The sequence below is a fragment of the Elusimicrobiota bacterium genome (assembly GCA_041658405.1).
Taxonomy (GTDB): Bacteria; Elusimicrobiota; UBA5214; order JBBAAG01; family JBBAAG01; genus JBBAAG01.
Genome location: JBBAAG010000009.1, coordinates 1 through 57,671 on the forward strand (window position 1 = coordinate 1; position 57,671 = coordinate 57,671).

Sequence of the window (57,671 nt, forward strand, 5' to 3'; positions counted from 1 at the left end):
CGTTCCTCTTTTCTGAATATTACCAAGAATTATTTAAACTTTAGTGCTGCGGCGCAGTACGGGTACGTGATCCCGACATACTTTGGGTCGCCGGGTTTGGATTTAAAGTCGGTATACGACACCCCGGGTTGTGTACCTAATAGTGCTATGATAACGCTGAACTCGTACTTTTCTTTTACCTCTACCCCCATGTGAATATACGCGCCAACGTGGCCACCCAGAAAAAGTTCGGCAACTAAACCTGCGCCGGTCTTGAAGTAAAACGGGTATTCGCCCATGTACCAGTTGTACTGCGAATACGGCGCTGGCGCGATGCCGTTAAACAAAAACATGCCGACGTCGACGCTGCGTTTGAACGAACCGCGCTGGAATTCCGTCAAAAAATGTTCCCAGTTAAATACTAACAACGGAAATTTGAAGTCTGAGTTCGCAATCGGGATACTGTTTGCAACACCGCCTAAACCGTATGCCAACCCGTCTTTTTTAAATCCTTTACGGTAATCTTTGTATTCTTCTGACGTTGTGAGATGTTTAGAGTATGCTTCTAAATACTCGTCGAACTTGAAACCGGCGGGGCGGAATTGCTGGTTAAAACTGTCCAAATTAAGGATGCCGAACCCCAACGCCTTTTTTGTATCTTCATACGAAATACCGCTGCGTAAGAACGTTTTGATAACTTCAAAATCCCAGCCTTTGTTGTAGGCGTTAAGAAATTCGGTTAATGAAAACGAGATGTCGTACTGGCGGATGTCCAAAAACTTTTCCGGTTCTATTTTGTGTTCAATCAACTGGCTGAGCTCTGTGTCGGTCGCGCCTAAAAATATCCATTTCGTTTTTTGGCGTTCCTCTACGTTCTGTGGTTGATTCGCGGTACCTCGGACTTTGTAGTACAGTTCTATATTCTTCACAATTTCTTTTAACGCGTTGAAAAGCATATTTTCGTCTTTGATAAACACGTTTTCGGTATAATCCACGAGCGACGTTTCGACGTTGATTATACGTACGTTAACCGCTAGCGTGCTGCCGAACCGTTCTATTGTACAGATAAACAGTTTTTCTACCGCCAGCAACTGCCCGATTTTTAAGAAGTTGGATTCTTTTATCACGCCGCTCATGCTTAACTTCTGTTCGTTCAATATTTTTTCGATATAGCTGCGGTCCAGGACTTTGAAGAGGTTGAGTTTAAATATTTCGGTCCTAAACACGTCGGTGAGGATCGAGAGTTTGCCGGGTTCCATGTTTAACGACGCAGAAATAACGTCAAGTATAGCAATCTGGTCTTTACCCGGTTCAACAGCTGCAACTGCTGCAGGTTGTACCGTGTTCTCCGGAGCGGTCGCGGATGGTGTTGCAGCGGGTTGGCTGTAGCCGGTATCAGGAATACAAAATAACAGCGCGGTTAGTACGTAACAAAAAAACAAGCGATTCAACATTGTCGAGCCCTCCAAAAGTACGAATGTTTTCTTAACATCTGATTATAGTATTATATTATTTTTTAATAGTAATTTGTACAGGCTCAGTATGCACCAATTTATAATAAATCCCAAGGCACCGCAATAATCTTATCATCCAGCTGTACCACTTTTTCGCCAGTATACACCAACACACCAACAACTGTTTCCGGGAAAATACGCATAAACTGCCGCAATCCCTGGGTGTCGTTATACCCTACCTGTTTTGTAAGCTTGACTTTCACCGCCAGTAACTTAGTTCCGTGCTGTATTACAAAATCTACTTCATCACCGTACTCGGTCCGCCAAAAAAATAGTTTTCCAGGCGGCGTAAGAAGTTCAGTATATATCCTCAGGTGATGATAAACCATTGACTCAAAAAACGCGCCGTATTCTTTAGAGTCTTTAAGTTCATTCTCATCATAAATCCCGCTGAGAAATACGCCAATCCCAGGGTCGAACCAGTACAACTTCGGAGATTTTACTACGCGTTTGGAACGGTTATTATAATATCCCGGGATAAGTTCTATAATGTTTGACACTTCGAGCAAGTTTATATACCGTGTGGTGGTAGGACGGCTGAGCCCGGCATCACGCGCAACGTTTGCACGGTTCAACACAGTTCCCGTACGTAATGCTAATATCTGCATTAACCTCCTGAAATCTACCAACGAGTCCACCTGTGACAACGCGCGGAGGTCGCGTTCTAAATATGTTGAAACATACCCGTTCCACCAATTCGTTACTCCCCCAGTTACTTTTTCACTGTTTATCAACGGCGGAACAAAGCCGTTTAACAGGTAATCTGTAACTTGAGTTTTACGTTTTACCCGTCCTTTTTGTGGAAGTTTAACAGAGAAAAGGGTTTCAACGGTATTGACATACTTATCCCGATGAATTTCGCCTAATGACATAGGGTTTAGTTTGAAATATACCGCGCGGCCTGCCAAACTTTCTGATACGCTCCGCATTAATAGCAAGTTTGCTGAACCGGATAATACAAACCGTTTACCGGGATGGCGGTCCACCTCAAGTTTTATTGCTGACAGTATTCCCGGCGATTTCTGCGCTTCATCTATTATCACCTTGTCATGAGAATACCATAAACTTTGCGGATCATTCTGCGATTGTTCTAATACGTTATAATCGTCTAGTGTAAGATAATGCCAACCGGAGAATATTGGCTCGTTCTGCAGAAACGTGGTTTTCCCAGTTTGACGCGCACCAGTGAGAACTACCACCTTGAAACTTTTTGTAGCAGGTTCTAGTATTTTGCTAATCCAGCGGGTACGATAATTCGGTATTGCCATAAACCTCCTCATACACAGAACGATATCCGTTCTTTATATGAACGATATTACAATATAGAAGGTTTTGTTGTCAAGTATATCTATTAAGTAAAAACTTAAAGAATTACCTAGGATTGGATGCCATCAGAACATGGTTTATGGGACAGAGTGTGTAATTTTTATCTCGTTATATGTGAAAATTAACAAAATATAAACGTTCCATAATATTCTTATTGCGATTTACCTGTCTCTTTTTGGATAATTTGATTCATCTGCTGTTTCACTTCGGAATAGGGTAAGACTCTCATATAGTACCCTAGAAACAGTATTCCATTGCCTATGACTTGTTTTTCTTCCGGTTTGTTGAACGCAGCCATATGCTCGAATAATGTTGACCCACGTAAGTTTAACGTATCGATAGTTTTTTCAATATATTGTTCATAACTATCTGTATTTGGATTAAAAGGCGTTCTTATTTTGTTGGAGATAATATCGATTTTAAAGAAAAATGCTGTATCCGTAACTTCTGGATTTCCTCTGAGACAGAAATGCTTAAATACCTGCCCATTGCCGTCATAAACAGAAAACAAATATATTGCTGAATTGTGAACATAATCGTTCAACATTTTGGCTTTTTCTTTGTCCTCAATTGTTTCGTCATCAATTTTAAATGAAGGAAATCGAGTGCTGATATTTAAAAGTGGATCATAGAATTTTACTTGCACTTTCTTGTCTTCTAACAAGTATGAATCACATACTGTATCTTTTGTATCTACCCTTTCATTTTCATCGTTTTTGTATTCTATGTCCTTAATATTTATTGTAGATTTATACAATTCTTTAGAGTCTATAAAGTCAATAAGCTTGGCATAAATGTATTTGTACGGCAAAATACTGTATTTTGTCTTACCAAATAACGGGAAAGCAAGAGATATTCGTTTATCCGATTCTAGCAAAGGTTTGTTTACCATATCTTTTCCATACCTGAGTTCAAGAGAACGGTGTTCAGTAATGTGTAGATTCTCAATCTTGAGTGGGAACTCCTTATGTGTTTGATTTATAAGATCTATAACAGAAAAACTCCATTGAACATCACTCCTGGAAATAACTTTTTGCTTAAGAACAATTCCTTTAATGGCTTCGCGCTTTTTGGTAATTATCCAATTATAAGAAGGCTGATTTGTAGCAAAATCGCTTAGTTGGTCAGGAGTAGGAGTTTTACTTATAAACACAGAACTTTCAGGGTTGTCAATATTATTAAATATTGTGTAATACCCGGGAATAATACTGTAATTAAAATAGGTTTTTTCTTGTAAAGGAATGGAGTTGAATACATATTCTTCTTTGTTTGGAGAATTTGCGTATAAAGGAATATTGCTAAATACAAAAGTAGCCAATAATAGAAATACTGTTCTTGATTTCATTATTTGTTAAGCCTCCTTTGATAATATATCAAAACTTAAGGATACAATCAAATGTCTGTGGAATGTCAAAATAGAAATCAATACACGATGGAAGAAAAAGTGGAGGTGAGGGGAATCGAACCTCTCAGGAGAACAGGCTTCGTTTGGCTTATATAATCGATGCCATTTTAAGCGCAGGATGCCCGTTTTTCTGTAAGTACTCCACAAGCGCAGTAATATCTGTGGTAACGGACTCATCCGCTATTTTATCGATAAACCCAGGATCCCCGATTTCATTCGCTCTCTCCCGTAGCCGCCCGTCTAACGCATCCTTCAACTCTTTTGTCATCCATACAATACGGTGAAGGCCGCCTTCAGGAACAAGAAATTTTTTGCTGGTAATATACAACTTACCCACACCGAGAAACCCAGGGGTTTGCGCACCCCCGCCGACACTACCCGCAAGCTGCGTAAAGGTCATCCCCACGGGTGTCATTCCTGTATACCCGCGGTTAACTATCATCACGCCGTTACATTCCGGTAGGATCGCGATGACACACTCAAAACACCCGCAGGAAGTTGTAGGAAATTCCATGATCCCGTAGTTACAGAAGCGTTCCAACGTTTTATTTGATGCGTTAAACACAAATTCATTAACCCCTGACCATTCGCCTTTAACAGTGTCAAGCTGACTACCTTTATTTATTGGCTGGTTCATACCCTTGGGATTAATCTCATACGCTGCTTTCCCATCAAGCCAGTTATACGCCCCGCAGAGTCCAAGTTTTTCCGGTGTGATAACGCACACATGATTTGGCGCATAACTCTGGCATAACGTACACGAATAAAAAAGGTCAACTTTATCGTCGGTAAGGCCTGCAATCCGGCGGTCACGTTCATCATAGGCCTTATTCGCGAGAACGCTTAATTTTTCAACTTCCTGCAGGTTAGTAATAATTTTTACCTGTACTTTATCCACAAGCGCAGGAAAATGGTCAAGCATCATTGCGTGTAATATTTTTCCAAAATGTACCAGCCTGAACCCCGCGGCATATGTATCCTTGCTTATCCTCACCCAGATCATGTTTCGCTGGCCCATATGAAATACACCCATCGCAAAACTTAGGAAATGATGAATCTGGCGTTCAAGTATGGGTTCAAACTCGGGTAACATCTTGCGTCCCGCTACTTCCACGACAATCCCCAGCGGCAACGCTGTCCCTTCAGGTACGGTATCGACATCCGGGCCAATGACTTCTACACGCCCATCCTCAACTTCGGCCATTGTTTTTGTTATCAACCACTCAAACGCTTTTGAGTACTTTCCACCGAACTCCACCCGTGTTTGTTCCCGGCGGACACGTTCGCCTTCAAACGCAGCGGAGACCGCTACCGGCGCATCAACCTTCGCGATTTTACTCTTTATCCCCCGGAGTTCAACTGACCTTTGCACAATTTTGCGGTGGTCGAGTTCTTTTACTATCAACTCCCCGACTTCCGGAACTTCAGTATCCGCGATTATCGGGAACCCCAGGGTCAACGCTCCGGCACCCGCTGCTACCTTTAAAGCATCCACCGCGCCAAGCGTATTCACCACAGCGAGTACACGGTTTTTTGTGTACTCCAAACACTTCTCCGCATTCCCGGGTTTTACCCCGCCGAACGTCATTGCACCGCGGATTGCCCAGTTAATCGGATAAATCGCTGATACAGTATCACGCCCGAAGGGAACAATATAATTATCCCAGCCCAACTCAACCTTTTCTTCGATAAGCTGATCAATGATTGACCTGCCATTAGTTTCCCCGCCGACGAACATCAGGACATTATGTTGTTGGTAATCCCTCACCAACGCAACCGCTGCCTTATTATCCGGTGCAGCACCGAGGATAGCAGCAAAACCCGGTAACCTCCCGTCGACAAGCTGTATCCCTAAAGTCCGGAGGATTGTATCACTAAAAAAACCTTCACACCCGTTTTGCGGTTCAGTACCGTATAAGTACCGTAAGCCCGCAATAACTTCCGCTGAAATCAATGTCGCCGTCCCTGCGGATAACGCATCACCCAGCCCGGGGTCAGTTATAGGTATGCCCTCAATCTTACCTTTTGCAAGTGCAACAGCTTTTTTTGCATCACCCAACGTTTTTACTTCCAGCCCAAACAAAGCATAGGATACGGGAAAATAAAACGCGGTATCGGGGAACTCAACCTTCTGTGCCTCGCCCTTACTCTCAATCGCGCGGGTAAGTTCCTGTTCCGCCAACCCAACCGCTGCCTTACCCCCGGCAATACTTAAATCTATGATCACTTTTGACATAATAACCTGATTAACCTTTTTTACTTTTTTTTACCTTATCATAAAACCTTTTTGCAAACCGCATTGCTGAAGCAGTAACATCTGTCTCGTTTATTGTTAACACTTTACCGTTATTATACACAACTTTACCGTCAATAATCGTGGTATCAACGTTCTCCGCTCCAGCGGAATATACTATCGCAGAGTATACATCTTCTACGCGGTACGGTACAGTATTTGGCTTGTTTAAATTTAAAACCACAACATCCGCGTGTTTCCCAACCTCAATGCTCCCAACTTCATTTGCAATCCCCAACGCCTTCGCACCATTAACGGTAGCGAGTTCCATAACCTCACGCGAGGACAGTATATGCGTAATATCCTTATACCTCGCTAGTAAGCCCGCGATACGTAGTTCTGTTAACACGTTGAGGTTGTTGTTACACGGCGCGCCATCCGTACCTATGGTTACATTAATCCCGGCATCCTTCATCCTGCGGGTAGACGCGATCCCGGACCCGAGTTTAAGATTTGATGACGGGCAATGCGCAACACTTGCGCCGGTACTGTTCAACAAATTATACTCGTTATCATTTAACCACACACAATGCGCGAGTACGGTTTTATTAGTCAGCACCCCCAGGGAGTGAAGATACTCAACATTCCCTTTCCCGCCGGATAATGTTTTAACAATATTTGTTTCATTATAATTCTCAGACGCATGCGTATGTATCACCACCCCGTTTTCTTTCGCGAAATATACAGCTTTACGTATCAACTCCTGGCTGCAGCTAAGCGCGAACCTCGGGGTGAACGCGTACCTAATCCGCTGATCCACGGTATTATGCCATGCTTTAAATAAATCCATGCTTGTACGGATACACCATTCCGTCTCCTGCTTAAGCCCTGCAGGTATACCATCGCCGGTATCCATCATTGCATTCCCGACGGTAGCGCGGATCCCTGAACTTTTTACCGCTTCAAACACCGAGCTAGTATGATTAACCGTTCCCATATCAAGAATACACGTTGTCCCGCTGCGGACAAGCTCCGCGATGCCCAGTAACGCTGTGGTGTATAACGTTTCAGGTGTATGCATCGCCTCTAACGGCCATACGCGTTCACGCAGCCATACTAGTAGTTCAGCTTCTTCCGCCATCCCGCGGAAAAGTGTTTGGCATAAATGTATGTGCGTTTGTACAAACCCGGGAATCACGGTTTTGCCGGTACAGTCGATTGTTTTGTCGGCGGCTTTACCTGTAATACGCTTACCTATCTTGCGGATAAGGTTATCCTCGATATACACATCGGCGTTTGTCAGTACCCGGCGTTTGGAATCCATCGTAACTACTGTTGCGTTTTTGAGAAGTAATGTTTTCATAGTACTAATAGTATATTAACCTTTCCGATAGGAAGTCAATTAATAAGCCCTGACTTCAAACACTTTTGCGTTCAGGTACCCGTTTGTAGCGTGTATATGTACACAGATTTTATCTGCATCCACCTTTTTTGGTAAATCAATAACCACGTGTCTTTGATAATTCCCCTTGAAATTTTGTTCATACACCGTATTATCACCACTGACAATTTTCAATGTAAAATCGCGCACAAGTTCCGGCGGGACGCCTTTTCGTTCTTTCTCAATAAAAGCGTGTGAGATAGATATAACTTTTTCTTCTGACAGGTTCGGGTCAAAAGTTATCCGAACTTGACTCAAGGCCACAGGTTTTTCAAACGCAAGCGTCAATATTTCCCCGTTTTTTGAAATACCGTCCGACTCCCAGCAGTTATTCTCATCTTTGACATTTCTGGAAATACCGTTAACAACTTTCTCGGGTTCACTTCCTTTGAGATACGAACTAGCGCTCACTTTTGCCGTACGTGCATAATCGCCTTTATCTTCATTTCTACACCCCGGGATAAAACAATCCTCCTTCAAAAGCTGCTGCCGTAACTCGTTTATATACATTTTCCCGATTTCCCGAGGAGTACAGTTGTGTTGTACCGCCATCGCAGCAGCGGTTCCCACCGCCTGTGCACCAACCGCGCAAGTGCCCATCACTCTTGTGGAACTCATCCCGAGTTTGGTCGCGCTGATATTTCGTCCCGCCATCATAAGATTGTTGATATTCCTTGAACAAAAACAGCCGTAGGGTATACTATAAAGCCCGGTGAAACTTATCACACGGGAAGGAATCATGCCTTTACCATAAAGCCCTCCAGGCGTATGTTCATCCATCGGCCATCCGCCGTATGCAACACCGTCCTTATGCTCGGTATGCTTATAAATATCGTGCTGAGTCAGGATATAATCACCTACTAGCCTGCGGCTTTCCCTAATCCCGGGCACCGCGCTGATCCACGTGAGTTCGTAATTCACAGCACCGTGATCCCCATAGTTTTTTATATGGCCCCAAATACCGTAAACACATTTATATAATTCATCGCGAATTTCTTCCGCCTGGCCAATGATATCGTCCCAGTCACCCCCGATTTCAATCCACCAATATCCTGACCGGACATCATATTTTTCGACAAGTTCTTTTGTCACGCTTTCAAATTTTGTTCCTGCAGGTAGAATCACAACATCGTCGGCAGTGTGGTAAACAATAATGTCGCCATGCGGGCGATGTTTGAGGTCGTCCTCGTCAAACTTATGCGCCCAAAACGGCGCGTCAAACTTTACAGGATGCCCCGTGTCACGCGCACAAAACATAAGCGTGTTACCCATGGTATAACCGTTAACTTTTTCAGGTGCGTCAGGTTCGTTGAACTCATGTTTGCTCTCACACCCGATTCTGTATTCCGCACCCGCGTTGTACCCAAGCGTACCATGGCCGGTACAATCGATATATACTTCAGCGGTAAGTTCATACGTAGTTTCTGTCGTTGACTGATAGCAGGTAATGGCCCGCACCTTTTCGCCGTCCGACTCCACCGAATTCATGCAGGTGTTTAAATACATATCCAAATTGTTGCAGTACTTAACTTTTTCCCATAGTACCGAGTCCCAGATGGAATAATTGAAACTATCGTTACGCTTTTTATTCTCAAGCACGATTTCGGATACGATACCGGTTTCGACAGCGTCTTTCTTCCCCCAGTGACAGGACGCGCCGCAGATATGCATCCTGATCTCAGAACTTGCATTCCCGCCGAACACGCTGCGTTCGTGAATAATAGCGGTTTTAACCCCGCCTCTTGCCGCGCTGATAGCCGCGCAGATGCCACTGATCCCGCCGCCAACCACAACGACATCGTATTCTAGTTTTATCGGTACAACATTACGGCTAGTTTTTCTTTCGCAAATATAATTTTTCACTTTATACTATCCTTTATACCTAATAAATACCTTCCGGTAGCAATAAGATATTTCGCGTGCTCCTCACGCAGTTCTACTGGAATACCTGCAACGGATACTTCAAAATTAAAATCGCCTTCATACCCTATCTCATCAAGAGTTTCCATAATCTTTCTCCACTTAACCTTCCCGATGAAAGGCGCTGTATGCGCATCACTCTGCCCAAAGTTATCGTTTATATGCAAAACCTTAAGCCGATTGCCTACCGTCCGTAATTCCTTCACCTGATCCCTTCCTGTAATATTTGAATGCCCGGTATCCCAGCATATCCCTGTTTTAAGCGTATCCGTAAGATCGCATAATTCCTCTGCAGTTGAGCAATACCGATGCTTTTCTTCAGTAAAACCTACTGAAAGCGTATTTTCTATAGCTATCCCCACCCCTAATCTTGTTGCGTGGGTAATATGAGGAATGAGGTACTCGCTCACCGCCTTTTTAGAAGTAACAAGATCAGTGGAAGGCACATTACTGGGATGGAATACCGCCCATTTCACGCCAAGCATAGCGCTTGCCATAATCGACCTTCTCACCATCTCCTCCTTAAATTCCCTGTCCTTTATATCAGGATCGGTATAAACATAAAACGGAAGATGGCTTTGAGCGAAATCTAAACCAAGTTTTTTTCCATACAACACTATCTGTTCAACATTTTTCTCCCAGTTATCCCCATGAAGAAAAGTTTCTTCATTATGCTCACCGGTGAATATACTACCGTGTAACCCGAAATCTATAACACTAAACCCTATACGTTTACAAAAATCCAGTGTTTCAAAGACTGAAAACCTTATATCCCCCGGCCGGACAGAATAAAACCCGGAATTAACTGACAACCTCATACATAAAAACCCTCCATTACTAGATATTTTACTCTCAAACCTGTTTATTATCAACACACTGATACCGGGAATCACAAGAAGAACTTCGTAACGTATTAATATTTGTTATACATGTAGACCCCCAAAAAAAACAGGAATTGTGATACAATTTAACCAAAAGCCTGGTGGTTTTTACAAATTTATAATTATCTGGAGGAAAGTAAAAATGTGTAAATCAAACTGTCGCGCAATTACCGTTTTGAAGTTAATGTTTTTAGCAATAATATTGTTTACAGGTATTGCCAAAGCGGACGAAAGTTATAAACCGTCCGTAACTGTTTGGCAAACAAAATCTGCGCCTAAGATTGACGGCGTTATTAACGATACTTGCTGGCAGGAAGTACAACCAATCACAGGGTTCTGTACAATATCTGGTACAACCACAGCTGAAGTACAAACTACTGCGAAACTGTGTTACGACGACAATAACTTGTATTTCGCAATCGTTTGTGAAGACCCGATGGCCAGTACTGCAGTAGCGAAAGCTAAAATACAAGACTATGACGGTTCAGTTTATAATGACGATTCTATAGAAATATTTGTTAGTTCAAACCCTGATACGAGTGTGTACTACCATTTTGTTGTAAACATTTTAAACACAAAGTATGACGCGAAACATTCTGGTAAATCCGATGTACCCGCATGGAATGCGGACTGGCAAAGTGAAATCCGGGTTAACGATACTGGGTGGACAATTGAAATATGTCTTCCTTTTACCGGGTTAGGAATATTACCGCCTGTGCCAGATAACGTTTGGGCATTGAACATTGCTCGTAGCCGTTATGCAAAAGAAGTAGCAGAATTATCCGAATGGTCTCCAACATATGAAGGGTTCCATAACCCGCAACACTTCGGAGTTGTTAAGTTTGGCGATAAACAACCGGTTATTATTGATATTCCCGCATTTAGTGATTCGGATATTGGATACAATAAAGCAAAGTTTGTGGCAACAAACAAAAACACGGTAAACGTTGGCTTAAAAATAGTAGTTGATACCGGATTAGGCGATGACATTAATCAAAAATCAGTACAAACGTTGAATTTAAAACCAAATCAACAGTTAGAAAGTGAAGCCGGGTATGGAATAACTAACCCTGCAGATGACACGCTATGGTTTTCGTTGTATGCTATTAAACTGAATAACCTTATATACCGTCAACGAGTGCCGCTGAAATCAATGCCTAGCTACGATATTGTTAATACCTGCCGTGTAATGAACTCATTGGTACAGAAGAATATATCCGATATAAAAACAGATTTGGAACCGATTACTAAATCGTTGGATAATTGCGAGTCTGAGTTAAACCGGATGGTGGAACAACAAAACGGTGTTTCACGAGAAGAATGGGCAAAAACTGATACGGCAAAAGAGTTGGCAAAACAATGCAAAACTATAGACATGTCGAACATAGTTTTATGGACCAAAAGCCCGATGTTGAAAATTTCGGAATCTGCGCTACCAAATAGTATCAAAGATGTTGAAATTATAGAGTTGTATGCCGCGCAGTCTGAATACGAGTCCACAGTGGTAAACATAACAAATTTGTCGGGCGCACAAATTGACGCACGTGTTATGGTTTCACCTCTAAAAAATGTGGAAACCAAAGAAGAAATACAGACAAAAGATGTTGTTACTACGCACGAGATCGTGTTTGTTGATACGCGGCTCAACACCCGTGAATCCGATGCGTTGCCAATATCTAACCAGATTGGCAGAGTGGTAATACCGTCGCAGCAAACACAGCAGATGTGGTTTAATTATAGGACGCACAACCTTAAACCCGGGGTGTACGAAAACGAAATCAAAGTTGTACCGTTTGATATTAAGTTGCCAACTAAAAAAGTTAAGGTTAAACTTACCGTATGGCCGTTTGTGTTACCCGCGAAAATGCCGATAAATGTGTACCAATGGGACTACGCGAAATGTTCCGCGCAAGTTGATGACCTTTTTGCGCATAAGGTGAATACAATATTGGTGTCCCAACCTGTCCCAATCTTTAACGACGACGGGACTATCAAAACCGTAGATTTTAGTTCAAACGGAGCGCTTAACTACAAAAAAGGGCGGGGCGCGTATCTCGTGTACAGTTACGGAATTTTAAGGGAAGTTAACAGAAGTATTGAGAAGAACAATAAATGGGAGTACATGGGACCTGAGTGGAAACGCGCGTTCAAGAACTATGTTATCGCGTTTGTTAAATACTTGAAAACCCAGGGGATTGGGTACAACGATTTCGCGGTACAGTTATGGGACGAAGCATCCGGCGAAAACGTGGGTAACGTTGTTAAAGGCGGCGCGTTTCTACGCGAGATTGACCCGAATATAATAACTGTGATGGATGGCAATCAAGGAGCCGACCAGTTGACCGCAATGGAACCCTACATAGACATCTGGATTCCACGGATTGAATCGTTAGAGAAACCTGGTGAAAAGAGTGAGAAAATATTAGCGTTTTACCGCCAACAACAGGCGAAAGGCAAACCGGTATGGTGTTATAGTTGTTCAACTAACTGTAAAACATTAAATCCGTTATCGTATTACCGGCTGAAACCGTGGATAGCGTGGGACTTGAAGTTAGACGGCGTATGCTACTGGGCATACAACTCGTGGCGCGGCGACCCGTGGAACGCTTTTGATGGCGGTATGGAAGACGCTGCGGTGATCTATAACATTGACGATTATAAAAACGACGTCAGCCCGGTTACGAGCCGCCGGTGGGAAACCTGGCGGGATGGGTTGGAAGATTATTTGTATCTGCACATCCTCAAGGAACGGATACAAAAACTTGAAGCTGTAAAACCGTCACAAAAATCCGAATTGGTTGTTCAAGCGAAACAGGTGTTGGACGACGCTGTGAAAACTGTGTTGGCAAACAAAACCGACCCTTCTGTGGTAATGGACTACCGTAAAAAAATCGCGGAGATGATTGTTAAGTTGCAGTAACGTCCCTTTTGATAAATGCACTAAATCAACGTCCACCAATACTCAGTGTAAAACTACTTTTTCTTTTTAATTACCTTTATTGGAATAATATTTGAATATATTTTGCCCTTCCAAATATTAAGATTTACAGTCTCCAAAATACCATTATTATTGATTTGTTGATAACTAGATTTTTCATTCGTATATCCTCCAACTAGTTGATACTCTCCTGGTTCACCAATTTTTATCGGTTGAAATATATTACTCGTTAAGTTAATAATATGGCTAGTATTTGTATTTAATTTAATAAAATCTTCTATTCGCCACACATATTTATCCCTACTCACCCAAGGATAAAAACATTTTTTACCAGGATATAGAATAAGAGTTATGCAACACAATCCATGACTAATATTTTTATTAAGATATATTTCTTTATTCATATTAGTTATCGTGAGATTAATATCTATAGGCTCGTCTGTTTCAAAAACATTTTTGTTTGCTTGCATAATTAGTTTTAAGCCGTTAATTGTATTCAGGGTTACATCATGTGTTGTTTGTGGAATAAGCTGTTCTTGTATTGTTATATTTTCAGATAATTGTTGTATCCTTAAAAACTGTCCAAAAACCCAACCTTCATTACGATTTTCTAATTTCACTTTATACCAATAGTTTTCTGTACTATTTACCGTATCTTTACCTGCCGTCCTGTCAATTATTTCAACCACATCACCTTTATTTGTGTGGTCAATTATATCGGAATCTATAATACTTGGTTTTTTTCTTATTCGCACATTGGTTCCTTCTATTATTCCTACATCTTGCTTGTTCGAATAATACTCAACACCACTCTTTTGAACAGTTGTTTTTAATATCGCATATAGAGTTGCGTGAATGTATGTATTGCCTGATAATATAAGTATTAGTACAGTTAAATAATATTTTATTACTTTAATTCTACATAGCTTCATGATTAGCTTAATCTCAATATTTTCCAATTATATTTCCCGTTTGTCTTAATTCCGATTATCGCTTTAATGTCAATTAATGTATCCATCTTACTTATGGTATCATTTACTGAAAAAGTAGCGTAAATATCTCTAATAATTAAATAATAATCATCATTATCCGCAGTAATACTTTGTTTAATTTGTCTTTCAAGATTCACATTTTCAAATGACCAGTTCAACATTTTATTACATAAAATATTATAATGTTCTTCATATTTCAGTAAACATTCTCCATAATTCTTGAAGCCACAAGACAAAAATACTTTTTTATACGGCAACATATTGAATTCACGTTCGCTGATAAGGTATTTTAAAGCAGTGTTTCTGTCTTTTGACTTTATTGCTATAAATACATTTTCTATTAATTCTTGTATTTGAGATAGTATTTCTTGCTCATCTTTATATTTCTGAATACTAATATCCCTGTTCGAGAGATCATTAGCTTCAACATCTATTGAAAACACATAAACCGGCTCGGTATTTGTAAAAACAATAGTAGAATGTCCGGGGTTAGTTGCGGTGATTTTATCTTTTTCTACTTGTATTGTTTTACTATCTGTAATAAATGAATTTAATTTGTTTGTTTTTACAGATTTGGGTAAATCCAAATAACCGTGTTCCCCAACTTTTAGCACAATATTCTTATTAGCAGAGTAGGGAATCCAGCGAATTGATTGCCGCCACTTATAAATTAAAAATAAATTAGATGCTATTAACACAAAACAAAATATTGTAAGAATACTCATTTTATATTTATTAATCATAATCCTCCTGGAGTGCCAAATATGAATTAAACTGGTTATTGGACAGCATGCTGATTTTATATAACATATTTATCCTTTAATTAAACGTTTATTCCCCCAAAAATTGGTCGGAAGTACACACGTACCCGTTCTCTGGATAATAGCTATTATAGTTTTATGTCACTATGAAGTCAAATGTGCGTATTATGAGTGTGTGGTAGCTGGTCACATTAGAAAATCGCATAGGAGATGGGGTGATACTTGAGGTTAGCTCAGTAACAATGATATTGGTACCGCCCAGATTTTGTTTTCCAACTTCAACACTTCTTTTCCGTTATATACCAGGAGCGCGGCAGTACAGTTTTGTGAATTGTTCATATACGCTTTTAATCCAGTAAGGTCTTCGGTACGCCACCGGCTGCCGCTTTTCACTTCTATAGCAATCGTCCGCCCGCCGGTTTCTATAATAAAATCCACTTCATATCGTCCCTGGATGTTCCAGTACGCAATTTCTGCGTTTGGTAAATTTGAAGATATAATACTTGCCAAGTTTTGCGCGGTATAGCTTTCCCATAACGCACCGGAAAACGGGCGCGAACTTTCTATCCCCCGCATACCGGTCAAATAACTTGCTAACCCGGAGTCCGTAATATATATCTTTGGCGATTTTATTAGCCGCGTAGCCGGGTTGCGCAAATACGGCGGAATCCGCTGTATTAGATACGAAGTTTCAAGTAACGAAACGTACCGTATTGTTGTCATTACGTTAAGCTTAGCGTCCCGAGCCAGCTCGCTTTGGTTTAGTATTTGCGTGTTACGGAACGCAGCCAACCGCAGAAGGTTGCGAAACGCGCTGAGATCCGCTACCTGGCTTAAAGACCGGATGTCGCGTTCCACGTATGTTTGTTCATACCCTTTAAACCAAACATCCGGGTTCTTTACACCGCCCAAACATACTGTCGGCATCCCGCCGGTAATAACGTCCCGCCAGGTAATTGTTGTTACGTCCTTTTTTGGGAAATTGCCGGTATCTAAAAACTGTGCGAGTACCGGCGGAGCATTAACGTTCCCGCAAATTTCGCGGTGCGAGAACGGGTACATTGTTAAATACACAGCCCGCCCTGCCAGGCTTTCCGCAATATTTTTTAGTAACGCAAAGTTTGAAGAACCGCTTAACAAAAACTGTCCCGGTTTGCGGTTTTTGTCCACCTTTTGTTTGATGTACGTCAAAAGTTCCGGAAACTTCTGCGCTTCATCGATTGTCAGCGGTTGGGGTGACGATAAAAACTCTTCCGGATTACGGCGCGCGGCGTCCAACACGTTTAGATCGTCAAAACTGTAGTATTTACGGGATTTAAGTTCGTTTTGGTGTAACAAAAACGTGCTTTTCCCGGTTTGCCGCAAACCGGTAAGCACTACCACCGGCATGTTGTCCAGCGCGCCTGCCAACACCTTAGCGATATCCCGCGGCTTATATTTGTGTGTCATAGTTTAACATTGTATGTTATCTTATGACAGGTGTCAAATAAATTATGGAAGCTATTATTTTATTTGTTAATGTATGCGGTAAATAAAAAGGTAACAAAGCGAGTGACGTGTGATGCGAGCGGATTTTAATTCCGACGCAACGTCGGAATTATGGAGCGAGCATCGCCGGCGCTCGCTTTACTAAATTTTGTTAATGCTTTTCAGTAAAAACTGAAACTTTTGAAGTAGCGTCCCCTAACATCTAACAAAAAAGCGCGTAGAGGAGAAAAACACGTTCTCTCCCCCACGCGCTATTACTTTTACGCTTCAGCTGGGATTAATACATCCCGCCGCCATCGGGCGGCATTGCCGGCATCTTATCTTTTTTCTCAGGAATATCAGTGATCAACACTTCTGTTGTCAATAACAACCCGGAGATTGACGCCGCGTTCTGCAAAGCAGTACGCACCACTTTTGCAGGATCCACGATCCCGGATTTTATCATATCCACATATTCCCCGGTTTCCGCATCAAGGCCGAACCCTATCGGGCTGGTACGTATTTTATTCACTACAACCGACCCTTCAAGCCCTGCGTTTTCCGCGATCTGGCGTATAGGCTCTTCAAGCGCACGGCGGACAATGTTAATCCCGGTCTGTTCATCATGATCCACAGCCTTAAGTACATCCAACGCGGATTGACAGTTGAGCAACAATACTCCACCACCGGGAACGATTCCTTCTTCCAAGCCCGCGCGGGTAGCATGCATTGCGTCTTCAACTTTATACTTCTTTGACTTCATCTCGGTCTCTGTCGCTGCACCGACCTTGATAACCGCTACTCCGCCAACGAGTTTCGCTAACCGTTCCTGCAATTTTTCTTTATCATAATCCGATGTTGAATCTTCGATTTGTTTACGAATCTGTGAGATCCGGTCTTCAATCCCTTTTTTCTTACCTTTACCGCCAACGATCGTTGTGTTTTCCTTATCGATCTTCACGCTGGAACATGTTCCAAGCATATCAAGCCCGACTTTATCGAGCTTCACACCGATTTCTTCAGAAATAACTGTTCCGCCGGTAAGCACCGCGATATCCTGCAACATTTCTTTTCTGCGGTCGCCAAACCCAGGCGCCTTAACTGCAGCGCATTTCAATGTCCCGCGGATTTTGTTAACGATCAGTGTTGCTAACGCTTCTCCCTCAATATCTTCCGCAATAATAACGAACATCTTACCGGTCTGCGCAACTTTCTCAAGCAACGGCAGCATATCGTTCATTGCACTGATTTTTTTGTCAGTGATAATAATATACGGATCTTCGAGTTCCGCTACCATAGTCTCTCCGTTTGTTATGAAGTACGGAGATAAGTATCCGCGGTCAAACTGCATACCTTCAACTATATCCACCATAGTCTCAGCAGTCTTACCTTCTTCTACCGTAATAACCCCGTCTTTCCCGACTTTAGAAATTGCATCCGCTAAAAGTTTCCCGATTTCCTTATCATTCGCTGAGATTGACGCGATTTGCGCGATCTCGTCTTTATCCGATTTTACAGGTTTCGCTTTTGCCTTAATTTCTGCTACTACTGCTTCCACAGCCTTATCAATCCCGCGTTTTATATGCACAGGATTCGCTCCGGCAGTAATATTGCGCATACCTTCGGCAATAAATATCTGAGCTAACACCGTTGCGGTGGTTGTCCCGTCACCGGCGATATCGTTAGTCTTCGAGGCTACTTCTTTCACGAGTTCCGCACCCATGTTTTCAAACGGTTCTTCGAGCTCAATATCTTTCGCGATGGTTACGCCGTCGTTTGTAACTGTCGGCGAGCCAAATTTCTTATCCAATACCACATACCGCCCGCGCGGGCCAAGCGTTACTTTCACAGCGTTCGCCAACTGGTCCACGCCGCGTTTAAGCGATTTCATTGCGTCATCCGCAAATTTCAATTGTTTTGCCATTTCTGCTAACCCCTCCCTATTCTAATAATTATTTATTTACTCTTACTTACCTTTTTCCATTACGCCAAGAATATCTTCCTGGTGCATGATAAGGTATTCTTTACCATCAAGCTTAATTTCAGTACCTGAATATTTGCCGTACAGGATTTCATCGCCATCAACGACATCCATCGGTAACAACTTACCGTCTTCTGTACGTTTACCCGGGCCTGTAGCTACGATTTTCCCGCGCTGCGGCTTTTCCTTTGCTGTATCGGGAATAATAATATTCCCTTTCTTTTCTTCCTTCTCCTCCATCGGTTCTACAATTACACGATCACCTAGCGGTTTCATTTTCATACCTTACTTCCTTCCTCCTCCCCTTAAACCTTAAACCACAATTTGTTATGGTTTTTTCAACTACTATAGATGCATTAAACTCAAAACAGTTTCAAATAATTTAGCACTCTTATGTCTAGAGTGCTAAATTTTAGTAAATGATACGTAACCTGTCAAGAACAATTTTTTGAAATACTATTTCTTTACTACAGCGTTAAGTTCAACTACTTTAACACCGGTAGTATCAGTAAGCTTAGGCAAAATCCCTGCGTTTTCTTTTTTCACAATCACTATCGGCGCATCGTCGCCAAAAACAGCTTTTACTGCACTGCGCAACCCCGACGTTCCTCCTCCCAGGACAGAAGAAGACGCTTCAAATAATAATAATATAGGTTTTTTATCAGTAACCAGCGCTTTTAAAACATTATCAAGTTCTTCTTCTCTCATATTTTCCAGTAAACCCTTCATCAAAGCAAACATATTTTTGCTGGAATTAAACTTTACATAAAAACATTTTGGCTGTGAAAGTTCTTCCCCGGCTTCTTCTTCATTCTTTTGTTCCTTATCACCAGCAGCAAACGATTGCACATCTATATTCAAACCGGGAAACTCTACGGCGGGTTCAGAAATTACCGGCTGAAGTTCATTAACCTGAGTCTCAATATTTTCCTGTATCTGTGCCTGCGCTTGTTCTAACGGTGCGGGATTTAATGACGATTCTACCGCTTTCTCAGCCTCTTGCACGGGTGTAGGCTCGGGTTCTACACCAAAAGTAAATCCTGACGGTTTACTGGTTTCGACAGCAGGTTTTTCTTCAGATTTTTCCGGTGATAACGACGTATGTTCGATATCAACCTTCATATCCTCACCGAGATTAAATATTTGTTTCTTGGGTGTACTGAACACCTCCAACCCTTCCGCTTTTGCCGGCGTATCAAACACTGATTTCGCAGCGGGCTTAAACGCGGTATGCTCAATTTCAATCTTTGGTGCCGCCGGTACCGATGTTTCTGCAGCTGGCTCTGTAGCTTTTATCGTACCAATATCAAACACTGAGTTTACCTGTTTATGTGTAGGTGTTACTTCCTTAGCCTCCGGCGATTTTACAGTTGGCGGCACTTGTGCCGGCGCAGTATCAAAAATTGAAGTTTTCACTGCTGCTGTAGGTTGCGGGGTAGAAACACCAAAAACTGATTTCAAAGTAGGCGATGATGAACCCCAGGCAGACTTCTCAGGCTGTGCATGAGGCGGAGTAGCTTGTGTATCACCCATCCCGATCCCGTCTTTTTTTGCAGAGTTCATCTGCGTTAACAACTCTTTTGCGGATAAAACCACCGTAGCACCACTCTCTGGAACTGCTGTACCAAACCCCTTTGATGCAGCTGGTGGCGGCGTTGCACCTACTGAAGGCGGGGTAAACCCCGACAATGTATCTGATAACTTCATAGTTTTTCCGTCACTCGACGGTATTGGCATTTTATCTGCCGATTTTACAGACGGCGGTGTTTCGACAGTATCCGTAACCGGTTTCTTGTTAATCATCCCCGGTTTTATAACAACCGTTGCATCAGAACTAAACCCCGCCGCTTTCTGAGGTTCAATATTAATCGTTCCCTCATCTGACTTCGCCAGAGTACCGATAGTACGGTCGATTGCGTCAATTAAATCATTTTTTTCAAACGGGTTAACCAAAAACTCAGTCACCCCGAGTTTAATCATTTCCTGTACCGCCGGGTCAGGTTTACTAAGAATAATAATTATGGGTACGGTTGCGATATTGGCATCCGCTTTTACACGCTGTACATACTTCACACCAGGCAAATCTTTAAGATCATTATCTGCAATAATAAGATCCGGCGATTCGGTAAACGCAAAACTTGCACCCATCTCGCCGCTGGTAGCTTCAATCAACGCAATATCTTTTCCGTGTAAAGACTTTTGAATATTCTGTATAACACTTTTATTATCAGTTACAGCAACAATTTTTTTTGGCATTAGAACAAACCTCCCAGACACTTTGTTGTTATTTACTATATTATAAATAGTTTATCAATATCGCTGCTTATGTGTCAACACTCACCTTATTACATTTTGACACTCTATCTTGATACCTACAAAACCTATACCCTTTAACACCAGTATCGGATCATAAACGCTATTACCTACAAACCTGAACAATTTACCCGCAGTACCGGTAAGCACAACTTTTATGTTTTTCCCGTATCGCTTCCTAAGTTTTTGCACTAAACCGTCAACTAACGCGCGATACCCATAGATTATCCCAAATCCAATACACTCTTTTGTTGATGATCCTATCCTTATTTTATGACCCACCCCAAATTTTTTCAGCTCAACCGTAGGCAACTGTGCTGTACTCTTAGGCAACGCACCCGCAGCGGTCTGCATCCCGGGTAAAATATACCCGCCGATAAACCGTCCTGTACTATCAACAATGTTAAATGTTAACGCCGTCCCAGCATCAATAACAATACATGGCGCACCGTATAACACCTTACCCGCAACAGCACCCATCAAACGGTCAATCCCGAGTTTATCCGAGTTTTTGTATCTCACCGGTAAAACAGTTGTTACAGAGTTCACATTAAGAATACGCAACTTAATATCTGTTGTACGTGAACACACGTTTTTAATTATTTTAGTCAATCCCGGAACTACGCTTGAAACAAAGACTGTCGCTGGTTTTGGTTTCATTTCACCCAATATTTTCTGTAAACGCGCAATACCTTTATTCGTCCGGAGTTCTTGGTTAAGTATCACATATTTATTAACAACTTTCTTTCCACGAAATTCAGCAAACGCGGTTTTTGTATTACCTACATCAATTGCAACAACTTTACTTAAGCTATTCATTTATCGGTAATATCCCTTCGCCCGGGTGTTATCCCCACAACTACGGGAAACTTTTCTATAACCAACTCGCGTACAGCTTCAGTCCCCAGTTCCGGATACGCAACAACACGGCATTTCTTTATGCACCTGGAATACAACGCCCCGCAACCACCAACCGCGATAAAATACACCGCACCATATTTTTTAAACGCGCTTTTTGTTTTATCAGAACGCCGTCCTTTCCCGATAACCGCGGCTATCCCGCGGGATAACAATAACGGAGTATACTCATCCATTCTCCCGCTGGTAGTCGGCCCGCAGGAACCTATAAGTTTACCTTTTAGCGCAGGGGTGGGGCCGCAGTAATATAACACCGCGCCTTTAAGTTTCAAAGGTATACGGCCACCATTCTTTAATGTATCAACCAACTTCTTGTGTGCAGCATCCCTGGCGGTATACACTGTACCGTAAAGTTCAACAACCTCTCCGGCTTTTAATCCCCGGATAACGTCTTTATTTAGCGGCAACCCAACTTTCCGCGGAGTGATCATAACACCACCTCGCCCGTACGATGGAGGTAACAGTTAATACTCACCGCCACGGGTAAGGACGCGATATGACACGGCTTTTGTTCAATAAATACCGCTAATGCCGTAACTTTCCCACCGAACCCGTGTACACCGATACCTGATTTATTAATCTCCCGGATAATATTTTTTTCCATTATTGCATAAACACTTTTACTGTTCTTGCTTCCTACTTTACGCAACAACGCTTTTTTCGACAGTACCGCCGCGGTATCCAAACACCCTCCAAGCCCAACACCCACCACTACCGGCGGGCATGCACTACTCCCAGCGAAACGCACAGCGTCAACTACATACTTCCCGACTTTTTCTTTTATATTACCTCCGGGGGTTAACATACACGCAACACTTTTATTCTCACTCCCCGCGCCTTTAACCAGTAAAGCTATTTTTACTTTATTCCCGGGAACGATCTCAATATGTACTGCGCCCCAATCCTTAACTTTTTCGAGAGGATTCCGTACCACAGGATCATTAATCACTGATTCTCGGAGCGAATACTTTTTTACAGCACGCGCAAGGCCGGTATTTACCGCAGCCTGAATACTACCGCCGGTAAGGCGTACCCCCTGCCCTAAATCAATGAACACTACAGGAAATCCGGTATCCTGGCATAACGGCACGCCATCTTTTTTTGCGATACTAATATTTTCAAGCATCAAAGAATAAATATACTTCTGCAGTTTACCTTTTTCAGTTAAAGCAGCACGCTTGAGTAATTCATAAATTTTTTTGCCGATACCACGGTTACACTCGCCATACAACCGCTCAACCGCAGCTGCTACTTTTCCTGTATTTATTGTCCGCATATACATAACCTCATCCTTAGTGCTTAAACCCTGTTTTTTTTGTTAATAATTATTACTGTCTCAAACCTGTAAGTATCTGCCCCCAACGGGATTCGAACCCGTGTTACCAGATTGAGAGCCTGGTGACCTAGGCCACTAGTCGATGGGGGCATATTATTTTTGTCAAAGTACAATATGATTATACAACTTTTTCAACTGTACGGCCTTCCTTTTTAGATGCAGGGCTCTTAGATTCTGATAGCTTCAGCATAAACTTAAATTCCGCACCGTGCTCCGGTTCGGATTCCACCCAAATTTTTCCGCCATGCAGTTCAACGATAGACTTAGCAATAGCTAAACCTAATCCTGTACCTCCGATTTGACGGCTGTACGAACTATCCACCTGATAAAACTTATCAAACACTTTATCCTTTTCTTCAACTGGAATACCTATACCTGTATCCTTTATTATCACACACACATAACTTCCCCGAGGTTCAGTCTTAACAGTAATCAACCCTCCCCGCGGTGTAAATTTTATGGCATTATTAATCAAATTATCCACTACCTGCCCAAGCCGCAGGCGGTCGCCAAAAACAAATATACCTTTCATTACTTCGGATTTTAACACAAGTTCCTTATCTTTAACCTGTGTAGAAAAGTTTTCAACCGCGCTATCAACCACTTCATACAAATCAATACTGCTTAACACCATTTTTAACTGCCCGGTTTCTATCCGTGAAATATCCAAGAGGTCATTTATTAACAAGCTCAAGCGTTCAATAGAATTTTCTACAATCATCAAAAACTTACGTTGCTGGTCATTAATCTCCCCGGCCTCCTCTTCCAACAACACACCGACAAAACCTTTTAACGCGGTCAACGGGGTACGCAGTTCATGGCTTACGATAGAGATAAACTCGTTCTTTACCTTATTCAACCGTTCCAGATCTTTATTCATATCCTGCAATCGCCCGTACAACCTCGCGTTTTCTATGATCACCGCCGCCTGATCCGCCAAGTGCTTTCCCAGTTTTACCATATCACGCCCGAACCGTCCTGTTTTACCGGACGTTATCTGCAAAACACCTATATTATGAGCTTCCACTGCCAACGGAAAAATCATTAACGCATTAACGTTTTCATTCAGCTGATACCCGTGACTTTTCGAAGATACCTGCGCATTATTTTCAACCACCGCTTTCCCTGTCCTGAAAACCTCAGCAGAAAAACTCCTGGCATCCGTACCTTCTTTTATATTTGCCCCACTCCCCTGGAGTTCAAGCTCACCGGTTTTATTGTTTAACAACAATATTGCGCAGTTATCCCCTTCAAACGAACGTGAGATTATCCCCAATATCTTCCCTAAAGTTTCCGACAGCACAGGGTCAGACTCAATAGACGCGGAAAGTTCATGCATGACATTGAGGTCATGGAGCCTCTGTTGCAGCTCCGCATACAATCTTACATTCTGTATCATCTCCGCCATCCAGGATATAAGGATTGACAGCAACCTCATGTCTTCCTGATTAAACTTATCCATCAATTTGTTTGCAACAACCAACAACCCTAACGGCTGATTATTCACCGATAAAGCTGAAAGAATAACGGATTCTATTTTTATAATATTTTCATACTCAGAAAACTGAATATTATCCTTTACCGGATCATTACTCATAAATGACTGGCCGGAAGAAAATATCGCAGAAGATACCGTTGACGCCTGGGTTTTTAGATTCACCATAACGCGGCTTACCTGATCATCAGTCAGGTTAAACCCCGACTTTTGAAGTTCCAACTTTTCTTTTTCCTGATCCAAAAGTAAAATCCCTACAGTTTCCACATTCAGCAATTCTTTAATCTTTTTTACAATAGTATCCATCATTGTCGGCAGGTCTAGTATAGCCGATGTATTAATTGCAAGGTCGTATAGAGTGTGTAACTGCCGTACGCGCTGAACAAGCCGATAATTTGTTTGGGATAACTCTTTAGTTGTGACTGAAACTTCGGTCTGTAATTTATTATTAGCCTCCTGCGCCTGTTCATACAACTTAGCACTGCGCAGCGCTTCATTTAAATACTCAACCAAAACCGTCATTTCGTTCACCATTTCTTTTGTGAAACCCTCTTTTTTACGGGAATATATAGCCACCAGGCCAAACGATTGACCCATAACTATTATCGGTAAATATACATATGAACCAATACCTTCTTTTATTAGTACATCATAGAGTACTTCATTCTTGTCTTCTGCAACGTTATCCACCTTTTCAACCGCCATTTTGTCAAGCGCAGCGCCTATGCGCCCTTCATCAACCCCAACCTTGTAGTTATCAACAAAATCAGGTGATAAATTTACGGATTTCCTTACCCTCACCCGCCCATCAACCGAAGCAGTAAACACAGCACAGGAAACATTGTCATAGCGCTGACATATAAGTTCCACCATTCTTGAAAATATCTCTTCAATATCAAGTTTTGAAGTCAGTACCCTCATCCCCCGCATAAGTGTCTCAATCGTATTCCTTGTTTCAGTGGAATAATCAAGTATTCCATTCACGTTCTGCATTAAATATCCGATTTCATCGCCCGAATATTTCTTTATTCTACGCTGACCATCTCCTTTGAGGTACGCATCGATATCTTCTGCCGCCTGGATAACAGTATCCGATATACTGAATTTAAGAACAATAAACATTATGACTGCAAGAATTATGAGTGCAATAGCTGAGAGAAACAGCATTAATTGCATCTGAATAACAAAAAGGTCATGATAGAACTTCTCAAGCTTCAACCTCATCAGCACATTACCAACAACCGTACCGGAATCATTAACCGGGAAAGTAAAACTAAACTCGCGGGCAGCATGTTGCTGATGATTAATCTTATCAGCAACCAATCTATTATTTATATCAAATACCTTGAGCTCGCATACCGTATCCGGCGGAGCAAGCTGAGTTAATATATCAACAAGAATCTCACGTTCCTTAACAGAACCAGCATTATTACTTGCAGAGTTGATTTTTTTTAATAATGGCAGCACCTGCACAACAACTGAATTTCCTTTGTCAATCAACCGTGCGTTAATTTCTGCTTCAAACCTTCGATAAAAAAAGTTTGAAAATACTGTAATCACAATACCATCAACAAGAATCAACGGTATAATAGTCAGTACTAACAGTTTCCAGAAAAGTACCTGGCGGTGCTTCATTTGGTTAACTCACGATGCTTAATCAATGTAATATCCAGCGCAAGGTTTAAATACTTATATTCTTTCCCCAGTTCGTTAAACGGCATAAACTGCAGTGATATCCCTTCATCTTCCATCATTGCAGCAAGCAAATTTGAGAAATCGGTAACATTCATCTCAACATCCGGCGGCGGGCCAAGCACGATAGCTACTTTCACCTTATTTGTTTTGCATAACTCAATAAAGAACGCATAGTTTATCTTTCCAACCACAGGATACGCGCGTTCAAATATGCATTCTAACGCAAGTTTCAGTTTATGCTTTTTAATTACATCGCTAAATTTATTACGAACGGTTTCATATTCCTTTTCCTTTTTTTCGGGATAAAAATACGCAACTTCCACGACATTACTCACTCCGCTGGAACGTGAAGCTTGTTGAGGCTGCTGCGTCATCATAGGCATAGGCTTCATCTGCGGGATAGGTTTTACCGGTGGTGGCGGTGGCGGCGGCGGTACTTGTTGTTGCGGGACAGGTTGCGGCTGCCCAGGCGTTAAATTATATGGTATTCCCGGCGCAACTACATGCTGAACACTCGTCGGTACTTGCGGCGGTTGCGCTACGGGCTGTTGTTGTGGCGGCAGCGGCGGTTGTTGCTGCCTAAGTTCAGGCGCGATTGATACCACTCCCTGTCCTTGAGGAGCCTGTGGGATATTATACACCTGCGGAATCGGTGTCACTTGCCGGGGCACTTGTACGCTTTGAGGAGGATATTGTGGCAGAGGTGTATGCCCGGCCTGTTGTTTCAACATAAGTTCTTCTTCATCATCTGGTATTAAATCCTTAACCACGCTTTTTACAAGTTCCATATTTACTTCCTGCCCCGTAAGCGTAGCATACGCGCTGATACGTTTTAAACATCCTTCAAGCTCGCGGATATTTGACTTCAACTTACTTGCTATATACAACAAGATATTATCTTCCAAATTCAAGTTCTCAGACTCACCTTTTTTCTTTAGTATTGCCACCCGGGTTTCAAGGTTAGGTGATTTAATATCTGCAATCAGGCCCCATTCAAACCGTGAACGTATACGGTCTTCAAGCGACTGCAGCATCTTAGGTGGCCGGTCGGACGTCAGAACAATTTGTTTTCCGTTCTCATACAGGATATTGAAGGTATGGAAAAACTCTTCCTGTGTTGACTCAGATGTTGCGAGAAACTGTACATCGTCGACAAGTAACAAGTCAAGCATACGGTAATGGTCGCGAAACTCCTGCAATTTTCCCCGCCGGATCGCCTCAATCACTTCACCGGTAAATTTTTCGGTAGTAACATACATTATCCGTGTTTCAGGGATCCGTTTTTTTACGTAATGCGCTATTGCCTGCATTAAATGCGTCTTACCTAATCCCACCCCGCCATAAATGAACAGAGGGTTATATATTTTCCCGGGATTTTCCGCAACTGCCATCCCAGCGGCATGGGTAAACCGGTTATTCGGCCCGACAATAAATTCATCAAATGTATATCTCTGGTTTAACTGTAACGACCAAAACGGGTCATCGTCCTGGGGTAACGGTGTTGTAGATGTTGTTTTTGGCTTCAACTTTTGTTGCTGTAATTGCTGCTGTTGTTGTTGCGCCTGCCGTATCTGTACCCGCGCAGCATCCACCTGCGCCTGTGCCTGTGCATGTTCCAACTGCTGCTGTTGTGTCTGTAACTGTTGTATCTGCGCCTGTACCTGTGCTCGTGCTTGTGTTTCAACCTGCTGTTTTTCAGCCATCAGCTTCTGTACCTGCGCCTGGTATTCATCCTTAAGCTCCGCCATTGTACGGTCGCGTTCCTGCTTGATCTTTGCCATCATTTCTTCTTGGTTTTTCTTATCCTGCTCAAGCGCAACCATTTTTTCTTCCAACAACTTCTTCAACCCGTGAAGTTCATCTTCCTGTTGGCTGATATTTGTCCTTAACTGTTCACGTTCCTGTTCAAGTTTTTGTTTTTGCTCTACGCTCTGGCTGTCAATATTTTCTTTTTCCGACTTTACTTGTTTAATAAGGACATCATCTTTTTCCGATAATTTTTGTTTAAGCTCATCAATTTCTTTTTGCCGCTGAGTAAGTTCTTTCGTAAACTCGGTATGCTTATTTTTTATTACTTTTAACTCTTCCACTACCTTGGGATCAACCTGAGTAATAATATTAGATACCGCCGGCCGTGATGCTGGCGGAATATTTACTTCAATAGTATGCTTTTCTTCTCTATTCTTTATATCAACATTAATTGTTGTTGCAGGCACTGCTGTAAAAGGAGGTGCAGGAGGCTGTTGTGCAGCAGCAGAATACTGCGGCCCTGCGATGGATTCCAAAATTTTTTCAACACTTTTCCTTGTTTCTTCGTCAACACTGTAGATATGAAATTCCCAATTAAACCCCTCGTCTTTACACGGGAACGGCCTCCCGCAACTTCCCGGAAGTTTACGGATAATGCTCAATAGTTCCAAATCATCAGCGTTTAACTGAAGTTTGTACCTTTGAGCATCCCGCGCCGTAGGCGCTTTGACTAACCTCCAACGGGTTAACATTCTTTAATATTCAGCTCCTGTGCTTAGATTAATCTGCTGAGACAATAGTAACTCCTGATGACGTACCGATCCGTGTTGCACCGGCGGCAACCATTATCATTGCAATCTCACGGGTCTTCACTCCGCCTGATGCTTTTACGCCCATCTCTTCTCCCACAGTTTTACGCATTAGTTTAATATCTTTCTCAGACACACCGCTGGTACCAAACCCTGTGGAGTTTTTAACAAAATCCGCACCTGCTTCTTTTGCTAACTTGCACGCATAAACCTTTTCATCATCTGTGAGATAACACGTTTCAAGAATAACTTTCAGGACCAACTCCCCCGCTGTTTCTTTTACCGCGCGGATATCTTCAAGTACATAAGCATACTTCCGCGATTTCATCGCGCCTATATTCATTACCATATCCACCTCATTAACGCCTAAAGAAACCGCGTCTCTTGTTTCTTCCACTTTAGCTTTTGTAGTTGTTGCACCTAAAGGAAACCCGATGACAGTACAAACCTTCACTTGTGACCCGTGCAAGAACCTTTTCGCCGCGGATATATTTGACGGGTTAACGCATACACTAAAAAAACCATATTTTTTTGCTTCCTCACACAATTTCGCGATATCATCTTCCGTAGCATCGGCTTTTAAAACCGTGTGGTCTATCATTCTGGCAAGATCCGCGTTACTCATCCGTTCTATATACTCCTTAAACAAACGTTTAATAAAATATTATTTATGCCACTGATGGCCAAAAACTCTTTAATGTGCGCATAAGGTACCGCACTAAACCATCAAGTGTTCCTTGCAGGTCAAGTCCTTCATACACATAATTATTTGACCATATAACACTACCGGTCTGAGTATCGATCATATTCGCCGACACACCTACGGTAGCGTTGGAGACCAAGATCTCACTTTTTCCTTCCACCCCGAACGCCGGCCCGCGGCCATAAATATTCGATCCTGGAATCTCAGTCAGCTGCGACGATACATGCACAACTTTTTGGGTATTAGGACTATTATCTTCCCCTAGATACACGAGATACTTGCGGTCCGGCTGAAACTCAATAACACTGCCGGTGATCAACACAGTAACCCCTGCAAGCCGCGCATTAGTAAGTTCATCCCCTGTTTTTGTGTTAACAATTTTAACATCCACGCCTTTGCTCAACAGGTACCGTACAAACGCATCCTGCACAATTTTACCGGATGAAGACACACTACCTGACGGTGTAAATTCTGTAATTCCAACCGACTTTATCCCATTAAAATTATAATCCTGCCGTATCCCCATTGTATACTGCCCGGTACAGGAAAACTGGAATGTAACCGCGATAAAACAAAAAATGACTAGTATTTTTTTCATTTAATATACCGTAAAACTATTTCTGCCCGGGCTTCGTTTGTTCAGCTTCAAACTTAGCCTGGTTATAATGCTTTTCCGCAAGTTCCCGTGTTTTCTTATCCTTTGTCAATCCGGCAACTTTTAACCACTGTTCTGCTGCCTGCTGCCAGTTACCGTTTTTGTCGTATACCAACGCCAGAGAATACCTTGCCGCTAATGATTCCACCTGTGCTGCCACTGCCAACTCCAAAAACTTTTGTGCTAGCGCATACTCACCGGTATGGGTATAAACAATCCCTAATCCCAGTGTTGCCTGAAAATTTCCAGGGTCTTTTTCCACAACTTTCTTAAACTCTTCTATAGCTTTAGCATACTGCCCGGTATTTGCATACCCAACTGCAGCCTGCACAAGTTCAGGCGTATCAACATCTACGCCCGCGCAATACTGCCCGGGAAATGTTAACACAAAAATTGAGAGTAATACGATCCTGACATTTTTTTTCATTTTAAACATACACTCCATAAAATATTTATTTTAATTTCTTACACCTTTGCTGTTCATACTCTGCAATTTTATTAATCCGCCTCTCATGCCTCCCACCGGTAAAACCTGCAGTGAACCATGTATCAACAATTTTTTTCATATCTTCAATTGACGTAAAATCCGCGGATACAACCAAAACATTAGCATTATTATGCTCTACCGACCTCTGTGCTGCGAGTGGAGTAAGGCATAATGCCGCACGTATACCATCAACCTTATTTGCAGCGATACTCATCCCTATACCTGACCCACAAACAAGTACTCCGCGGTCAGCAAGTTTTTTTGATACATGTTCCGCTACGACAAACGCGTAGTCAGGGTAGTCACATGATTCCACGCTATTCGTCCCCGCGTCGGTAACATCAAAACCTTTTGTGCTTAAGTACTTCCGTAACTCATTTTTTACCGCCACCCCGCGATGATCAGTACCAATAACAATCTTCATTTCCTCATTAGTACCCGTTATTCCTTGCATTCAAGTTTTGTGATAAGCTCAACCTTATCTCCGTTAACCAACCCGCAGCCATTAGCCTCATCGGTATCTATATGGCACTCAAGTGCCATATCTGAACGTACACGGCATACTACATCAGCAAAGATTGTCTCCCTTCCGGTACCAATCCCGGCTTTCACCCAAACCAGCTGTTTATCCTTAATCCCAAATTTCTCAGCATCCACCGGGGTAAAATGCACATGCCTTTTCGCTATAACACATCCTTCATTGATCACAACCTCACCCTTTGGCCCGACAAGTTTTATCTTAGCCGACCCATTAAGATCTCCTGATTCACGTACCGGTGGGTTTACACCAATAGAAATAGCTTCGGTCTTTGATATTTCCACCTGTGTTTTTGATCGTACCGGGCCAACAACGCGTACATCCTTAAGTTCACGTTTTGACCCTACTAAATTAACCTTTTCCTTAGCTGCGAACTGTCCCGGCTGAACGAGGTCACGAATATTTGTCAACACCGCTCCTTTACCAAACAAAATTTCAAGATCCTGTTGTGACAGATGCATGTGGCGGTTCGAAATATTAGCTAAAATCAATCTTTTTTCATTCACCATAAAAACCTCTCTGCGTCTTTCCAAAAAAAATACTATATTTTAAACTTCACGATTTGCGCAAACGAATCCGCTTTCAAACTCGCTCCTCCGACAAGGCCGCCGTCAATATTCGCTTGTGACATAAGATCACCAATATTTTCAGGTTTCACTGACCCGCCGTAGAGTATACGCATACTTTCAGCAGTATTTTTGTCATAAAGTTTTTCAAGTACACCGCGGATAAATTTATGAACTTCCTCAGCTTGTGCAGGCGTTGCGGTTTTCCCAGTCCCGATCGCCCAGACAGGTTCATACGCTATTACAAGCTTCCTTGCATCTTCCGCAGATAATCCCGCAAGCCCGCCTGCTGTATGTGATTCCACAACGTTGAAAGTATTACCTTTCTCGCGTTCCGCCAATGTTTCACCGACACACATTATAGGTATCAATCCCGAAGCAAGCGCAGCCTTAACCTTTTTATTTACAGTTTCATTAGTTTCACCAAAATACTGCCGCCGTTCAGAATGACCTATAAGCGTGTGGGTACACCCTACATCCTTTATCATCTGAGGTGACACTTGACCGGTAAACGCACCTTCTTTTTCCCAGTAAACATCCTGTGCGCCGATCATAACATTACTTCCCTTGGTGACCTTTACGGCTTCCACTAACGACGTATAGACCGGGCAGATAACGATCTCGGCATCTTTAACATCCGCAACTTTTGCTTTAAAATCATTGAGCATAGCTGCTGCTTCACTCACTGTTTTGTACATCTTCCAATTTCCGGCAATTAACGGTTTACGCATATTTTTCCCTTTCTACAACACTCCTATCCCTGCCTTTATACTATAAAGAACCAAAATAATACCTATGTATCGACAACACAACACATCCCGTTTAACACAACAACTACGGGCATGATCCAATAACAATTGCAGGCCCCTGGGCATATTTTACCCAATTCATACATTTTTAAGGACCAATATACTTATATTATAAATAAAAATACAAGTAAAAGACAATAAGATAAACAAAAGAAGGAGGAGACGCTAATCCTTTATTTCGACACTGCTTATACCCATTATGACCTCAACTTCGGCCAACATACACCTTGCATCAACCATAGTTTTATCCAACCCCAGTGTTATTGACAAATTTTCCCTGGCTTTACGGTAATCACCCCGTTCCATATCCCTAACTGCTGTTCTATAATACTTCTCTGCGCGGTTTTTATTAGTTTTGTCCATGGCATGATAGTTTGCAAGATCTATGTATAAAGAAACGCTAGGGACACGGGACTGGAGTTTACGAAAAATCTTAGTTGCTACGACAATATCATCTTCGAGATAATACTTCACAGCTTTTTCGAACTCTGCTTTATCACCGTCATCTTCAATACTTTCGTCGATAAACCTCTTCAACTGCGAATTGATTTCCTTATAAACATCCTCTGCTTCCTGATGCTCCGGATTGATCACTAACGCGCGTTTTGCTTCGTATAACGCTTCCAATAAATTTCCCCGGGAAAGAAACGCTAATGCGCGTTTACAAAACTCATCCGGCAGTACCATCAATACTTCTTCCCGTTTCTTCTGTATCTCATCTATTTTCAACTTTAACCCTTCGACATCACTATTTTGCGGGCACGCGCTCATACACGCTTCCAGTAACTGGTTAGCTTTTTCATAATCCCGGTTTCTATACGCCTTTTTTGCATCCTTAAAATCTTCCAGTGCTCGTCCACTGAGCTTACTATCCCGTTTAACAAACTCTTTCCTCGTTTTTTCATATAACTCCGCTAACTTCGCATTCTTCCAAGCTTGTAACGGTAATTTTTTCATATCGTAATTATATCCGAGCCCGGAATTAAGCATACTTCTCAACACCACCTGAGCAGCATCTCTCTTTCCACTGTCTACAAACATCATAGCTTTTAAAAAATACGCTTTGATTTTCAGTTCCATCCCAACCGCCGGTGAAGAAATGATTTTATCAAGCTCACGCAACCCTTCTTCCGATTTACTCTTAGCAATAAACTCCACTGCCTGTTTAAGTGTTTGATCACCGGGTTCCGCGTGAATGTTTATACCCGAAAAAACAGTAACTATGAATGATATAAAAACAATAAAATACTTTACTTTGTTCATGAACACTACTCTCACCTTATTACTGCTCAACTATGTTGGCAGTAATAAATATTGTTAATTCCGTCCGCCCGGTTTCCTTACTATATTTTTGAAAAAGATACCCGATATACGGAATATCGCCCAGCAACGGCACTTTATACTGAGTCTTTGACTCTGTCACTCGTATCAATCCGCCGATAACCGCGGTCTCACGGTTCTTCAGCATAAACGTTGTTGCTACCTTGCTGGTATTAATGATTGGCACATTTCCCAGTGACTCGCCGGTACGAAAACTTTGTTCAGGTGTAACATTCAATACTATTGTACCATCCCGGTTTATCTGCGGTTTCACACGCAACTTTATTCCTATTTCCTTAAACTGCGTGGAAACCATTGTTTTCCCGTCTTCAGTCTGAGTTTTTTCTTCATAGGGCACTTCATCCACAATATGTATCGTCGCTTCTTCGTTGTTTAAAACCAGCAGTTTCGGGTTACTCAACACATTCGCCCCGCCATTCATCTTCATCGCTTCGATCAACGCATCAACGTTGTATCCATCCTGTATAATATTGAACTTAAACTTCGCGCTTGCGGACAACCCCGGTGTAAATGTCTGCTGATAAGTCCCATCCGGAGTGATAGCAGCAGGCAGGAGGTCGTAGTTCTGCCCTAACCCGCTCAAAATCTTCCTCCGTTCAAACTCCAACGGATTCTGCACAAAAGTACCCATGCGGTAAAGATTGGAAATATCAATACCCCATTTCATTGCAGTATCGGTTTTTACATCAACAATTTTTGCTTCCAGCAACACCTGCATAGTCGGGATATCAACCATTTTTAATAACGCGCCTATCTTATCAATATTATCCGACATATCGTTAACGATAAGACAGTTTGTCCGCTCATCCGCGCTCATAGTTCCTCCGCGGGTAAGTTTTGGCGTTAATACAGCAACCAAATCCTTTGCCGATGCGTAATTCAGGAAAAAGGTTTGTGATACCGTTGTTACAGTTCCCTCCGCCTTACTTTTAATAATATAAATATCTGTGCTAGGCTGTTTAACATAATACAAATCATAAATATCAAGCAGCGCGTCAAGCGCCTCGTCTATAGTGACATTCTTTAGGTTAATAATAACTTCTTTTCTTGAAAGCTGCGCATCGGTAATAAACTTTCGGTTACCTTTTGCACTTAATACATCAAGCACAGTTCCGAGCATTACTGATGAATTAAACCCCAGCGTAATTTTTTCTTCAGCCGCATAACTCATAGGTAAGCACATCATTATCCCTAATAATACAGCTAACGCTTTTTTCACGGTTAGTTTCTCCTTATTTAAGTTCTATCTCAAACACTTCTCCATCCCACTCACACAATATTGCCTTATCAAGTATTTTATGAATCTTCACACCCTTAACCATATCGCCTTCTTTTAATGTTACATCATTCACTACAGCCAATGGTTTCACGGGATCCCAGATAATACCCTGTAACGACAAACTAGGCTTCTGCGGGCTTGATTTCTGCTGTTGCTTCCTTTGCTGTGACGCAACCGCATAAATTGTATTAGCAAAATACAGCGGATCTTTAACCGCATAAAATTTTTGTACCTGCTCACTTTGTCTTTTTACAATAGTATCTTTTGTTTTACTAATAACTTCCCGTAAAGTATTAACATTACTCAAATCAACGCTATTCACTACATCGGCGTTTGCAGCAGCATTCGTTGACAACATTATTGTAAACGCATTCAGTACAACACCATGCTTTTTATTTTCTTTCCCGCTTTCAATAACCAACCTGTTTATACCCCAGAAATACTGGTTTTTTTCAAGTAAACTTATGAAATCACCTATCTGCTGATAATTAGCGTCGAACGCCAACTCCCATGTTTTTATATCAGGATTCACCTGATTTATTGGATTATTCGGGTCAACCATTACATCAGGCACCAGCGGGTTGATCCTGTTCAACTTAATCCCTGCCTGTTTGCAGAGAACACCCATTTCCTTTAAAAACACAGACTCTATCTTTTCATCCGGAATAAGGTAACTCCTGAACTTATCAACAATACGCTGAATTTCACCTTGTTCATTTTTAATTGATTCAGAATCTTGTTCCAGATATAATGATTTATAAATCTGTAGATCACTATCCTTAACCTTGATTTTTCTCTGCAGGTCATCAAGTTTTTTCCCTGCAGGGTTAAGAATTATTATTACAACTAACAGTATTACAACAAGGTATGACCCGGCAATAATCCCTATAGTTTTCAACCACTTTATTTGGAACTGATTAAAATTCATACCATACCGCCATTATTCTCCAAGTGGCACCGATATCCTGAACAATTTAGCATTATCTTTCAACACAATTTCTTCCTGCGATTCAAGCTTAACCCCGGGTTTGAAATACTTACTTTTTTCTAATGAATCCATATACTGTTTAACCTGGCTCAACTCTTCACCATCCTTTGAACTTACCGCAACTTCTAACAACATATTCTTACTCTGTTTTTCAAACGAAATTTTTAATATACACATTTTTTGAGGAAGCAATAACCCGAGTTCCTGTATTCTGCCCGCCAGAACAATCCGTTCGTTCAAAACTTTTTCCACGTTTTGCAGCTGCTGCGCCTGTTTTGACCAGGTGGAAATAAGCTCCCCGATATTAAGATTACTTTCGTAATCCTTAATCTTGGTTTCAATCACATTCCTTTTCTTTTCACACGCAACCAGCTGGATATTTAATGATATAAACTGGTATATCACCACAAGCAAAATCGATACACCTACCGCCATCACAATCTGTGTATACCAAAACAACTGTTTTTTTACATCCGGCGACATTATCTCGTCACGGATAAGATTTATGTTATACATACATTACTTTTCCCGCAGCGCCAGCCCGAATGCTATGCTTATGAATGACGCTAATTCTCTATTCCACTTACCTTCCAGCCTGAGCAACGATTGCCAGCGGTTAACCCTCATATGCAACGCTTCTGAAAGCAGCATATCCAAACCTTCCATATTAGCAGTCCCGCCGGTCATAAGGATTTTGTCTACACTTTTAACAATTTTCTGTGTTGTACAATACTCTATAGCCCGGTAAACAGCTTCTACCAGGTCAGCGGTACTGTTTTTCAAAACACTCCTCATATCCAACGCGTTTTTACTCCATAAAGGCGGCTGTTCCTTTATACTTTCCGCTTTCTCATAAGTAATCTTTAACTGTTTCTGTACCTCAGCCGTAATATTTTTACCGCCAAAATTAGTATTTTTTGAGAATCCCAGGTTACCCCGGTCCAATACAATAATATTCGTCTGGCTATGCCCGACGTTCAGTAGTAACACTGACTGTTTTTTACATTCCGGCGCAACGGCAAACAAACTGTTTGCCAACGCCAAATTATCCACGTCTACAATTGCCAGGTTCAAATTCGCAGCCTTAACAATTTCTTTCTGCCTTTCAACCAACTGTTTTGGTGCACCGATGAACAACACTTCAATTTTTTTACCATCCGGCTTTCCTAACACCTGGCAGTCTATTTTCATAGTATCCAACGGCACAAAAGTTACCTGTGCAGCTTCAAGCTTAACCGCTTCTACCACCTCGTTATCCGGCAATGCGGGAATAAGAAATTTACGGACAAGTACTTGTCCGCCGCCAATGGAGACTGCTACATCTTTTGTAACAAACCTGTCGGACTTCAACATTTTCTTAATTGCATTAATAATCACATTATCGAGTTTTTCGGGTTCAAGATTAACCGGGAGCTCATACATAACAGCCGCAAGGATGCGATACTCATCCCCAACTTTTTGCGCCTGGCACATCTTTATGTACCTCGATCCAATGTCAATACCTATCATACAATAATTAAATCCTTTTCATCGGTTCTTCCCACCACACAAACGGTTTTACTTCAAAATACCGCGGGAAATACGGTGGTTGCCTATTAAGCACACGTTTGTCATACACAAAATTTTTTTTGTACCCAGTCTTTAAATCTGACGCGTACGACGATGCATACGCCTGGCCGACACAACTTCTTACACCCTGTATCAACCCTCCTAAGATATCTATTTCACCCTTAATCCCGACATATCCTGCTGTAGGATTAGTCGGCGGTTTAAACTTTGTATCCCACCCATCAGCCCAAAAACTTTTGTAAGTCATCATTATCGCTTGAATAGCCACCTGATTTTCCGATACCGGAACATTTACAATAATATCATTACTCGCAACTAAACCCAGCATTCCTTCGCTACTCAACGTGTTTGTATCAACATTAATACTACCGGTAACAAACATTTTACCATTAGCCGCTGAAGAACCGGAAGACACTATTGTCAAATACCTCTGAAGTTTCGTCACTTCTCCAGAAATGTTTTTATTACTCTTTATCGTAACATTACCGGTTACAAACACTAACGCCGCGCTAGTACTAGCCTCTGATGGTATAGGCCATGACGCACCGTTATGCGTTAAGTAAGTATTATACAAAACAATATTCTGATCCCCAACAAGAACCAGCCCACTTTTTGTCTGCGCAACACTTTTTAACCGTGCCAGGTTCCAGTCTTTAAACATATTTATACGGTCAACTTTTGGGTATAAACCCGATGGCAGATTAAGCGGATCACCGGTCCCGCCATCTGTCCTGCTTTGTTTACAATTAAAATAAAATATATCCGATGACGTGGACACCTCATACCGTCCAGTCAACAAGTTCTTACTGAACTGCGGCTGCCCGCAGATACTTAATTCGTCATTAGAATGTACCGGCCCGCTAAAAATATCCGCTGTAGTTGTCCAAATTCTATCCTTCCAGTTATTTCCCAGATGTGTCGCCCCGCCGGGATACTCCATATCACTAAAAAACGCGAACCTCGCAAAATTAACAATTTTTATCCTGGCTTTAATAACTTTAATAACATTACCCACCGAACCGGATGAGGTTACCACATACAGTTTTTCCACTTTCCCTGAATTCCCGCTGTCGGGCACAATTGACACGCTATACTTTCCTTGTGCCGCAGCCGGGATGGGTTCGAATATAACCTCGCCGTTAAAAGGATTAATTTCACCCGCAACCTTCTGATCCTGAGACAAACACTGTAACCACGACTTAGCGCGTTCAAACCCTGCTTCCGCAACGTATAAAGCACGGTAACGCTGAACTTCATCCTGCACAAATATTCGTTCATTACTGGACATATAAAGAAACGCCAATCCCGTAAGTGAAAGTATCACATTAAATATTATTACCAGAATTAATACTACGCCTTTGTTATTTTTCACAAAACCATACATACCTACGTAAATTTATTCCTAAACTGAACCACAAAACTTGTGTTTAAACTCACCGCACCGCCGCTGCTCATATCTGTTACCTTCCTCTGTGTGAAATTAACCTGAGCGCAATCAGACCCCGGCATGAGTACAAACTGCAACGTTACCACGTCTTGCAGCAAGATCAGCGTACTTCCCGTAGCTACTGAATATAACTCAATATTTGTACCGTTTTGCCTGATAGTTTCGGTATCACCGTATATTGTCCATACCCGTATCGCACTTGCGGGAGTACCCACATATACCGACGTTGCTTTTCGTAACTCACGTTCAATCATCAACCTACAGTACCGCGAGTCAGCATCCTGGTTAATAGTTCCTCTCCCTTTTTGCCAAGAAAGCTGTGTCTGTATCAATATCATACCGATACTAAAAACAATAAATGAACTGATAACTATTGTTATCAGCAATTCTATCAACGTAAACCCTGACTCGCGCGCGTATACTTTATTCATCTACCCTCGTCAAAACTTAGCTTTTAATGTGTTCAAACTAACACTTTTTGTTATACTACCATTAGCGGTCCAGGTCACTGTCACCGACAAAACCCTATACTCATCATTTTCCGTCCCTATCTTAACCCGTGAACTAAACTGCCGGCTGAAAGTAACGCCATAACTACTATGCGTAGTATTACTTGAAACAGGAATACCTGTATAATCTAACGACCGCATATACTCCAGGTGATCTTTTGCTAACTGCAACGCATATGTTGTATGCTTCCCTGCAGCGGTATCCTTATGCCCAAACGAAAAAAATGATAACCCAAACAATAGGCTTATTGCAAGTATCACTACCGATACCATTACCTCAATTAAAGAAAACCCACCCGTTGTTTTTGACGTATACACAACCCCCTGTTTTTTCAAGTACAACTATTATTCTTACAACCCAGCAGTAGTTGTTACCGGCGCAGCTATCGGTGTTGCGGTCATAGTCACAGCGATTCCAGCTGCATCGCCTGTACCGGCTGTTGTTGCGGTGAATGAAGCGTTATCCCCGGTCAACCCGTTTACTGTTATTGTAAACGACGTAAAATACTTATTACCCCTTGCATCAACGCCAAGTGCAGCACTATTACTTGTTGCCGGTTGTGCCAAATACCTGTTAGCTTCCGTAAAATACGCTTTCTGTGCTGAAAGTATTGCCCCAAGCAACGCGTTACCTTCCGCAGCCATTGCACGGCGGGTATAATTACGGTAACTCGGCACCGCGATAACCGCAAGGATGCCTATAATAACCAGCACCACTACCAACTCAATCAACGTAAACCCTTTTGAATTCTTCTTCAAGTTCATCATAACAATTCCTCCTATAAAAACAAATTTTTCTGCCAGAATGTACCATACTTTTTAGCGTTTTTCTTACATTCCGCTCCCTCCTCCAGTTGCCATCGCAACTTTGAATATTGGTAAATACAACGCTATCACCACGAGCCCCACGAGAAAACCCAGCATAATAATCAGGATCGGTTCTATTATAGAACTCATCCCGGCTACAATAGCATCAATTTCGCTATCATAATAATCCGCTATAACATCAATCATTTCATCCAGCTGCCCTGTTTTTTCACCTACGGCCACCATACGGGTTGCCATCTTAGGGAAAATAGGTAATTGCCCCATAATACTTGCGAGGCTTGAACCTTCCACTATACCTTTGCGAATATTATCAATATTTTGTTCCAACGGCAAATTATTAACTACGCGCGACGCTAAATCCAGTGCCATCACCACATCCACACCGCTACGCAATAATGTTGCTAATGTCTGAAAAAAACGGGTAAGCAACGATTTTGTTATGATATCCCCTGCAATAGGTAACTTAAGTTTAATACTATCGATAACAAATTTTCCCGGTTTTGTACTATTAATCATTCTATACCCGACGATTATCAATACGATAAATATTATCACCAGCCAAAAATTCTTTATCAAAAACTCGCTGGTACCCATCACAATCTGTGTTGGTAACGGCAATTCCGCCCCTACCGACGCGAAAAGTGATTTAAACTGCGGGACTATGAATAACACAATACCCAGCAATACAACCACAAAAAAACCGGTTATAAACAAGGGATACGCACTGGCAGCCTGAATTTTGCGTTTGAGCTTCATAGAATTTTCTAAATGCAACGCCAGGTCTTTCAGTATTTTTCCCAGCTGCCCGCTTTCCTCACCCGCAGCGATTATTGATATAAAAACCTTATCAAACACCTTGGGATGTTTCTTCAAAGACGCAGAAAAGGTTAATCCTCCACGGATATCATTCGCTATATTTTTCAATATACTCCTAAGTTTTGCGCTTACCGTCATATCTGCGAGGTCATCCAATGCTTCAATAATAGTAACCCCGGCGTTAATCATTGTTGCCATCTGCCTACAAAAAATTGTAATATCCTGCTGTTTCACACCGCCGTGTGATACAGCTTCTTTTGCAGTTTTCGCACGCGACTTCGCGCTTTCACCTTTTGCTTCGTTCACAACGATTTGCGTAAACCCCTGGTTTTGCAGAGCGTTAACGACGTCCTGCGAAACCACCGCGTACTTAACACCTTCCACATTCGCACCGGCCGTGTCTTTAGCTTTGTACGTAAACTTTGGCATACCTTATTTTCTTCCTAACATTTTCATAAGTTCATTTGGCCTCGTAGTTTTCCCTAATGCTATATCCTGATCAATTTTTCTTTCCATTATCAGCCTATATAATGTTTGGTTCATAGTACTCATCCCTATCTGAGTACCCAACTGTATCTGAGAATACATATGCTCAACCTTATTTTCGCGGATAATATTCTGTATTGCCGGAGTGGCAATCATAACCTCCGTCGCTAATACCCTTCCCATATTTTCATCTAATGAAGGCAGTAGCATCTGGTTTATCACCCCGGCCAGAGTAAACGATAACTGTTTTATCACCTGTACCTGCTGTTCCGCTGAAAAAACGTCTACTATCCTAGTGATTGACTCACTCGCATCGCCGGTATGCAGTGTCGCTAATACCAGATGCCCGGTTTCCGCTACGGTCAATGCTGATGCTATAGTTTCGAGGTCACGCATTTCGCCGATCAATACTACATCCGGATCTTCACGCAATACATACCTTAACGCTGACGAAAAACTTATTGCATCAGACCCGATCTCACGTTGATGCACCAAACTATTAATATTATGATGCACGTATTCTATCGGATCTTCAAGCGAGATAATATGGCATTTACGGTTCTTATTAATAAAATTAATCATCGCCGCCAGTGTTGTGCTTTTTCCCGAACCAGTCGGGCCGGCTACTATCACCAACCCGTTTGAAGTATTACAAAAATTAGTCAACGGCCCTATTGGCAGAGATAATTCCTTAAATGTAGGAATTTCAAGTTTAAGCCTGCGGATCGCAGCTGTAATGGTTCCGCGTTGCTGGTATATATTTGCGCGAAACCGCCCGAGGTTTTTAAACCCAAACGCAAAATCCAACGATTTTGTTCCTCTGAACTCCGAGATTTGCGATTCTGTCATCAGGCTAAATAATAACCGTTCACAATCTTCTTGCTCCATTACAGGGAACCCGGTTTGTTTTATCACTCCGTTAATCCGCATATACGGGCTAGTCCCAACACCGATATGTAAATCCGACGCGTCGACTTCGAGCATAAAATTACACATTGTTTCTAATAATACATTATGTTCCATAAAAAACTACTCAAGCTCCTTTATCGACGTTACCCGTAACACTTCCTCGATTGTAGTAATCCCCTGCGCAAGCTTCATAATAGCCATGTCACGCAGTGAACGTAACCCTTCTTTCCGTGCCTGTTCTTCAATTTCTATATCATTGACTCCGGTTACAATCATTTTCTTTATTGGCAAGGTAATCCGCAACATTTCATAAATCGCGATTCTTCCCTGATATCCCGTACCGTTACAGTTATTACACCCTTTCCCATGATAGAACATTATAGTCCCAAGCTTATGTTCCCCAAGGCTTTGTTGAATATTCTCGGGTACATCTTCCTCTATCTTACAATTCTTACATATCCTGCGGACAAGCCGTTGCGCGATAATTAAATCCATCGCATCTGCGATGAGATACGGTTCGATCCCCATGTACTTCAACCTACTCAACGTACTAACCGAATCATTGGTATGCAGGGTAGAAAGCACTAAATGGCCGGTAAGCGCGGCTTGTATTGCGATCTCCGCGGTTTCTTTATCACGTATTTCACCGATCATAATAACATCAGGGTCCTGTCTTAGTATTGAACGCAATACAGCTGCAAATGTAAGCCCGATATCCGACCGTACGCGTACCTGGTTGATACGTTTCATCTCGTATTCAATTGGATCTTCAACAGTAATAATATTACGTTCCGGCTCATTAATACGATTTATCCCGGCATATAACGACGTAGTTTTCCCGCTACCGGTTGGGCCTACGACTAAGATCATCCCATGCGGTTTAGCTAAAACACCGGTATAAATCCCCATTTCTTTTTCAGTAAACCCGAGATCAGTCAGTTGCAATGACACGCTTGATTTATCAAGGATACGCATCACAACTTTTTCACCGTAATTTGTCGGTAATGTAGATACGCGCACGTCAATACCTTTATTACCTATCTTAACTTTACACTTACCATCCTGAGGCAACCGGCGTTCCGCAATATCAAGTGATGCCATAATTTTTATACGCGAAATTATTGCGGAGAAAAACTTTTTTGGCGGCGGGGCAATATTGTAAAGCTTACCATCAAGCCTCAACCTCAATATCATTTCATTTTCCTGTGGTTCAATATGTATATCACTAGCTTTTTTGCGGATTGCTTCAAGCATAAGCGAGTTCACGTATTTAACTACCGGCGCATCTTCCGCGTTATACTCTTTACCGTCATCCAGTGAGTCATCCTTAATATCCTCTTCACCGCTGCTAACTTCCACAGTACCAGCCTGTTCTTCTAACCCACTGAGGCCGGTATAGCCGGTGTAATACTTAGCAATTGATTCTTTAATATCCTTTTCAGTTGCCAGAACTACTGATACTTTGCAGTTGGTAAACACTTCAATCTCATCAATCGCCATAAAATTACCGGGGTTTGACATTGCAACAGTAAGGTTGTTATTGTGTTTTACAATAGGCAGCATCAAGAACTTACCCACCATTTTTTCAGGGACACTCTTTAACAACTCCTCATCAATTTTTACATCCGGCAGTTTTATATAGGTAGTTCCGTACTGTTCCGCAAGAGCGTTGTAATAATCTTCTTCCTTAATATACCCTAACCGTATTAAGACCAAACCAATATCTTCCTTAGTTTTCTGTGCTTCACCCTGTGCGTAAGTAATATGGTCCGGGGTAAGCAATCCCCATTCTAACAAAATATCTGTAATACTCTTCTTTTTACGCATCGGTTCTAACGGCATACAATAACATCCTCTCTGCTACTTAATTGACGCCCGACGTATCTGCGGTTCCATTAACTCTGTCTTAATTGTTGACGGATAATACACGGTTTCGCTTAACAATAACAACGCGAACGCAGTCCCTAGGGACGGTTTTGTTGCACTACTATCTGTGTATCCCCAGTTATCCACCCAGTAACCGTACCCTCCGCCGCCGGTGGGTTGCTGCATCTTTAAAATAAAATTTGAAAAAACATCTTCCCATACAACCGCTGTTCCACCCGATTGCGAGACAGAATTACCCGTAGCGCCTGTACGCAGAATACCGTTATTAATCCCGCCTTTAACATAGTTATGCAACCTTAACGATTTCATTATGCCATACATATTGTATAGCCCTCCGCAATACGCGGGATTACTCGTGCATGTTGTTGACGGCCTAAAAGAATTCGCATAAGTATCAATCCTGGGATTGTCCCACCACCGGCCAAGAAAATTTATTGCGCCCTCAACGCGGCTGCAACTATTAGCCGGTGCGGTTTTATTAAGGGTACAGTCCCGTGCAATACTGTTACACCATGAAGTGTTACAAGCGCAAGCAACCACTGTGGTAGTGTCAAGTGATATATAAAAAAGTGTCTGTAACAATGCAGAAGTACCTGTTATCCAATAATCCTCTTCATCAATCAGCGTAGATGGTATTGCTAAATGCGCAACGGTTGAGTACGATGTCACTGGCGTGTTATGACGAAAATAATAAAACCCGCCGCCGTCATAATTCGGTGTTCCGCCACCCTGCCATTGTAATGATCTAATGACAGATTGTGTACCATAACCACCCTGCATCAACCTATTTTTTACCCATACCGGCGCCTCTATACCCCAAATATCTTCAATTGCTGATAATCCCAACACAATCCACTGTGTAGCTGAGAGGTCCGGCTCATCCTGTGGATCATTTGCGAGATATCTCCACCCGGTTGGGGTACTTACATCTATCTCCGCCCAAGCTGCCCAATCCACAGCGTCTGATAAAACATGCGAAAAATACATCAATGTATTAGAAGAACCAACATGAACCTGCGAACTTACCCTGATAGGATTATACGCAGCGCCAAGGGTAAGCATACAGATACCGTGTTCATAAGTATGATGGCATGCCTTATTAGAAAACCTTACCATCTTGCCATTACTGTTGATATCCGATCCATACCCCGCACCTGAGGAAAAAGATTGAGAATTCAGGATAACAGCATTTTTTAGAAGATAATTAATTCCTTTATTTACACACTCAACGAAAATATCCTTAACCCCCCCGGGATCATAAACCGAATGCCCGTGTACCAAAAACGCAGCAAGGCAGAGTGCTGTATCCGCCATTGGATGAGTTGGAGTTTCAGGTGCATTAGCATAAAAATACTTTCCTGACCAATTCCCGGCACTACCCTGATACAAGTACAGCCATAATAACCCACGCCCTTTAGCAATACTTTCCACGATTAACCGTCTTGCTTTTGCAGGGTCAGGATAATCATTTGCAACGGTTATATAAGTCGGATTCACTGCCTTAACCCTTACTGTCATACTATCTACTATACCCAACGTTGAGGCATTCCTTATCTCCAGAGTAGCCGTATAATATGTTATGGGTTCACTACCAACGGTTGAGTACTGATGAGAATCAGACCTTAAATATTTATAACTTGCGGCAAGAGGATTTGCACTATCAAAAGCCGGGATTACGACCCATCCCTTAGAAGTACCGTCACCATAAACCCATCTATACTGATAATTTGCGTATGTCCCGCCGTACGACGGCCTTGGTACAATCCTGCCCCATAAAACAATTTCATCCCATTTTGACTTCCCACCCCAACTCGTTAAATCATACCCGCTGTTCGACGCAATAACATACGCGTACTGGTCAGCCACAACGTACAGGTCCTCACCGTATAAACATGGCGTTACCATGCTGAATAACGCTGATACCAAAAGCAATATTATAGTATTACAATTGCCTATCTTCTTCATAACCCCTCTAACGACTTCCTCGCATGACGCAACTGCATGACCTCAACAAAATATGTCGTGAATAACGGCTCCTGCGCAACTTTCCATGAACCATCTTTGTTTTGTTCAGTCAACAATTTTTTAGTTACCTCGTCATACCAATAATGTTTAACACCATCACCATCAATAACAACCTCTTTTTTTGCCAGATCAAACGCGCGGGCAAGTGCTACTACATAATATTCATAATGATTGGGGTTTGGGTCAAATGGATTTGCTTCCCAACCATAATTTTTTTGTATCCACTCCAACGCTTTTTCCGGAAGAACAGTATCCGCTATTGATCCGGTTACCAACAAATTAATTAATCCATCGGCTGTAGCTGATCCATAAGAATCCCGGCGAAAATCTTTTGTATACCCAAACCCGCCATCGGTGTTTTGTACTGACTTAAGATAATTTACCGCTTTTATCCATGCTTCATCCGTCTTCGGATATCCCCAATAGTCATATCCCGCGTTTAAACCAGCCAACGCAAACCGTGTGGCGGTCATATCAGACCGTGAACCTTTATAGTACCCAAACCCGCCGTCTGTGTTTTGTATACTCTTCAACCACTCAACTGAATCCTTGATAATTCCCTTATACTTAGAATTACCTGTTTTCGCTAAAACTTCAATTGCAAGCCCAGTGGTGAATGCCAACTTTTTATCTTTCCCTTCCTGCGAAGTTTCCAACAAAAACGTACCGTCATCTTTTCTGTTGTTCAGTATAAACTTCACAGCCTTATTTAAAACCGGCGTTTCCTCTGTATATCCATGGTTTAAGAAACACAACGCCGCAAGTTCTGTGGTACCCAAGACATAGATTGAAGGAAAACTTCCATCCTCTTTTTGTACGGACTCCAAAAACTTTAACGCTTTTTCTAAACTATACACCCGCGCTTCTTCATAAACATCAGGCGATTCTATAGAAAACCTCACTGCGGTTTCATTCAACAAATCCTTTTGTGCAGCAGTATCCTCTTCTCCCAATGCCGTAGCTGCTGCGCTGCGTAACCAAAAATCCTCGTGTGTAAGAAACTTCTTTAGTTCCGCTAAATCCTTCTTTTCAGAGAGCAACTCACCCAACCCTTTAATCGCATACCACCGGGTAAGCACTTCTTTTGTATTATCCTCTGCGATAATGCGTAACCGCGGAATAATACTTTTCTTATCCCCAACCCTGATTACAGTCTTTATCGCCTGGTTAACAACAGAATTATTCTTATCTTCCAACAATTTTATTAACGCATCATCAACAGCAGCGGTACTTTTTGTTAGTCCATCTTGAAGAGTATCAACAGCCATTACCGCCTGTAACCTAACCTCGTCGTTATCATCTGTGAAAAGCGGAACGATCTCCGCTACAGCAGATACCATTTTTATTTCAGCTATTGCACTCAAAGCTGTACGGCGAACATTCCAAGAAGTGTCCTTCAACGCGGACATGTATAATTTAGCAATACTCCCTTTCACCTGTTCATCCACAGGCTTGATACGCCTTAACGTTTCCAGGCACCACCAGCGTAATCCCGGGTTATCATTAATAAATGCTTTCACTAAAACCGTAACTGCCTGATCTCCATATGCAGCGATATTATCCGCTGCAACTTCACGAACATCGTACGTTGCACTGTAATGATTGTAATACGGATCAGCCAGTGCTTTTATTAGTAACTCAAGACTTTTTTCATCCTTACTTTTTCCCAACATACGGCACGCATCAATTTTTTGTTTAGGCAACCCGTTTGCCAACAATTCCTCCGGCGTAGTCCCCATAGGTTTCCCAGCTTTTATTGCCTTAACTTTTTCATACTGTTCTTCTATATTCTTCGTGTTTTCTTTATCACCCAGGTTTTGGTATACACTGATTAACAACCCATAAGCTTCAATCCCCATAGGGTCATAATAATCAATTATCTCGTGAAGTTCACGTTTAGCTTCAATAAAACGGTTATTATTAACTGCATCTCTTGCTAATTGATAATGGAATAATGTTTCTTCTTGAGTTGGCTCGGAAGACATACCGGTTTGCGGATAAGTAAGAATAAAGACCGGGCATATTATACTGAATATAACAACGTGTTTATAGAAATTACCAATTTCGTTTACCAAAAACCCCTCCGTATTCAAGATGAAATATCCCTAAAGCAATACGACATGTGTTATAGTACCCAATACTATTATATAGAGTATAAATAAAATTATAAGTAAAGTAAACAAGAAAAAAAGTAGATTATATTACTTCTCTATTAAACTGCGCGCGCAACGGAACCCCACGAACTGCGACGCCTTCTTGGGTTCAAAATATCCGCGGTATGAACTATGCATAACATCCTGTAAATCATCCCACCCGCCGCCACGACAGATTTTGTACATCCCCTCTTTTGGCCCTACAGGGTTTTCCCTGGGTGATTGCGTATAATATTTTTCGTCATACCAATCCTCGCACCACTCCCACGCATTACCCGCCATATTATAACACCCGTAAACACTGCGCCCATCCTTATTTGCATTAACCGCGGTTGCCCATAGTGATGCGTTCACCGCGGTTTGCGCGCGATTAGCGTACCATAGATTACCCCAGGGAAACCGCCGCCCGGCAGTACCCCTCGCAGCTTTTTCCCATTCCGCTTCCGTAGGTAAACGTTTCCCCGCCCATTTAGCATACGCCCCTGCATCGTTCCAGGTTACCCCGAGCACAGGATGGCCAGGCTCACGGTTATTCTTATCCCATTTCCCTTCAGATTGATAATTCGTTGCATTAACAAACTCTGTGTACTCACGGTTGGTGACTTCATATTTATCAATATAATACGCGTTAAGATAAACCTCATGTTCCGGGCGTTCATTACCGTTTTGAGTATTTGATCCCATAATAAACTTCCCTGCGGGGATCAAGATCTCGGGGGTCTCCGGGTCAGAATCCGGAAGGAATCTGCGTGCACCAAAAAACCGTCCTTGATAATACTCATCATTAAGTTCACCGACGGTAATACCATTTTTTGTACTGGCATGAATAAAATTCCCATTCCCCGCATAAATACCGGTATGCGACGCGCCGGGACGGTAGGTTGTAAAATATACAGCATCCCCGGGCTTCAGTTCTTCTCTGGTTATAATAGTTCCATACGCGCACTGCGGACGGCAGTCACGCGGAATAATTATACCGTTCTGCCGATAAGTACTATAGGTAAATCCTGAACAATCAAACCCCTTACTAGAATTTGCACCCCATACATATGGTATTGCCATATACTTCTTCGCTGTAGTAACAATATTCGCACGGACTTCATCTTCTGTTAGTTCACGCCGGGTATTAACCACCGCCGCACTGGACGAAACATAACCGTAGGTATACCCGTTCTTCCCTACCGGAGCTAAAACCTTGAACCATCCCGTCTGCTCGGATTCAAACGGTAAAATCACACCCGCAGAAATGTTCTCAACAATTTTTGTTAATGTCTTGGTATCAACAAATATATCCGTCAGTGTATCGATAACCAACACCTGTCTTTTATTAATTTTTTGCAGATACTCATTAACTTTTTTGCCGGTATACACTGCCTCTTTTTCTACCCATCCGAGATAATCACCCTGGGAGTCCAAGGTTAGTTTCACCCAGCCAGGCTGTTCCTCTATTACCTTTACAGTATCCCCGTACATCGCCTGGGTTAAGATTTCAGCTTCCGCTGAAGGATCACGGTACAGCCATGCCAGCGGCACTGTTACAATTCCCGGGGTACTTTCATCAATACCGTTACCGTTTTTCATATCCGCCCCGCTGTTTCCTGGAAAGACCATGTTTCCCGCACTTGCGATAACTATCACCGCAGCACATGCTAACCATCCTTTTTTCATAACCCCTCTTTTAATAGAATTACTTTTTTAATACCGTATCTAACGCGGTATCCACAATTTTTACCGCCCGGTCAATATCAGTTTTTGTTATAAAATACGACGGTAAAAACCGTGCCACCGTATTATGCGTACAGTTTATCAATAACCCGTTTTTCTGGCACTGCTTAACAACATCTCCACCGGGTTCTTTAAGATCTATACCTATCATTAACCCGATCCCGCGTATCTCCTTAATCCCCTCGTATTTAAATTTCAGTGTATTAAGCTTATCCTTAAAATATTTTCCTAAAGCCACAACTTTAGACAATACCGATGGAGTGAGTTGTTTAACCACTTCCACTGCAGCTGCACTGATAATAGGATTCGCACCGAATGTTGACCCATGATCACCGTAGGACATATACTTTGCAACCTCCGGAACAACAACCGTTGCGCCAATAGGCAGCCCGTTTGCCAACCCTTTCGCAAAAGTTATGATATCCGGCTTAACTCCGTGATAATTTTGGTACCCGCAAAACTTACCGGTCCTCCCGAGCCCGCACTGTACCTCGTCGAATATCATCAGTATTTTATGTGATTTACAAAGTTTTACAAGCGCGGACATAAATTTAGGATCAGCGATGTGTACCCCGCCCTCACCCTGGACTGCTTCTATCATTACAGCCACGGTCTTTTTGTTAACCAACCGTTTTACTGACACGATATCGTTAAACTTTGCGTACTTAAACCCTGCAACCATTGGCCCAAAATTTTTCCGGAACTTTGCCTGCCCGGTAGCTGAAATTGTAGCAATTGTACGCCCGTGGAATGAATTCTCAAACGTAATAATCTCATACCTCTTTTTATTACCGGTACTCGCGCCGTACCGCCGTACCGCCTTGATTGCGCATTCATTAGCTTCCGCACCGGAATTTGAAAAAAACACGTACCCTTTTTTAACAGTATTATTTATCAACAATTCAGCAAGCGCAGTTGACGGTTTTGTGTAATACAAATTTGATGTATGCCCCAGGAGTTTAACCTGTTTTGTGATAGCGGCTATTACCCGGGGATTACAATGCCCGAGGATTGTTACGCTTATCCCCGCGAGAAAATCAAGATACTTTTTTCCGTTAATATCCCACACATACTGGCCTTTGCCTTTTGTCAGTACCAACTCATTACGTTTATATGTTTGCCAGATAAACGTTTTATCTTTTTCAATTAAATGTTTCATTTTGTTCTTTTCTCTACCTTATAACCCTTGTATTTTTTACATTGTTACCCCAGCAATTATTGGTGATAACAACTTCCCCCACGCCTTTTTTTATTGTCTCCACACATGACCTGATCTTGGGTATCATCCCGCCGGTAATTATGCCGGTGGATATCATTTTGTTAACATTCCCGGTACGTACTATAGGGACAACATTACCTTGAGCATCCAGTACACCGGGAACATCGGTAAGGAATACCAGCCTCCGCGCGTGTAACGCCACAGCGACTTCCGCAGCGAAAGTGTCAGCGTTAAGATTCAACGCGCTACACGTTTTTTTGTTAGTTGCGATCGGTGATATCACTGGAACAATGTTTTGTTTTATCAATACGTGTATCACTCCAGGATTGATTTTAACAGTTTTCCCAACGAACCCCAGTTTTTTTATAGGTTTTGCGTACACCATCCCGGCATCCCGGCCGGATAACCCTACCGCCGTGATACCGCAGGTGTTAAATTCAGCAACCAGTTGTTTATTAACCTTACCGGATAACACCATCTCCGCTGCAGATAAGGTTTCCTCATCGGTAAACCTCAATCCATTAACAAACTTGGTTTTAATCCCCAACCGGTCAAGCAACTGCGTTATTTCCTTACCCCCGCCGTGAATGATCACCACCGCGTGTGTACGAATAAGTTTTTTTGTGTACCCAAAAAACGCGTGTTTAAGCTTCACATCTTTTAATACGCTACCGCCGTATTTAATTACTACTAAATCTTTCATAAAAACATAGCTCCATGTTTCAAATAAATAATAAATGTGTTAAAATTATTATACTAGATTTCGATGGATAAACAAAAACTATAGAATAATTATTAACATACCTGTTTTATATATTGTTTACTATAATTACATTAATATGACAAGGCACAATAAATGAATAGAAATACGCTAATCATCTGCTTAAGTATAGTTGTTTTATGTTTTAATAATGCATATTCGGAAAATCAAAAATTAAACATCGCAGTTGCAGATTTCAACGCACGAAATGTCAGCGAGTTAGATTCAGCTGCAATATCGGATTTGGTACGGACAGAACTTGTACGCCTCGATTCATACAATGTTGTAGACCGTGGAAACATGGAAAAAATATTGGCGGAACAGAAGTTTCAATTACAAAACTGTACCGATCAAGAATGCATTATTAAAATGGGTAGATTACTTAACGTAGAAAAGATAGTTACCGGATATGTAATCAAAATAGAAGGTGTTTACCAAATTTCTATAAGTTTTGTTAATGTTGAGACTGGTAAAATAGAGCAATCCGAACGTATGCGATGTATAAATACCCGGGATTTCGCCAAACTGACAGAAAATTTGGTATTGAAACTAACTCGAAAAGACGAAGTGTCACAATCAAATATTTCTACTGGATTACAGATAACTGAAATTATTGACAAAGAAAAGATTATAGTGAATAAAGGAAAGTTTGATAATATGCGAGTTGGCGGCATTTATTTGGTTATCAACAACAAATCGCAAAAGAAGGGGTATATTAGAATTATAGAAACGGGGAACATTACTTCCACCGCTCTGATAATAGATGAGCGAGAAAGTAAAATATCAGCCGAAGACTTCTTGAAATATTCGTATTTTTACTATAGATGGGGACTTGGATTCAAGATATCCTTTCCTTCACAAGCAATGATTTGTTTAAATTATCGTGATGATATAAGACTAGGCTTTGAATTAAGTCTTGGTGAGAATGGTACAGATTTTTATACAAGTATTGAGGGAAGTGGACAAATGAGAGTGAATTGTATCAAATATATGATTCCAATCGTAATTAGGTACTATTCTTTTATTAACGACTTTTTAACTGCATATACCGGTGGCGGACTTTCCCTTGGTCGCTATGGGTATGGAAACGAAACAATATATAAAATAAAACCTGTTTTTTGCATGGGATTAGAATGGCTGCTTTATTCACAATTAAGTGCATGTATTGACTATAAACAATACGTTGGGATGGAAACATTTATGGACCACTCAACAGATATAGGATCTTTTAATATTGGCGTGAGTTATCATTTTATTTCAAAAATATGAGGTTTATTATAATGAATAAAATGCTGTCTTTTACACTATTTCTGCTTATTTTGATTATTCTGGAATCAAATATTTTTTCAGCAGATAAACCTAATATTGCTATTGCAGAATTCGCTGCCAGAAATGTTAGCGAAGTGGATGCTGTAGCGATATCAGACATTATACGTATTGAACTAGTTAGAATTAATCAATTTAATATTATAGAACGAAAAAACATGGAATCGATACTTAAAGAACAAATGTTCCAGTTACAGGGTTGCACTGATCAGGAATGTGCTGTTAAAATGGGTCGTATTTTAAACGCAAATTTAATGGTAATCGGAACAGTATTTAAAATTGAACAAATATATCATATAACCGCAGATATAATAAATGTTGAAACAGGGAAGATAGAACGTTCAGAAAGAGTGCAATGTAATAGACCTCAAGACATTTTCTCAGCTGCCGAAGCAATTGCTATTCTGCTCTCTGGAGGGAAACAAGCGAGGGAAAGAATAAATTCATTCCAAATACAGGTAAATGAAGTTATAGACAATAAGCGTGTTGTTATTAACAAAGGTTCAATAGATAACATTACAAAGAAATCCATCTACAAAGTATTTGACGAGGATTTTATAGAAACGGGGTATCTAAAAATAATTGAAACAAAACCAAATACGTCTATAGCCGAAGTTCTGAAATCAAAAAAACAAATTCAAACAGGATACCCTTTAAAATATAATTCTAAAGAGTATGGATATGGTATAGGAATGTATCTTACCACTTATGATCTTCTTATTAACTTAAATATTTATGACAAAAGAAGTCATAGTTTAGAAATCAATCTTGGCGCTGTACATGGAGAATCCCGCGAAATTGTCTATTCATATCCTTGTTTTGTAAAGTGGTATCTCACAGACTTTTATAACGATATCTCTGGATACTTAGGAATAGGATTATCAATGGTTGGCTTTTACTCAAGTGATAAGACCTTCGCTAGTATATCACCAGTGCTGAATACTGGAATTATCTTTTTTGCTAATAAACTTATTCATTTTTCCACGAATGCTATATATTTTATAAACACCAGTCGATTGGATGGACAATTATCTAGTTATTTATGGTTTAATTGTGGTATCAGTATTCATTACTGATCTATTCAAACCAGATTTTCATCAACCATTCTATATTCTTACTTTTTCAAAACTAACAACGACACTGTCCACGCTCTAATCTTATCCCAATCCCTGAAATCTCCGGTTTTTGTTATACCGATAAACGTTCCTGCCATCCATTTCATAAACCATCCCTTGGGATCCGGACCCTGTAGCTTGCCTGCAAACACTGTCTTATTTATGGTTGTAAGTTTACACGCAACCCTATCCGCATAAACAAGCGCTTCCTTCTGTTTTTTTTCCTTAGGCGACGCCATCTTTGCGCAGGCAGCGAATACCGCAACCTTTTTCCCGTTAAGCGCCGCACGGTTTTTATTTATAAACAACGGGATCTCCTTATGCGGCTGCCCGCCATAAATCCCGGAACCAATAATAACAAGTTCATACTTTGATAAATCCATAGCAGTATCCGCAGCAGGTATTGTGTCAACAACGCATGATTGTTTTTCAAGATACCCTTTCATATTCTGCCCGATCTCCGCAGTTGACCCTTTTGTTGAACCAGTAACAATCAATACGCTAATCATCTTTGCCTCCACACTAATACTTGCTTGTATCAAAAACATCAATAACACAGGCATCAACACTTTTTTCATTAGCCATCCTCCCGCTAAAAAACTATTGTTATTAATTTATTATATAAGATTTATTACACAGGCTTACCCATAATCTTGACAAAACCAGGCAGTTGTATTATTATTTTATAATAAGTATTTCATTTGGACGAACGTTCGTAGAAAGTATTGTTTAGTGTTACCGGTAGTAACCACCATTTCGATGATAACTCAGTGGTTCTCCATTTGGTTAATGAAAGAGTATATAAGTAAAGTATATGAACATTTTTGATATCACCCGCATTTTTCTGATAGACCCGTTATCCCTGTTTTTTGTTATTACTATACTGTTAATATCAATACTATCCGCAATATACTCCATTGGCTACCTCAAGGATTCATATTCCGCCAATAAAATTACGTTAAACTGGGTATTACTAACACTATTTACAGCATCCATGCTTTTTGTGGTGACAACCGGTAACGCCCTGCTTTTTTTATTCGCCTGGGAGATAATGTCATTAACCTCGTATTTTCTGGTAGTATTTGACAACGAGGAAGACAAAGCGGTTAAAGCTGGGATAATATATATCGTAATGGCGCATATCGGCACCGCGTTCATCACGGTAGCTTTTCTGTTGATGTACAAACACGCCGGTACGTTTGATTTTGAAGCACTAAAAACTGCATGCCGGACAATGCCCGGAACTACCAAAAACCTTGTCTTCATTCTATTATTCCTGGGATTCGGCACAAAAGCAGGGATTGTACCGTTACACATCTGGCTACCCTATGCACATCCCCAGGCGCCAAGCCATATCTCAAGCATCATGTCCGGTGTAATGATAAAAACCGCGATTTACGGAATGATACGTTTTATTATTTATATCCTTGGGATTAACTCCGCGTGGTGGGGACAGGTAGTACTGGTGATTGCCTCAATTTCCTGTATCGCCGGTGTTATGTACGCTTTGATGGAACACGACCTAAAAAAATTATTGGCATACTGCAGTGTTGAAAACATCGGTATAATCCTGCTGGGTATCGGCGCAGCAATGGTATTCATTTCTATCAACCAACCCATTTTGGCGGTACTCTCGATGACTGCCGGGTTATACCATCTCATCAACCACGCAATTTTTAAAAGTTTACTCTTCCTCTGTGCGGGTAGCGTATACAAAGCTACTACGGGGATACGTAATATGGAAGACCTTGGCGGGTTGATAAAGACCATGCCGTTAACCGCGCTCTCGTTTTTATTTGGAGCAATGGCGATCTCAGCATTACCCCCGTTAAACGGCTTCATCAGTGAATGGCTGACACTACAATCCCTCTTCTTTGGCGCGTTAAACGGTAACGGATACTACAGAATATTTTTTAGCGTAACTGCCGCAGTACTTGCGCTTACCAGCGGGTTAGCCGCAGCATGTTTTGTAAAAGCATTCGGGATAACCTTCCTGGCGATGCCCCGCAGTGACGCTGCGCGTAACGCCAAAGACCCCAGCCCGGTGATGACATCCGTAACAATCATTATGTCATTTTTAACCATCCTCTTTGGCCTGGCATCCGTACCGGTAATCAGATGGTTATCAGGAGTATCCTCAAACATTACAGGAATAAATATTAACGGTACAACTTTTGCATTGAACAACTTCACTATCTGCACGGACGCAACAAGCAGGGTATATATGTCCAGCACAATACTGGCATTAACACTAGTGGTAGCGATCGGGATAATCGCTGTCATTGTTTTCCGGAAAACAATGAATAATAAAATCGTTGAAACCAGAACCTGGGGCTGCGGGTATTACAACCTTGATGCACGGACGGAATACACCGCCA

Annotated in this window: 45 protein-coding genes, 1 tRNA gene and 1 pseudogene (1 of these 47 running past the window's edge); 4 read left to right on the top strand and 43 right to left on the bottom strand. The window is 41.7% G+C overall.

All coding sequences use genetic code 11. The features are described from left to right. Nucleotides 1–29: 29 nt before the first annotated feature. The 7 genes from WC955_03075 to WC955_03105 all read right to left on the bottom strand — a co-directional run bounded on the left by WC955_03075 (nt 30) and on the right by WC955_03105 (nt 10,636). Nucleotides 30–1,433, bottom strand: coding sequence for a CsgG/HfaB family protein (locus tag WC955_03075; protein ID MFA5858030.1), 1,404 nt, complete (start codon nt 1,431–1,433; stop codon nt 30–32). Nucleotides 1,434–1,531: 98 nt separating this feature from the next. Beyond that, the gene (locus tag WC955_03080; protein ID MFA5858031.1) at nt 1,532–2,761 is read right to left on the bottom strand and encodes an ATP-binding protein; all 1,230 of its coding nucleotides are present in this window, start codon (nt 2,759–2,761) and stop codon (nt 1,532–1,534) included. 209 nt (nt 2,762–2,970) lie between these two features. Then, on the bottom strand, nt 2,971–4,164 hold the full coding sequence (locus WC955_03085; GenBank protein ID MFA5858032.1) for a hypothetical protein: 1,194 nt from the start codon (nt 4,162–4,164) through the stop codon (nt 2,971–2,973). Between the two features lie 148 nt (nt 4,165–4,312). Further along, on the bottom strand, nt 4,313–6,460 hold the full coding sequence (gene acsB, locus WC955_03090) for an acetyl-CoA decarbonylase/synthase complex subunit alpha/beta (protein MFA5858033.1): 2,148 nt from the start codon (nt 6,458–6,460) through the stop codon (nt 4,313–4,315). 10 nt (nt 6,461–6,470) lie between these two features. Beyond that, nucleotides 6,471–7,820, bottom strand: coding sequence for a 5'-deoxyadenosine deaminase (locus WC955_03095; protein MFA5858034.1), 1,350 nt, complete (start codon nt 7,818–7,820; stop codon nt 6,471–6,473). A 39-nt stretch (nt 7,821–7,859) separates the two neighbouring features. Then, nucleotides 7,860–9,761: an FAD-dependent oxidoreductase gene (locus WC955_03100; protein MFA5858035.1), complete on the bottom strand. Its 1,902-nt coding sequence runs from the start codon at nt 9,759–9,761 to the stop codon at nt 7,860–7,862. Further along, the gene (locus tag WC955_03105) at nt 9,758–10,636 is read right to left on the bottom strand and encodes a sugar phosphate isomerase/epimerase (protein ID MFA5858036.1); all 879 of its coding nucleotides are present in this window, start codon (nt 10,634–10,636) and stop codon (nt 9,758–9,760) included. The genes WC955_03100 and WC955_03105 overlap by 4 nt, the downstream gene beginning before the upstream one ends. A gap of 205 nt (nt 10,637–10,841) precedes the next feature. Between WC955_03105 and WC955_03110 the strand changes: the two genes are divergently transcribed. Beyond that, on the top strand, nt 10,842–13,619 hold the full coding sequence (locus tag WC955_03110) for a sugar-binding protein (GenBank protein ID MFA5858037.1): 2,778 nt from the start codon (nt 10,842–10,844) through the stop codon (nt 13,617–13,619). A gap of 53 nt (nt 13,620–13,672) precedes the next feature. On the opposite strand, the gene WC955_03115 is transcribed toward WC955_03110, so the two are convergent. From WC955_03115 to argB, 35 genes and pseudogenes are all read right to left on the bottom strand, one after another. Continuing rightward, a complete protein-coding gene (locus WC955_03115; protein ID MFA5858038.1) occupies nt 13,673–14,596 on the bottom strand; it encodes an SH3 domain-containing protein in 924 nt (307 codons plus the stop codon). Beyond that, a complete protein-coding gene (locus tag WC955_03120; protein ID MFA5858039.1) occupies nt 14,572–15,372 on the bottom strand; it encodes a hypothetical protein in 801 nt (266 codons plus the stop codon). Before WC955_03120 ends, WC955_03115 begins: the two co-directional genes overlap by 25 nt. A 246-nt stretch (nt 15,373–15,618) precedes the next feature. Beyond that, nucleotides 15,619–16,839 carry an ATP-binding protein gene (locus WC955_03125; protein MFA5858040.1) on the bottom strand — a complete coding sequence of 407 codons (1,221 nt, stop codon included), beginning with the start codon at nt 16,837–16,839 and terminating at the stop codon, nt 15,619–15,621. 316 nt (nt 16,840–17,155) lie between these two features. Further along, on the bottom strand, nt 17,156–18,781 hold the full coding sequence (gene groL, locus WC955_03130) for a chaperonin GroEL (protein MFA5858041.1): 1,626 nt from the start codon (nt 18,779–18,781) through the stop codon (nt 17,156–17,158). 42 nt (nt 18,782–18,823) lie between these two features. Continuing rightward, nucleotides 18,824–19,120, bottom strand: coding sequence for a co-chaperone GroES (gene groES, locus WC955_03135; protein MFA5858042.1), 297 nt, complete (start codon nt 19,118–19,120; stop codon nt 18,824–18,826). A gap of 174 nt (nt 19,121–19,294) precedes the next feature. After that, nucleotides 19,295–21,094: a response regulator gene (locus tag WC955_03140; GenBank protein MFA5858043.1), complete on the bottom strand. Its 1,800-nt coding sequence runs from the start codon at nt 21,092–21,094 to the stop codon at nt 19,295–19,297. Between the two features lie 81 nt (nt 21,095–21,175). Beyond that, nucleotides 21,176–21,970: a type III pantothenate kinase gene (locus tag WC955_03145; GenBank protein ID MFA5858044.1), complete on the bottom strand. Its 795-nt coding sequence runs from the start codon at nt 21,968–21,970 to the stop codon at nt 21,176–21,178. Next, entirely contained in the window at nt 21,967–22,500 is a 534-nt protein-coding gene (locus WC955_03150; GenBank protein ID MFA5858045.1) for a FumA C-terminus/TtdB family hydratase beta subunit, read from the bottom strand. Before WC955_03150 ends, WC955_03145 begins: the two co-directional genes overlap by 4 nt. Continuing rightward, on the bottom strand, nt 22,497–23,345 hold the full coding sequence (locus tag WC955_03155; protein MFA5858046.1) for a fumarate hydratase: 849 nt from the start codon (nt 23,343–23,345) through the stop codon (nt 22,497–22,499). The genes WC955_03150 and WC955_03155 overlap by 4 nt, the downstream gene beginning before the upstream one ends. A 77-nt stretch (nt 23,346–23,422) precedes the next feature. Next, nucleotides 23,423–23,495: transfer RNA gene (locus WC955_03160), tRNA-Glu, on the bottom strand. A 28-nt stretch (nt 23,496–23,523) separates the two neighbouring features. After that, nucleotides 23,524–26,535, bottom strand: a complete 3,012-nt coding sequence (locus tag WC955_03165) for an ATP-binding protein (GenBank protein MFA5858047.1) — start codon at nt 26,533–26,535, stop codon at nt 23,524–23,526. Between the two features lie 800 nt (nt 26,536–27,335). Then, nucleotides 27,336–29,096 (bottom strand): annotated as a pseudogene (dnaA, locus tag WC955_03170) (chromosomal replication initiator protein DnaA). Nucleotides 29,097–29,124: 28 nt separating this feature from the next. Beyond that, on the bottom strand, nt 29,125–29,778 hold the full coding sequence (gene deoC / locus WC955_03175) for a deoxyribose-phosphate aldolase (protein MFA5858048.1): 654 nt from the start codon (nt 29,776–29,778) through the stop codon (nt 29,125–29,127). Between the two features lie 43 nt (nt 29,779–29,821). Continuing rightward, the gene (locus WC955_03180) at nt 29,822–30,454 is read right to left on the bottom strand and encodes a hypothetical protein (GenBank protein MFA5858049.1); all 633 of its coding nucleotides are present in this window, start codon (nt 30,452–30,454) and stop codon (nt 29,822–29,824) included. A gap of 16 nt (nt 30,455–30,470) precedes the next feature. Beyond that, complete coding sequence (locus WC955_03185) at nt 30,471–30,938, bottom strand: tetratricopeptide repeat protein (GenBank protein MFA5858050.1); 468 nt, start codon at nt 30,936–30,938, stop codon at nt 30,471–30,473. A gap of 25 nt (nt 30,939–30,963) precedes the next feature. After that, nucleotides 30,964–31,422: a ribose 5-phosphate isomerase B gene (gene rpiB, locus WC955_03190; protein ID MFA5858051.1), complete on the bottom strand. Its 459-nt coding sequence runs from the start codon at nt 31,420–31,422 to the stop codon at nt 30,964–30,966. A gap of 17 nt (nt 31,423–31,439) precedes the next feature. After that, nucleotides 31,440–32,045, bottom strand: coding sequence for a phosphate propanoyltransferase (locus WC955_03195; GenBank protein ID MFA5858052.1), 606 nt, complete (start codon nt 32,043–32,045; stop codon nt 31,440–31,442). A gap of 32 nt (nt 32,046–32,077) precedes the next feature. Further along, entirely contained in the window at nt 32,078–32,833 is a 756-nt protein-coding gene (gene tpiA, locus WC955_03200) for a triose-phosphate isomerase (protein MFA5858053.1), read from the bottom strand. 243 nt (nt 32,834–33,076) lie between these two features. Next, nucleotides 33,077–34,174 (bottom strand): hypothetical protein, encoded by a 1,098-nt coding sequence (locus tag WC955_03205; protein ID MFA5858054.1) that lies wholly within the window; start codon nt 34,172–34,174, stop codon nt 33,077–33,079. Nucleotides 34,175–34,193: 19 nt separating this feature from the next. Beyond that, a complete protein-coding gene (locus WC955_03210; protein MFA5858055.1) occupies nt 34,194–35,471 on the bottom strand; it encodes a secretin N-terminal domain-containing protein in 1,278 nt (425 codons plus the stop codon). Nucleotides 35,472–35,484: 13 nt separating this feature from the next. Next, nucleotides 35,485–36,459, bottom strand: coding sequence for a hypothetical protein (locus tag WC955_03215; GenBank protein MFA5858056.1), 975 nt, complete (start codon nt 36,457–36,459; stop codon nt 35,485–35,487). A 12-nt stretch (nt 36,460–36,471) separates the two neighbouring features. Continuing rightward, nucleotides 36,472–37,035 (bottom strand): hypothetical protein, encoded by a 564-nt coding sequence (locus WC955_03220; GenBank protein MFA5858057.1) that lies wholly within the window; start codon nt 37,033–37,035, stop codon nt 36,472–36,474. Nucleotides 37,036–37,038: 3 nt separating this feature from the next. Further along, on the bottom strand, nt 37,039–38,028 hold the full coding sequence (gene pilM, locus WC955_03225; GenBank protein ID MFA5858058.1) for a type IV pilus assembly protein PilM: 990 nt from the start codon (nt 38,026–38,028) through the stop codon (nt 37,039–37,041). 7 nt (nt 38,029–38,035) lie between these two features. Beyond that, complete coding sequence (locus WC955_03230; GenBank protein ID MFA5858059.1) at nt 38,036–39,460, bottom strand: pilus assembly PilX N-terminal domain-containing protein; 1,425 nt, start codon at nt 39,458–39,460, stop codon at nt 38,036–38,038. Between the two features lie 14 nt (nt 39,461–39,474). After that, the gene (locus WC955_03235) at nt 39,475–39,966 is read right to left on the bottom strand and encodes a prepilin-type N-terminal cleavage/methylation domain-containing protein (protein ID MFA5858060.1); all 492 of its coding nucleotides are present in this window, start codon (nt 39,964–39,966) and stop codon (nt 39,475–39,477) included. Between the two features lie 9 nt (nt 39,967–39,975). Further along, nucleotides 39,976–40,380 carry a prepilin-type N-terminal cleavage/methylation domain-containing protein gene (locus WC955_03240; protein MFA5858061.1) on the bottom strand — a complete coding sequence of 135 codons (405 nt, stop codon included), beginning with the start codon at nt 40,378–40,380 and terminating at the stop codon, nt 39,976–39,978. 15 nt (nt 40,381–40,395) lie between these two features. Beyond that, entirely contained in the window at nt 40,396–40,812 is a 417-nt protein-coding gene (locus WC955_03245) for a prepilin-type N-terminal cleavage/methylation domain-containing protein (GenBank protein ID MFA5858062.1), read from the bottom strand. A gap of 63 nt (nt 40,813–40,875) precedes the next feature. After that, nucleotides 40,876–42,117, bottom strand: coding sequence for a type II secretion system F family protein (locus WC955_03250; GenBank protein ID MFA5858063.1), 1,242 nt, complete (start codon nt 42,115–42,117; stop codon nt 40,876–40,878). A 3-nt stretch (nt 42,118–42,120) separates the two neighbouring features. Further along, on the bottom strand, nt 42,121–43,197 hold the full coding sequence (locus tag WC955_03255; GenBank protein MFA5858064.1) for a type IV pilus twitching motility protein PilT: 1,077 nt from the start codon (nt 43,195–43,197) through the stop codon (nt 42,121–42,123). Nucleotides 43,198–43,203: 6 nt separating this feature from the next. Beyond that, on the bottom strand, nt 43,204–44,925 hold the full coding sequence (locus WC955_03260) for an ATPase, T2SS/T4P/T4SS family (GenBank protein MFA5858065.1): 1,722 nt from the start codon (nt 44,923–44,925) through the stop codon (nt 43,204–43,206). An 18-nt stretch (nt 44,926–44,943) separates the two neighbouring features. Further along, entirely contained in the window at nt 44,944–46,935 is a 1,992-nt protein-coding gene (locus WC955_03265; protein ID MFA5858066.1) for a hypothetical protein, read from the bottom strand. After that, nucleotides 46,932–49,070 carry a HEAT repeat domain-containing protein gene (locus tag WC955_03270; protein MFA5858067.1) on the bottom strand — a complete coding sequence of 713 codons (2,139 nt, stop codon included), beginning with the start codon at nt 49,068–49,070 and terminating at the stop codon, nt 46,932–46,934. Before WC955_03270 ends, WC955_03265 begins: the two co-directional genes overlap by 4 nt. A gap of 126 nt (nt 49,071–49,196) precedes the next feature. Next, nucleotides 49,197–50,816, bottom strand: coding sequence for an SUMF1/EgtB/PvdO family nonheme iron enzyme (locus WC955_03275; GenBank protein ID MFA5858068.1), 1,620 nt, complete (start codon nt 50,814–50,816; stop codon nt 49,197–49,199). Between the two features lie 19 nt (nt 50,817–50,835). Then, complete coding sequence (locus tag WC955_03280; GenBank protein MFA5858069.1) at nt 50,836–52,032, bottom strand: aspartate aminotransferase family protein; 1,197 nt, start codon at nt 52,030–52,032, stop codon at nt 50,836–50,838. A gap of 13 nt (nt 52,033–52,045) precedes the next feature. After that, nucleotides 52,046–52,795 (bottom strand): acetylglutamate kinase, encoded by a 750-nt coding sequence (gene argB / locus WC955_03285; protein MFA5858070.1) that lies wholly within the window; start codon nt 52,793–52,795, stop codon nt 52,046–52,048. A gap of 153 nt (nt 52,796–52,948) precedes the next feature. Between argB and WC955_03290 the strand changes: the two genes are divergently transcribed. Next, nucleotides 52,949–54,121: a CsgG/HfaB family protein gene (locus WC955_03290; protein ID MFA5858071.1), complete on the top strand. Its 1,173-nt coding sequence runs from the start codon at nt 52,949–52,951 to the stop codon at nt 54,119–54,121. Nucleotides 54,122–54,132: 11 nt separating this feature from the next. Next, nucleotides 54,133–55,254 carry a CsgG/HfaB family protein gene (locus WC955_03295; GenBank protein ID MFA5858072.1) on the top strand — a complete coding sequence of 374 codons (1,122 nt, stop codon included), beginning with the start codon at nt 54,133–54,135 and terminating at the stop codon, nt 55,252–55,254. 38 nt (nt 55,255–55,292) lie between these two features. Here the strand turns inward: WC955_03295 and WC955_03300 are convergent, their stop codons facing one another. Further along, nucleotides 55,293–55,871, bottom strand: a complete 579-nt coding sequence (locus WC955_03300) for a flavodoxin domain-containing protein (GenBank protein MFA5858073.1) — start codon at nt 55,869–55,871, stop codon at nt 55,293–55,295. A 236-nt stretch (nt 55,872–56,107) separates the two neighbouring features. Here WC955_03300 and WC955_03305 point away from each other — a divergent pair, with 236 nt between their 5' ends. Next, nucleotides 56,108–57,671, top strand: partial view of a proton-conducting transporter membrane subunit gene (locus WC955_03305; GenBank protein MFA5858074.1) — the 5' portion only. 278 nt of this gene lie beyond the right edge of the window; only the first 1,564 of its 1,842 coding nucleotides appear in the window; its start codon is at nt 56,108–56,110; the stop codon falls past the right edge of the window.

What these genes read in the sequence shown, in the direction of transcription:
- WC955_03125 (MFA5858040.1), bottom strand. Translation starts at nt 16,839, where the DNA reads ATGACACACAAATATAAGCCGCGGGATATCGCTAAGGTGTTGGCAGGC.
- WC955_03165 (MFA5858047.1), bottom strand. Translation starts at nt 26,535, where the DNA reads ATGAAGCACCGCCAGGTACTTTTCTGGAAACTGTTAGTACTGACTATT.
- WC955_03180 (MFA5858049.1), bottom strand. Translation starts at nt 30,454, where the DNA reads ATGAAAAAAATACTAGTCATTTTTTGTTTTATCGCGGTTACATTCCAG.
- WC955_03140 (MFA5858043.1), bottom strand. Translation starts at nt 21,094, where the DNA reads ATGCCAAAAAAAATTGTTGCTGTAACTGATAATAAAAGTGTTATACAG.
- WC955_03150 (MFA5858045.1), bottom strand. Translation starts at nt 22,500, where the DNA reads ATGATCACTCCGCGGAAAGTTGGGTTGCCGCTAAATAAAGACGTTATC.
- WC955_03220 (MFA5858057.1), bottom strand. Translation starts at nt 37,035, where the DNA reads ATGTATAACATAAATCTTATCCGTGACGAGATAATGTCGCCGGATGTA.
- acsB (MFA5858033.1), bottom strand. Translation starts at nt 6,460, where the DNA reads ATGTCAAAAGTGATCATAGATTTAAGTATTGCCGGGGGTAAGGCAGCG.
- WC955_03275 (MFA5858068.1), bottom strand. Translation starts at nt 50,816, where the DNA reads ATGAAAAAAGGATGGTTAGCATGTGCTGCGGTGATAGTTATCGCAAGT.
- WC955_03095 (MFA5858034.1), bottom strand. Translation starts at nt 7,820, where the DNA reads ATGAAAACATTACTTCTCAAAAACGCAACAGTAGTTACGATGGATTCC.
- WC955_03110 (MFA5858037.1), top strand. Translation starts at nt 10,842, where the DNA reads ATGTGTAAATCAAACTGTCGCGCAATTACCGTTTTGAAGTTAATGTTT.
- WC955_03080 (MFA5858031.1), bottom strand. Translation starts at nt 2,761, where the DNA reads ATGGCAATACCGAATTATCGTACCCGCTGGATTAGCAAAATACTAGAA.
- WC955_03280 (MFA5858069.1), bottom strand. Translation starts at nt 52,032, where the DNA reads ATGAAACATTTAATTGAAAAAGATAAAACGTTTATCTGGCAAACATAT.
- WC955_03075 (MFA5858030.1), bottom strand. Translation starts at nt 1,433, where the DNA reads ATGTTGAATCGCTTGTTTTTTTGTTACGTACTAACCGCGCTGTTATTT.
- WC955_03105 (MFA5858036.1), bottom strand. Translation starts at nt 10,636, where the DNA reads ATGAGGTTGTCAGTTAATTCCGGGTTTTATTCTGTCCGGCCGGGGGAT.
- WC955_03245 (MFA5858062.1), bottom strand. Translation starts at nt 40,812, where the DNA reads ATGATGAACTTGAAGAAGAATTCAAAAGGGTTTACGTTGATTGAGTTG.
- WC955_03085 (MFA5858032.1), bottom strand. Translation starts at nt 4,164, where the DNA reads ATGAAATCAAGAACAGTATTTCTATTATTGGCTACTTTTGTATTTAGC.
- WC955_03235 (MFA5858060.1), bottom strand. Translation starts at nt 39,966, where the DNA reads ATGAATAAAGTATACGCGCGCGAGTCAGGGTTTACGTTGATAGAATTG.
- tpiA (MFA5858053.1), bottom strand. Translation starts at nt 32,833, where the DNA reads ATGCGTAAACCGTTAATTGCCGGAAATTGGAAGATGTACAAAACAGTG.
- WC955_03185 (MFA5858050.1), bottom strand. Translation starts at nt 30,938, where the DNA reads ATGAAAAAAAATGTCAGGATCGTATTACTCTCAATTTTTGTGTTAACA.
- deoC (MFA5858048.1), bottom strand. Translation starts at nt 29,778, where the DNA reads ATGAGTAACGCGGATCTTGCCAGAATGATAGACCACACGGTTTTAAAA.
- WC955_03250 (MFA5858063.1), bottom strand. Translation starts at nt 42,117, where the DNA reads ATGCCAAAGTTTACGTACAAAGCTAAAGACACGGCCGGTGCGAATGTG.
- WC955_03195 (MFA5858052.1), bottom strand. Translation starts at nt 32,045, where the DNA reads ATGGTGAATGAAAAAAGATTGATTTTAGCTAATATTTCGAACCGCCAC.
- WC955_03290 (MFA5858071.1), top strand. Translation starts at nt 52,949, where the DNA reads ATGAATAGAAATACGCTAATCATCTGCTTAAGTATAGTTGTTTTATGT.
- WC955_03300 (MFA5858073.1), bottom strand. Translation starts at nt 55,871, where the DNA reads ATGAAAAAAGTGTTGATGCCTGTGTTATTGATGTTTTTGATACAAGCA.
- WC955_03215 (MFA5858056.1), bottom strand. Translation starts at nt 36,459, where the DNA reads ATGAATTTTAATCAGTTCCAAATAAAGTGGTTGAAAACTATAGGGATT.
- argB (MFA5858070.1), bottom strand. Translation starts at nt 52,795, where the DNA reads ATGAAAGATTTAGTAGTAATTAAATACGGCGGTAGCGTATTAAAAGAT.
- rpiB (MFA5858051.1), bottom strand. Translation starts at nt 31,422, where the DNA reads ATGAAGATTGTTATTGGTACTGATCATCGCGGGGTGGCGGTAAAAAAT.
- WC955_03295 (MFA5858072.1), top strand. Translation starts at nt 54,133, where the DNA reads ATGAATAAAATGCTGTCTTTTACACTATTTCTGCTTATTTTGATTATT.
- pilM (MFA5858058.1), bottom strand. Translation starts at nt 38,028, where the DNA reads ATGATAGGTATTGACATTGGATCGAGGTACATAAAGATGTGCCAGGCG.
- WC955_03145 (MFA5858044.1), bottom strand. Translation starts at nt 21,970, where the DNA reads ATGAATAGCTTAAGTAAAGTTGTTGCAATTGATGTAGGTAATACAAAA.
- WC955_03265 (MFA5858066.1), bottom strand. Translation starts at nt 46,935, where the DNA reads ATGAAGAAGATAGGCAATTGTAATACTATAATATTGCTTTTGGTATCA.
- WC955_03155 (MFA5858046.1), bottom strand. Translation starts at nt 23,345, where the DNA reads ATGCGGACAATAAATACAGGAAAAGTAGCAGCTGCGGTTGAGCGGTTG.
- WC955_03260 (MFA5858065.1), bottom strand. Translation starts at nt 44,925, where the DNA reads ATGCCGTTAGAACCGATGCGTAAAAAGAAGAGTATTACAGATATTTTG.
- WC955_03120 (MFA5858039.1), bottom strand. Translation starts at nt 15,372, where the DNA reads ATGATTAATAAATATAAAATGAGTATTCTTACAATATTTTGTTTTGTG.
- groL (MFA5858041.1), bottom strand. Translation starts at nt 18,781, where the DNA reads ATGGCAAAACAATTGAAATTTGCGGATGACGCAATGAAATCGCTTAAA.
- WC955_03255 (MFA5858064.1), bottom strand. Translation starts at nt 43,197, where the DNA reads ATGGAACATAATGTATTATTAGAAACAATGTGTAATTTTATGCTCGAA.
- groES (MFA5858042.1), bottom strand. Translation starts at nt 19,120, where the DNA reads ATGAAAATGAAACCGCTAGGTGATCGTGTAATTGTAGAACCGATGGAG.
- WC955_03205 (MFA5858054.1), bottom strand. Translation starts at nt 34,174, where the DNA reads ATGAACAAAGTAAAGTATTTTATTGTTTTTATATCATTCATAGTTACT.